Below are 56,585 nucleotides of genomic sequence, written 5' to 3'. Positions count from 1 at the left end.
TGCCGGGCGTCACCGCGGCCGGCTGGACCGCGGGGCTCGTGGAGATGGATCGCACCATCCGCATCGGAGCCGCCGATTGGCGCGACGGCGACAAGATCAACCGTGACAAGCTTGCCACCGCGATTGCCGGCGTACTGAGCAAGACGCTCGCGGCCAAGCCGGTCTCGCAGAGCTTCAGCCCCGCCACCGGCAAGTTCAAGCTCGTCTTCAAGCGGCCCAACCAGGATTTCCCGGCGCTCGAGCTCACCGACACGATCGAGGTTGCGGGCCTCGTCTCCGCCGACAAGCCAGGAGCAACCGACAAGCTGATCGTCTGGATCGGCAGCCCCTCGACCACGACCGCCGACGAGAGCACCGGCCCCAAGCTCAACCTATCCGACGAGGCGGCAGCCGACGAGGAAGGCGACCAGCCCGACGACGACGGCTCGGTCGATGCGCTCACCAGGGAGCTGAAGGGCCAGCGCTGGGACGCCGACAAGTCGGTTTGGAAGTGAGCTAAGCCACAAAGTCGGTGTCATCGCCCGGCTCGACCGGGCGATCCAGTACTCCGAGACGGTGATAGCTGAACTGAGAGGCCGCGGCGTACTGGGTACCCCGGTCAAGCCGGGGTACGACAGCGAGCCAGCTAATTCCCGTTCTCGCGGAAACGCAGCGTCTTCGGGCCGATCAGCGTGAGCACGTCGCCCTGGCGCTTCCAGGTCTCGACGGCGGCGAGCGCCGCGACGAGATCGTCATCGGCCTGGGCCTTGGCCGGCGGACAGGACCGATCCTGAATTGCGCCGGGAACGAAGATCACGGTGTTGCCAGCCACCGAGAATTGACCCTTGCCGCCCTTGCACCAGAGCTCGAGCACGACCTCGCCGTTGTCGCCGATCTCGAGGTTCGGGATGCGCTTCGAGCCGGGCTGCGGCAGGGCCTCCATCGTCATCTCGGTGCCGAAGGGAAAGCCCTCTTCCGCACGCGCGACCGCGGACATCACAAGCAACGCAGCCGCGCCACACACCATCTGCTTCAACGACACCATGAGACCTCTCGACCGACCCGATTTGCCGGGTCTTCTATAAGACGAACAAGCCTTTGAGAAGGTTCGTGGGTTCACGACACACAAATCCCCGCTGGAGGATCCAGCGGGGATTTGCGTCGAAGCCGGCCCTCGCTTGCTACTTCAGGACGAGCTCAGTGAACGGATAGACATAGGCTTGCAACGTCACGAACACACCGACGAGGCAGGCCAGCACGATCGAGTGCCAGAACACGAAACGCAGGATCGTGCCTTCGTGACCGTACCAGTTGGTGGCGGTCGAGGCGACGACGATCGATTGCGCATCGATCATCTTGCCCATCACGCCGCCGGACGAGTTCGCCGCCGCCATCAGGATCGGCGACAGACCGAGCTGCTGCGACGTGATCTTCTGGAGGTTGCCGAACAGGATGTTCGACGACGTATCGGATCCGGTCAGCGCCACGCCCAACCAGCCGAGCAGCGTGCCGAAGAAGGGATAGAGCACGCCGGTTGCGGCAAAGGCGAGACCGAGCGTCGCGTCGACGCCAGAGAGGCGCGTCAGCGTGCCGATCGCGAGCATCGCCGAGATCGTGATCAGCGAGATCGCACAGAGCCTTATGGTGCGGCCGTATTCAACCAGCAGCCGGCCGGGACCGACGCCCATCAGGAAGCCCGAGATGATCGCCGCGATCAGCATGCCGGTGCCGGTAAAGGACAGATAGGTGAAGCCGAACACCGCGGCTTCCTTGGTCGGCGCGGGCGCCACCGGCGGCATCTTGTTGATCATCTGGTGCAGCTCAGGGACGGCGTAGTTCCAGGTGAAGATGCCGTTCGCCCAGGTCTTGAAGGCACCATTGCCCCAGATCAGCATCACGACGCAGACGATGAACCACGGCAACAGCGCGCTGAGGAGCTCGCCTTGCGTCAGCGGCGTCTTGTCGAGCGGTTTTGCCGTGGCCATGGTCGCTGTCGATTCATCACGTCCGCGCAACGCCGGCGACAGCCACAGCTGCTTCGGCTGCCAGACCTTCAGGAACAGGATCAGCGCGCCCATCGAGATCAGCGACGCGCCGATGTCGACGATCCAGGGATTGACGAAGTTCGAGATCACGAATTGCGGGACCGCGAACGTCACGCCGGTCACGAGGATGGCCGGCCAGACGTCTTTCATGCCCTTCCAGCCCGCGAACGCCCACACCACCCAGAACGGCACGATCAGCGAGAACAGCGGCAATTGCCGGCCAACCATGGCGCCGAGAATGTAGGGATCGAGCCCGGTGACCGAGGCGAGGCCCTGGATCGGTGTGCCCAGCGCGCCGAAGGCAACCGGCGCGGTGTTCGCAATCAGCGACAGGCCGGAGGCCGCGAGCGGCGAGAAACCGAGACCGATCAGCACGGCGCCGGTGATCGCCACCGGCGTACCGAAGCCCGATGCCCCCTCGAAGAAGGCGCCGAACGAGAAGGCGATCAGCAGCAATTGCAGGCGCCGGTCCTCGGTGACGCCGCCGACCGCGCGCTTCAACAGCTCGAACCGCCCGGTCGTCACCGTCACCTGATAGAGGAAGATGACGTTGAGAACGATCCAGCCGATTGGAAAGAAGCCGGTCACGATGCCGAGGATCGAGGCGCGGATCGACATGTTCACCGGCATGGTGAAAACGAAGATCGTGATCAGGTTGGTGACGATCACGGCGATGATGGCTGCGATGTGAGCCTGAACGCGCCCGCTCGCGATCAGGACCAGCAACGTGACGACGGGTACCGCCGCCGCGATCGTCGACAGCACAGGGCTGTGCAGCGGGTCATAGATTTGATTCCACATGGTCTTCCTCCGCCCACGCATGTGTACGGCAGGTGGCCGCGTGGACAGCCGAACCTGCTTGGCGCTGGAAGCGATAACCCCCGAGTTGAACGCGAATTCCTCGCGAGAACCGCGGTTCCCGCCTGCTCACAAGCTCGCGAAAAGCTGGAGGCCCCCCACCCCATGCCGTTGTTGCCATGCTAGGATTGCAAGCCGTGGCTCGCCAACGCAAATTGCACGACTTGCGACTTTAGTCTAAGCGCGCCCCTCTTCTGCCGTGGCCCCGGCCGCTTGGCTTTCGGGGCCGCTGTGAATGTCCCTCAGGAGATCCCACTCTGTGAACAACATCCGCGCCACGCTCGCGATCGTCTGGCGAATCGCCATCCCCTATTTCCGGTCGGAGGACAAATGGGCCGGCGGCGGCCTGCTCGCCGCCGTCATCACGATCGAGCTGGCGCTGGTCGCGATCGACGTGCTCGTGAACCAGTGGCAGAACCGGTTCTACAGCGCGCTCCAGGCCAACGACCTCGATGCCTTCGTGACGCAGATCTGGATCTTCATCGGCCTCGCCTCGGTCTACATCGCGCTGGCCGTCTACAAGCTCTATCTGAACCAGTGGCTGCAGATCCGCTGGCGCCAATGGCTGACACGGCACTATCTCGGCGAATGGCTCGAGAGCGCCACGCACTATCGCATGCAGCTCAAGGGCGATGCCGCCGACAACCCGGACCAGCGCATCACGGAAGACGTCAAGAACTTCGTCGAGCAGACCCTGACCATCGGCCTGGGCCTGCTCTCGTCGATCGTGACGCTGTTCTCTTTCGTCATCATCCTCTGGGGTCTCTCCAACGCCGCGCCACTGCACTTGTTCGGCACCGACTACATGATCCCGGGCTATCTGTGCTGGGGCGCGCTGATCTACGCGATCTTCGGCACCGCTCTGACCCACTGGATCGGCGCGCCGCTGGTCAATCTCAATTTCGAGCAGCAGCGCTATGAAGCCGACTTCCGCTTCAACCTCGTCCGTGTCCGCGAGAACTCCGAGCAGATCGCATTGCTGAAGGGGGAAGGCGCCGAACGCGGCCGCCTGCTGGATCGCTTCGGCTTCGTGATCGGCAATTGGTACGCGATCATGAGCCGGACCAAGCGCCTGACGATGTTCACGGCGAGCTATCAGCAGGCCGCCGTGATCTTTCCCTACGTGCTGGTCGCCCCGGCCTTCTTCGCCAAGAAGATCCAGCTCGGCGACATGATGCAGACCGCATCGGCCTTTTCGAGCGTGCAGGGTGCGCTGTCGTTCTTCGTCGTGGCTTATCGATCGCTCGCGGAATGGCGCTCGATCGTCGCTCGTCTCGATGGCTTCGAGATGTCGGTCGCTACGGCGGCAAACGTGTCGGCGCATGAGCCGACGATTGAACTGAAGGCAGCGGGCGGCAGCCGGAATATCGGCCTCGACAAGCTCTGCGTGAACCTGCCCAACGGCGCGCCGCTGGTCGCCGCCGACGGTTTCGCCATCGAGACGCCGGAGCGCGTGCTCGTGACCGGACCGTCGGGCTCCGGCAAGTCGACGCTGTTCCGCGCCATCGCGGGCATCTGGCCGTTCGGCACCGGCAGCATCGTCATCCCTGCGCAGGCGAAGCTGATGATGCTGCCGCAACGCCCCTATTTCCCGGTCGGTGCATTGGGTGACGCCGTGATCTACCCGGCAGCGCCCGGCGCGTTTCAGGCAACCCGAATCAGGGACGCGGTGACGTCGGTCGGCCTGCCCGACCTCGCCGAGCGGCTCAATGAGGAAGGCCATTGGAACAGGATGCTTTCGCTCGGCGAGCAGCAGCGCCTGGGGCTTGCCCGCGCGCTGCTGCATGCGCCGGACTATCTGTTCCTGGACGAGGCCACCGCCTCGCTCGACGAGCCCTCCGAGGCACGGCTCTACAGGTTGCTGACGGAGAGGCTGCCGCAGGCCACCATCGTCTCGATCGGGCATCGCTCGACGCTCGATGCCTTCCACACCCGCAAGGTGAGCATGGTGAAGGACGGCGCGATCCACGTCCTGGGCAATGGCGGCGCACCGGCCGAGCCGGAGCCGAGTACGGCGCGCTGAGGCGCGTCCCTCGTCGTCGGCTGTCGCGTCGAAAGAACGGAATGGGCCGCTTCCTCGCCGCCCTCCGAGCGCCCCGCAACTCGGGCCTCGTCATTGCGAGGAGCTCTTGCGACGACGCAATCCAGACCGCTTCCGCGGAGGGATACTGGATTGCTCCGCGACGCTCGCAATGACGGAGCACCCCAAAACAAAAGGGCGGCAGATTGCTCTGCCGCCCTCGTTCAAGTCGCTTCGGGAAGAAGGCTACTTGAGATTGGTCATCGCCGTCAGGTCGAAGGACAGCTTGGCGATACCGGCAGCGCCGCACCAGTTGGAGCCGACGCCAGTCGGGTTGATGGCGGTGACATTGTTGGAGCCCGAACCATTGAAGGCGCTGGTAAAGGCGTTGCAATTGCCCTTGTTCAGGTCGGTGTCGGAGTAGCGCAGATCGAGCGTGAACACCTTGTAGGTGAAGCCGACGCCGATGTTCCAGGTGTTGTAGTCGGCGTACTTGATGCCGTTCGGGAAAGCCGGGACTGCATAGAAGCTATCGGACGTACCGAGCCACTGCCGACCGAATTCACCCGACACATACATGCCGACGCCGCTCGAGCCGAAGATCGTGCTGGGCGCGGTGTACTTCGCGGTGATCGAGGCGTAGTCGCCCCAGGCGCCGGAGTTCAGGAAGTTCGGCGAGTAGTACTCGTTCAGGCCGATCACCCAGTTGTCGTTGATGGTGTAAGTCCCCTTGCCGTAGACTTCGAAGAAGCTGACGTCCTTCTTCATGACGTTGCCGTTGGCAAGGAAGATCGTGTTGGCGCTGACCGGGCAGGAGCCGCCGCCGCCGGGGACGTTGTCGGCGCAGTTTCCACCTGGATAGAGATAACCCCAGACACCGATGTCCAAGGCAAACGCGCCGAAGGTCGGGCGGATACCGCCGTAGACGTCGATTTCAGCTGCGGCCCGGTTGGCAAAGGAGATGCTCTCACCCGACAGGCCGACATAGAGCTGCAGGTCCTTGGTGACGTTGTAGCGCGGCTCGAAATAGGCCGCGACCGACGGCTTGTGGTTCGACTGGGTCACGCCACGGAAGATGTAGTCGTTCATGATCGCGCCGCCGAAGGCGATATCCCAGGGATCGAAGGCGGGCGCCGGGGGAGCCTTCACAGCCTTCAAAGGCATATCCGCTGCGAAAGCCGAACCCGTCACCATTGCCAGCGCCGTTGCCAACAAAGTCAATTTCTTCATTTCGATCCCCATCACCAGTTCTACTCAGTCGGATTCCCGGAAGCCCCCCGGGGCGCACGACGTGTCTGCAAAATTGCGTTAGAGCGGCAATTTGAAGTGCCGGGCGTCAAGCGAGAAGCAAAAAACGAGAGCATCTGCCGACTTTTTGGGCGTTATGGCGATTCTACGAAAGGTTGCCAGCCAGTGTTGCTTCTGGATCACATAATTTTCACGCAAAGTGCGCACCGGAATCCGGGTTCTTACGGATGCCCGAGCCGGCAATGGCACAGGTGCCACGAATCGCTGACTCGAAAACGGGCAGTGTCCGGCCGCTGTGGCGGCAATGCAAAAAAGGCCGCAGCGTCACCGGCCGCGGCCTTTCCGATGTCGATCATTGGGTCATGGTTGACCCAGCCTGAGCCCAGTCTTGAGCTCAGCCCTAGTCCTGGCCTCGGTGCTAGCCTTGCCCGTCGGCCTGTGTCGGCTCCGCAGAAGACGAAGGCATCGCCCAGCTAGTCTCCGCGGCGGGCTCGGGAGCCGGCGCAGCCGCCGGCTTCGGCGCGGGAGCTGCCTTCGCCTTCTTCGGAGCTGCCCTCTTTGCAGCTTTCTTCGGTGCTGCCTTCACAGCCTTCTTGGGCGCAGCCTTCTTGGCCGTCTTCTTGGCGGCTTTCTTTGGCGCGGCCTTCTTGGCCGATTTCTTCGCGGCCTTCTTGGCCGCCTTCTTCTTTGTCGTCCTCTTCGCCGCTACAACCTTCTTGGCCTTTTTGGCCTTCTTGCTTTTTTTCTTGCTCGCTTTCGCCATCGTGATCCTCCTGTTGCCGCCGAACAATGATCGATCGGGCGCCCTTCAACCGTCATCAAGGCGAAAGCTCAGCACGACGGATTCAATGCCGGCCGCGACCCGCCCGTAGCCCAATCGAGAAGCTCAATCGTGTGTACGACCGGAAGTGACGTGCCACTGGCAATCTGCACCATGCAGCCGATATTGCCCGCGGCAATCATGTCCGGCTCGACGCTCGCGATGTTGGCGACCTTGCGATCGCGCAACCGGCTCGCAAGCTCGGGCTGGAGAATGTTGTAGGTCCCCGCCGAACCGCAACACAAATGGCTCTCCGGCACATCTTTCACCACGAATCCGTTCTTGGAAAGCAATTCTTTCGGAAGCCCCGTGATTTTCTGACCGTGCTGCAACGAACACGCGGAGTGATAGGCGACGACGATGTTGTCCTGTCGCGCCGACGGTTCAAGTCCGAGACCGGCGACGTACTCGGTGATGTCCTTCGCGAGCGCGGACACCTTCGCCGCATCGGCTGCGAACGCGGCGTCTTCACGCAGCAGATAACCGTAGTCCTTGATCACCGTGCCGCAACCGGACGTGGTCACCAGGATGGCGTCGAGCCCCTCGCCGGCGGCCTCCTTCTGCCACGCCGTGACATTGGCGCGGGCCCGTGCCAGCGCATCATCGTCGTGACCGAGGTGATGGGTGAGCGCGCCGCAGCATTGCTCGTCCTTGACCAGGACCACCTCGATGCCGTGGCGGGTGAGCAGGTTGATGGCCGCCTGGTTGATGCGGGGCGCCAGAACCTGCTGGGCGCAGCCCTGGAGCAACGCGACCCGGCCGCGCTTCTTGCCGAGCGCCGCGAATACGCTGCCCGGAAGGGCGCCGGGTGTGGGCAGCCGGTTCGGCGCCAGCGCCAGCATCGCCTTGAGGCGCTGGATCAGGCCTGGCGTGGCCGAGGGCCGCGGGGTCGGCAGGAAAACGGCGAATGGCCGCGCCAGCTGTGCCAACCGCATGCTGATGCGAAACCGCTGCGGGTCCGGCAGGACGAAGGCGAGCACCTGACGCAACAGCCGCTCCGCGAGCGGCCGCTGGTAGCGCTGCTCGATCCTGACCCGGGCCTGGTCGACGAGGTGCATGTAGTTCACCCCCGAGGGGCAGGTGGTCATGCAGGCCAGGCACGACAGGCAGCGGTCGACATGCTTGACCACTTCAGCGGTCGGCGCCTGATCCTTCTCCAGCATCTCCTTGATCAAATAGATGCGGCCGCGCGGGCTATCGAGTTCGTCGCCGAGCAGGACATAAGTCGGGCAGGTCGCGGTGCAGAAGCCGCAATGGACACAGGCGCGCAGGATCTTGTCGGCTTCCGCAATGTCGGGGTCGGCGAGTTGCGCGAGTGAGAATTCGGTTTTCATGCGGTAGCGTCCCGCTTCAGGCGTCCCCGGTTCAAGATCGACTTCGGATCGAAACTGGCGCGGACCCGTTCGCTCAGCGCGGCGAGACCGGGCGCTTGCGGATGGAAGACGTCGACGCCGCGCCTGACGTCCTCGGCCGCCCGGATCAGCGTCGCATGCCCGCCGAACGCACTGGTCCGCTGGCGCACGGCCGAAGCATGCGCGTCAGCCTTCGGCGGCAGCGCCGCCCAGATCAGACCGCCGCCCCAGTCGTAGATGACCTCGCCCCCGGTCTCGCGCGCCAATTGCGTGCCGAGCGCGGCACCTGAAGCCGGCGGACAGACGATCCGCCACACCGGCCAGGCGGCCAGCGCGCCGCCGGCCGCGAATGGCAGCACGTCGCGGACGGTGGCCCACAGCGCGGACGACGCGGCGTCCTCGACCAGGGTCGCGGTTCCAAACGGCGCCAGCAGTTCACGCAGCGAGCCGGCGCGGTGGCTGACGGAGGCCGTGATGCCCTCGAGCCGCAACACCGTCAGCGCCTCGTCCTGGGCCGCAATGTCGCCAAGCTCGTCGGTCCTGGCCCGGAAGGCCGATTTCGGCAGATGCGCGGCGCCCGAGACGTCATAGGGCGAGCCGAGGGCCGCGGTCATCGCCTTGTTGGCGACCGCGTCATCGAGCCCGCGCAGCAGCAGCGTCCGTTCGGCTTCGGGCTTCGGCATCACCTTCAGCGTCACTTCGGTCATGACAGACAGCGTGCCCCAGGACCCTGCCAGCAGCTTGCAGAGATCGTAGCCGGTGACGTTCTTGACCACCTTGCCGCCGGTCTTGAAGCTGTCGCCGAAGCCGGAGACGGCATGCGCCCCCAGCAGGTGGTCGCGCGCCCCGCCCGCCCTGATGCGCCGCGGACCGGCGAGGCCCGCCGCGATCATCCCGCCGATGGTGCCTGTCGCGGACGCGCCGAGCAGTGGGGCCGTATTCATCGGCTCAAAGGCGAATTGCTGGTTCTTGGCGTCGATCAGCGAGAGCACGTCGGCCAGCGGCGCGCCGGCCTGGAGCGTCACGATCAATTCGTTGGGCTCATAGGAGGTGACCGCATTCAGCGCGGAGATATCGAGCACGGCGTTGGTCGCCATCGTATGCCCGATGGCGCGCTTGCTGCCATGGCCGATGATCTCGAGCGGCTGCTCATTGGCAATCGCCGCGCGCACCGCCTCTTCGACGTCTTTGGCGTCTCTGACCCTGAGCGTATCCACGGGAAAAGGCGGTAACCAAATTCGAGGCGAAAATCAAATTTCGCGCACCAAAGGGGGCCCGCGAAGGCGCCGGTCCCTGGGTGCAATGCGGGAGACGAACCGCCGTCCGGATCGCCATCGCACCGTGCCAGATCACCGGCCGTCAGAACCGGGGAATCTCGGGAAATGCTACCTTGCCCGCATGCACATGCATGCGACCAAGCTCGGCGCAGCGGTGCAGCGTCGGAAACACCTTTCCGGGATTGAGCAGACCCTGCGCATCAAAGGCGCATTTCAGCCGCTGCTGCTGGTCGAGATCGATCTCGGTGAACATGTCGCCCATCAGGTCGCGCTTCTCGATGCCGACGCCGTGCTCCCCGGTGAGCACGCCGCCGAACTCGACGCAGGCGCGCAGGATGTCGGCGCCGAAGGCTTCCGCACGCTCGATTTCGCCGGGCTTGTTGGCATCGTAAAGAATCAGCGGATGCAGATTGCCGTCGCCGGCGTGGAACACGTTGGCGCAGCCGAGCTGGTATTTTTCCGAGAGCTCGCGGATGCGCGCGAGCGCCTTCGGCAGCGCGCCACGCGGGATGGTGCCGTCCATGCAGAGATAGTCGGGCGAGATGCGGCCCACCGCCGGGAATGCGGCCTTGCGGCCCGCCCAGAACAGATTGCGTTCGGCCTCCGAGGTCGAGATCTGGCAGGTGGTCGAGCCACAGGCATTCGCGATGGTCTCGACGCGCGTGATCAGTTCGTCGACCTCGATCTTGGGACCATCGAGCTCGATGATGAGCAGCGCTTCCACGTCGAGCGGATAGCCGGCATGGACAAAGGCTTCGGCGGCATGGATCGCCGGCTTGTCCATCATCTCCATGCCGCCGGGAATGATGCCGGCGCCGATGATGCGCGCGACGCATTCGCCGGCCGCCTCGACTTCCGCGAAGCCGACCATCAGCGCACGCGCCGTCTCCGGCTTTTGCAGGATGCGCACCGTGATCTCGGTGATGACGCCGAGCAGGCCCTCCGAGCCGGTGATGACACCCATCAGGTCATAGCCTGAATTCTCGCACCCTTTGCCGCCGATGCGCAGGATCTCACCGCTCATCAGGACAATCTCGCAACCGAGTACGTTGTTGGTGGTCATACCATATTTCAGGCAGTGCACGCCGCCGGAATTTTCCGCGACATTGCCGCCGATCGAGCAGGCGATCTGCGAGGACGGATCGGGCGCGTAGTAGAAGCCGGCATGCGCGACCGCCTGGCTGATCGCCAGATTGGTGACGCCGGGCTCGGTGACGACGACACGGTTGTCGAAATCGATCTCGCGAATGCGCTTGAACTTGCCGAGCCCCAGCAGCACGCCGTCTTCCAGCGGCAGTGCGCCGCCTGATAGCGAGGTGCCGGAGCCGCGCGGCACCACCTTGATGCCCTGCCCGGCGCAATATTTCAGAATCAGCGAGACCTGCTCGGTCGTATCAGGCAGCACCACGACCATCGGCGGCTGCCGATAGGCGGTCAGCCCATCGGATTCATAGGCCCGCATCTCGGCAGGCGTATCGATCACGCCCTCGCCGGGCACGATTGCGCGCAATGCAGCAACGATCTCCGCGCGGCGCGCGAGCACTGCCTGGTCACTCGCAGGCATCATGATGGCCATCTCAATTCCTTCACGGCATAGCGTTCCGGCTTGCCCCGCACGGTCAATTCTATCACGGCAAATCAATCACGTTCGCGCTGGTTTGGGTAGGCCGTCCAAAAGTCGGAGCCACGATCTGCGGCGAGTTCGCTCCGGGACAAGTAGGCAGACATGAAACCTGTCATGGTTTGGTGGCTTGTCGAAGCCGCGCGAGCCATGCCAAAACCGGGGGGTTCGACGAAAACCGATCAGATGAGACCCACCGGGAAAGAGACGAAGAGCACCCTATGAAAAAACTGACTTTTGGCGCGCTGATGATCCTCACCGTCACTGCCGCGGCCTCCAGCGCGATGGCGCAGGATGTCGCGGCCGGCAAAACGTCGTTCAACAAGTGCCTGGCCTGCCACGCGATCGGCGAAGGCGCCAAGAACAAGGTGGGCCCCGAATTGAACGGCCTCGATGGCCGCCATTCCGGCACCGCACCTGATTACAATTATTCGGACGCGAACAAGAATTCCGGCATCACCTGGAATGAGGCGCAGTTCAAGGAATACATCAAGGACCCGAAGGCCAAGATCCCCGGGACCAAGATGGCATTCGCCGGCATCAAGAACGAGAACGAGATCAACAATCTCTGGGCCTATGTCTCGCAGTTCGACAAGGACGGCAAGATCAAGCAGTAAGCGGCCGAATGGCGGCCGCCGGATTTAACCGGCGGCCGCCTGCGGCGAGCCGATGTTGGCAATCATCGTCTCGATCTCCGTTTTCACGAGATCCGGCACCGCGTTCTGCACCATGTGGCCGAGATCGGGCAGCACGATCAGCTTCGCATTCGCGACCATCGCCGCGAAGGGGCGTGCGTGGAAATCGGTCTTCACCGTCTTGTCGGGCTCGCCGGCAATGATCGTGACCGGCATCTTGATCTCGCCGTAGCGCGGAGCCTGCGCGGCCACCGACGACTTCAGCGTTACCAGATCATAGGCATTGGCGATGAATTCCCGCGGCCTCAGCAACAGCGGCGTCGCGGACTGCTTCACAAAACCATCGGGCATCGTCTGCGGCATGAAAACGCTGCGCGCACCAGACTCAGCGACGAAATAGCCCAGCGGCAGCGTGATGGTGTAAGCGAGCAGCGGGCCGATCACGGGCATTGCGATGATCTCGTTGTAGCGGCCGACGCCGCCGCGCCAGGGATGCGTCACTGGCGCCAGCATCACGAGTCCGGCCACGCGGCTTGCATGATCGAGCGCCAGCCGCGTACCGAGTGCGCCGCTCCAGGAATGCACGACGAAAACAGCGCGATCGATCCCGAGCCTGCCGAGCGCCGCGTCGATCATCCGCGCCTGAATCTCCGGCGTCGAATCCTGCCGCCGTGCACGTGTGCTCCAGCCATGCCCGGGCCGGTCGATCAGGATGACGCGGTGCCGCTTCGCCAGAAGGTCGCCGAGCGGATGCCGCATCACTTCGAGGTTGGAGCTTGCCCCGTGCAACATCACGACCGGCGGGCCCGCGTCGCGCGGACCGATGTCGACGACATGGAGCGTCGCACCATCGACCTCGATCATCCGCCCCTGGGGCGGAAAAGAACGTTGCAGGGCGACAATTCCGGCCTGCGTGACCAGCGCCAGCACAACCAGTGCCGTCAAGACGGATAAAACGATCATTGAGAAAGTCCGGAGGATCCAGGCCACATGGCAGCTACGAAATGATGCTGTCCGCAGTTTCGCGCAAGCCGGATGAGCGCCTCCATCCAAAACGCCGACCTGTGGATATGTGCACAATTGCCGAGCCAGAAAACTCAATGAAATCAATCGCCCTGTCGGCTGATGCGCCAGGCTCGGACCAACTTCATGCAGCCGTCATCGCAGCTTCCTTATAATCGCCACGGTCGGTTCCGCCATTGAGACGCGGATGGGCGCCGATCCCTCCTCGCAGCCTCGGGGAATGCAGGAAAGACCGGCAGGATTGTCCTGGTTTGAACCGGAGGATTTTTCGATGAGCTTCAGATCGAACGACACCGCAATCGACGAGATCATCGCAAGCTGCAACGGCGATCTGCGCGGAGCCGTGCGGGCGCTGCTCCTGATCAACGAGCATCTCGAGACGGAACTCGCCAAGGCCTACGCAGCGGTCGTCAATCGAGGCCTGGCGGAGCGTGGCACCAGCGTCCTGCACTGACACGCAGGCTGGCTAGCTAGCCCGCGCCGTCCTCGGCCTTTTGCTCGTCCGGCGTGAGCACGGGACAGGCGCGGATGGTCGAGCGCGCCAGCTTGGCATCGTCCCTCGATTTGTAAGGACCGTCGCCGAACCAGGTGTCGCCGTTGATGACCGGATTGCTGGTCACGATGTTACACTTGCCGGTGGCGCGGTTGCCGACCACCCAGAACAATCCGTCGGCGAGGCTCATCGTCCCCGACACCAACAGCAAGCTACAAGCAACCATCAGACGCTTCATGGCTATTGCTCCTGCCATGCAGGTAGACCTGCGGGAGCGCCGACAACAGTGCTTGCGATTTGGCCTGTGTCTTCGTGGTTAATCGCCACGTGCGGCAACCATTCGAAAAATGATCGAAATATCGGCTAGATGTCGCGGCCTTCGACCTTCTCGGTCAAAGCCTTCACCTGCTCGGGGATCTTCTCCAGGTGCGGATTGACGGCGAGCGCCTTGCGGTAGGCCTCGAGCGCGCGCTTCTCGTCGCCGACGTCCTGCATGATCATGCCGAGCCCTGCGAGCGCGCCGAAATGACGCGGCTCCCGGATCAGCACCTCGCGGATGTCGGCGAGCGAGCGGGCATAGTCGTTCTGCATGTAATAGAGCGTGGCGCGCCGGTTCCAAGCCTCGATGTAGTCGGGCCGGAGCTTGATGACGGAATCCAGCAGCTTGATCGCGACATCGATCTTCTGCGCATCGACGGCGGCCTTGGCCCGCGCCATCAAAAGCGCTGCGGTATCGCTTGGGGTCTGCAGCCAGATCGCCCAGATCCGCGCCTCGACATGCTTGGCGCTGGCCTCGTCGGGAGCGGCCTTCAGCGCGCCGAACAGAAAATCGAGATTCTTGCTGCGCTCGGCCTTGGGCAGCTTGGCCGGCGCTTCGGGCAGCTTCTTCTGCTGCTTCATCGGCGGCGCCGGATCATCCTGGGCCAGCGCCGGCGCAAAGCCTGCGGTGCCGAGAACCAGGGCCAAACACAGCGTGCGCAGAGGCGGGAATCTCACGGTCATGGTGAAAGTCTAAACGCGCAAAGCCGCCCTTGCCAAGCAAAGGCGGCGTCAAACTCGTGTGAGACCGTGGTGTTGCGGGAACGCGCGAAGGCGACCGCGAGGGCAATCAGCCGCTCAGATCAGCCCTGACGAGCCTTGAAGCGGCGCTGCACCTTGTTGATCACATAGACCCGGCCCTTGCGGCGGACCAGGCGGTTGGCGCGGTGACGACCACGCAGCGACTTCAGGGAGTTACGGACCTTCATGGCAGAATCCTGAACGTTCGAAAGGCCGTGTTCGGCACTACCGTTTCGGCACGCGCGAATGTGGCAAAATGAGATCTTTCCCGCCGGCGGACCGACCGCCCGGGACGGGGCGGTTCTTAAGGCATGGCGGCAGGTGATGTCAATGTTAACTGCCGGCTTCCGCCCAGGCAAAATCGTGAAAACAACCCCATGCACAGTAGATGTGGCCGGATCGGGCCAATTCGCACCGCTTCGCGGCCAAGCCCAACAAAGACTTTGACAGCCGTGGGTTTGCGCCCCGGCAACGCCTTGCCAAATTCGTTATATAATATAATCAATTCGGCAAACCCGTTGGGAGGACACCAATGCCGAAGCTGAAGCTGCCCAATATCGACGACGTCGTCGCCATCGACATCCACACCCACGCCGAGGAGCCCTGCGGCATGCACGGCGACGACGGCTATGACGACTTCCAGGCGCAGATGGCCGACTATTTCAAATCGCCGCACAAACATCCGCCGACCGTGCCGGAGACCGCAGCGTACTACCGCTCCAAGAACATCGCCGCGGTGATCTTCCCCGTCGATGCCGAGCGCGAGACCGGCTTCCGCCGCTACAACAATTACGAGATGATCGAGGCCGCCTCCGATCATCTCGACGTCCTCATCCCCTTCGTCTCGATCGATCCACACAAGGGCAAGCTCGGCGCCCGCGAAGCGCGCAAGCTGATCGAGGAATATGGCGTGCGCGGCTTCAAATTCCATCCGACCATGCAGGGCTTCTACGCCAACGATCGCATGGCCTATCCGCTCTACGAAGAGATCAACAATGGCGGCGCGATCGCGCTGTTCCACACCGGCCAGACCGGCGTCGGCTCGGGCATGCCCGGCGGCATGGGGATGCGGCTGAAATATTCCAACCCGATGTACATGGATGACGTCGCGGCCGACTTCCCCGACCTCAAGATCATCCTCGCCCACCCCTCCTTCCCCTGGCAGGAAGAAGCGCTGTCGGTCGCGACCCACAAGCCGAACGTGTACATCGACCTGTCCGGCTGGTCGCCGAAATATTTCCCCCCGATCCTGGTGCGCTACATCAATTCGATTCTTCAGGACAAGATGCTGTTCGGCTCGGACTGGCCTGTCATCACGCCGGACCGCTGGCTGGCCGACTTCGCCAAGCTCGACATCCGCGACGAGATCCGGCCGAAGGTGCTGAAGGCCAACGCGCGCAAGATTTTGGGGATCTAACCGCGCTCCCCTACTGACATTGCGCGACGCCCGCCAACAGGCGGGCGCCGGCGCGTTCCACGATCAGTTCACGCTTGCGAGGTAGCCGACCAAGATGGTCCGGCTTTGGCTGAGCGTCTCGACGCGCTCGTCGATCAGGCTGACTTGCTGGGCGAGTATTCTTCGCAGCTCGTTGCACGGCGTGAAGGCCGGATCGTTGTTCCGCACACACGGAAGCAATTGCTGGATCGTCTCGAGCGTCATCCCGGCCGCACCGAGCATCTTGATCCGCCGCACGGTCTCCTCCTCCGCCGGACCATAATCGCGATAACCGGACCCGGTCCGCAGCGGGGCAAGCAAGCCTTCGCCTTCGTAATAGCGCAGCATCCCGCCACATCCTCTTTGCCATACAGGTTTATGAGAGGGTCACCCTGGACTCGATGGCCGAGCTGAAATCCAGGGTAGACTGGTCGACAATCAAAACCCATGACCTCAACGTGCCCGGGCGCAATCACGGCATCTTGCTGGGCACCAGAGGCTGGCGGCCATAGCCGCTGTCAGCGCGCAGGATAGGTTGAGCTCTCGCGAACGCCATCAAACTTCGTTCCCAATCGGATCGCACAAGGGATTGCCTGGCTCTGTCCCTCAGGCGACCGGTTGCGCAAGAGCTCAACCCATCCTCCGAACCAGGCCAGTAGCGGGCAGACTTGACGGCCGGATCACCTCGCTCCTTTCCAAATCACCTCGACGATATGTTCGGTGCCCTTCCAGCTTGAAAAGCAGCTGGCTTAGAAGAATTGATGATTGAATTGACGGCCTCCGTGATGGCCGCGGGGTCTGCGTAGGTGACCATATGTCCGGCATTCGGGACGAGGTGAAGATCGGACCGAGGCAGCGCTTGATGTAAATCCCGCGCTTGTTTGTGTTGGATCACCCGATCCTCAGTTCCATGGAATATTCGCACGTCGTCGTTCATGGCCGAATAATGGGCTCGGAATTGTGCTGCGGTTGGAATGAGGAGTGCGCTCTCCTCCGCAGCCGCCCTCAATTGTGTCGGCCTGAGAACGAGAGACGATGGAAATTCATTCTTGAACGTCGGCGGGACGGACCGGGGCGCGAAAATCTTGCGGAGAGCTCCCGGCAAAATGGCCCACGAGATGACAGGCGCGACAGTGTAACTGACCAGGTCGCCCAAAACCGGTATGGCTGGACCTGACATCAGCCAGACATCCAAACGGCCGGTTGGAAAGTAGTACCCGGACGCAAGCACAAGGCCCCGGATCGGATAATCCTTCCGCATGGCGAGAGCGATAGCGACGAACGCGCCCCAGGAATGGCCCAGCACCACGGGATCACGGACCCCGATCTGGTCGAGCGCCTTCATCAACAAAGCTGCTTGAGCTGCTGCGCTCCATATTCGGAGCCGCGGCCGCCGACTATAGCCAAAACCCGGACGGTCGAAGCACACCACGCGGTTGCTGCGAGCAAGAAGATCGACCAGCCCACTGATCGTGAAGTCCTGGATCATGGATCCGTTGCCGTGAAACAGCACGACGCAGGGAGCCGCAGGATCGCCCCGATCGATATAGTGGAGCACGACGCCGTCGCACTCGAGAAACTTGCCGATTGGTGGATTCCTCCGTTCCGCCAGTTTGGCGAAGCCGATATTGCCAATGATGACGAGTGCCAAGAACAAGATACCGATGAGCAACACGGTTTCAGTGGTGGTCATTGCCAAGCCTTGATGATCGAGGGCCATGAAAAATGATCGAGGGCCATGAAAACATTGGCCATGCAGCGCGGAGCAGGTGAGCCAACCAAGGCATAATTGGAAGTTGAAGCGCTCGTTCCTGCGCGCAATGGCGGAGGATTGATTAAAAAACTGCCCGGCCGGAACGGTCCAGAAATGCCCACGTTTCCTCGCCTAGGATGGCATCTCTGACGGAGGGCACAGGATCCGACCTCACCAACAACAACGAAGGAGCAACGAATGGCCAACCCACGCCCGGAGGAAAAATCGACACAAAGCCCAGAGGACACAATCCGACGCGCCGGCGAGAGGACCGCAGAGCAGACCAGACGGATCGGCCTGGCGACCGCCGAGGCCGGAGAGGAGGTGGCGCAAGCCAGCAGCCATCTTTTTCGACAAAATGCCGAGATGCTGCAGAACAGTTGGCGCTTCGGCGTCGACATGGCCACGGCAATGATGGGCCGCTCGACTGACCAGCTAGGTCAAAGGTTCGGTTTCACGGGCAATGAAGCGCAGCAGGGAGCAGAACGCTCGGTCCGTAACGCCGAAGCAATCATGTACTCCGTGACCGCAGTCGCCAAAGGAATGAACGGTGCGTCGCGCGAGTACTTCGATTTCGTTCGACAGCAGATCGAGAGGACCATGGACCGCATGGATGAACTCTGGCGCTGCCGGACCCTTCACGATTTAGCGGCGGTGCAGACCGATCTCATGCGCGACACGATCAGCAGCGGCTTGGAGACCAGCCGCCGGATGGCGGATTTGTCTCTGAAGGTGGCTGACGACGCCGGAAACCATATCACCCAGAGCATCGAACGCATGCGGCAGGCCGCCTAGGCGCGCCTTGGTCCAATCGCGTGTGCGCGGTGGGAATCTCGGGCCGCGCACGCGCCCGCCCGAAGCTCTGCGGGCGATGTCGGCACTTCATCGCTCCAGCGTGGCGAGATAGGCGGCAAGCGGCAACAGATGTGCCTCGTCGAGCGATTTGACCACGTCGATCATCGGCTTGCTGTCCGGCCCCGCGCGGAATCCGTACCGGTAGTCATAGAGCTGGCGGAAGAGGTAGGTCGGCGAGCGCCCGGCGATTCCCGGCACAACGTCCGTGCCGGTCAGCTTCTCGCCGTGGCAGGTGGAGCAGGCGATCTCGGGCCTTGCGGCCAGCGCGCGGCCGGCGGCCACGCTACCCATGGGCACGTAGGCGATAAAGCGGACGCGCGCGTCGCGGTTGACGAAGCGGCCAATGTCCGCCGGTGTCTCAATGATGCGCGTGCCGATCGGCTCGCGCTCATCGCCTTGCGTGACGAAGAACCAGCCGGCGACCGCAGGTTTCGGCACCGTTTCAGTCTCCACCACATCGACCAACTTCATTGGCTTGATAGCCGCAAAATAATCAGCCGCCGCTTTGATTTCGTCGTCGTTCGCCGCCTTTGCGACCGAGATCATCCATGCTTGCGGAATGCGGTCGGCTCGCGCCGTCGCGCGCTTGCCGCTCCTGTAGTCTTGCACCTGCTGAATGAAATATGCCACCGGCAGGCCGGCGATGTCTGCGCTCTCCGGACCACCCGTCCCGGAGGCACGATGGCAGAAGCCGCAGGCGTAGACGTCAGGCGGACGGCCGCTGGCCACCACCGTCGGCATCGCCGGATGGTCATCCGGGTGCCAATCCGGCGCCAGGAAGCGATCACGCGTTTGTGGGACTGTATAGCTCGCCGTGCTGTCGGGAACGTGGCGAGATTGGCCGTCATCCGGCGGCGGCTTGAAGTCGGGCGGGTTGTAAGTGTAGGCCCAAGACGGAGGACTGTCGGTGATCTGCGCGTGCGTGTGCGCCGTACACGAGAGAATGATGCTGAGTGCACCCGCGGCCTGAGCGGCCGCTGCCAATCGCGCCATGTTCGCCTCCGGCTCATTTGCCCGGACGAAGACAGCCAAATTAGCGGCGAATCCGCGCCGGAGCAATTGGCTGCGGGTGTGATTAAAACCCGCAGCCCTGAGGCCGGAGTTGTCACAAGCCGCCGATCACGGTTGCAGTGGCAAACTTCCGCGGTGCTCTGGTAAGCTGAGGATGATGCGTACTCCCCAAGCAGAATTCTTGTGACCACAACGGCCCGGAAGGACAGCCCATGAACCTCAAAGCCGTCGTGTTCGACGCCTACGGGACGCTCTACGACATCCAGTCGGTCGCAGAGATCACCGAGGACGCGTTTCCGGGCTATGGCGAGATCATCACGCAGGTCTGGCGGATCAAGCAGCTCGAATACACCTGGCTGCGCTCACTGATGCGGCGTTATCAGGATTTTTCTGATGTCACACGCGACTCGCTGGCCTATGCGCTGCGCGTGCTCGGACTTGCATACGAGAACGCGGCCTTCGAGCGCATCATCGAGAAGTACCTGCATCTCGATCTCTATCCTGACGCGGCGATCGCGCTCACAGCGCTAAAACCGCGAAAGCTTGCCATCCTCTCCAATGGCAGCCCTGACATGCTCAACGCGCTGGTGCGCAACACCGGCCTCGACGGCCTGCTCGATGCCACCATCAGCGTGGACGCGAAGAAGATCTTCAAGCCGAGCCCGCAGGCCTATGAGCTGATCGGCGAGGTTCTCGGCACGGCGCCCGAGGAGGTGCTGTTCGTCTCCTCCAATCCCTGGGACGCGGCCGGGGCAAAGTCGTTCGGACTGAACGTCGCCTGGATCGAGCGGGTGACGCCGGAGGCGATGGCGCTGGCTTGCGTCGAGACCGAACTCGTGGCACCGCTGACCATGTTCAAGGCGATCCGCACCCAGATGGACGAGCTCGGCTTTGCGCCGGATCATCGTGTTCGGTCGCTCTCGGAACTGCCCGGGGTCATCAAGGGATGACCCGGACATCGCCGCCCGCCCGCAAGTCTGGAATGAGCTGACTGGAATGAGCCTGGAATCCGTTCGCGCCTTCTTCGCCGAGAAAGCCCCCGATATCTCAGTCATCGAATCGCCGATCAGCTCGGCGACCGTGACGCTGGCCGCCGAAGCCTATGGTGTCGAGCCCGGCATGATCGCCAAGACGCTGTCGTTGCGCATCGGCGAACGCGTGATCCTGATCGTCGCCGCCGGCACCTCGCGCATGGACAACAAGAAGGTGAAGGCGCAGTTCGGCGGCAAGCCGAAGATGCTGGGGCTGGAAGAGGTCGCCGACATCACCGGCCACGAGGTCGGAGGCGTCTGCCCATTCGGGCTGAAGTCGCCGCTGCCGGTTTATTGCGACGTGTCGCTGAAGGCGTTCGACGTGGTGGTGCCGGCCGCGGGCTCGACCCACAGCGCCGTCCGCATCACGCCTGAACGCCTGGCCGAATTGACGGCGGCCGAATGGGTCGATGTCTGCGAGCACAGGTCCTAATGCGGGCCCGTGATGCATTTGCCGGTCAGGGAGGTTAGTGTAGGAACCATGCCCGACGACAAGGTGAAACGACGACTGACCACCGTGCTGTGCGCCGATGTGTACGGCTATTCCCGTCTCATGGAAGCGGACGAGACCGGAACATTGGAGACGCTCCGCCGCTATCGCTCGGCCATTGCGAGACTGGTCGAGCGTCATGACGGCCGCATCGTGAATACCTGGGGCGATGCCGTGATCGCCGAGTTCGCCAGCGTCGTCGAGGCCGTGCAATGCGCGGTCGAGATCCAGCAGGAGATTTCCGATCAGGAATCAGCCCCGCCTCCGTTGAACCCGATGCGATTTCGCATCGGCATCAATCTCGGCGACGTGATGGTCGACGGCTCCGACATCTATGGCGACGGGGTCAATATCGCGTCGCGGCTGCAGGAACTCGCCGATCCCGGCGGCGTCGTGATCTCGAGCTCCGTCTACGATCAGGTGCACAACAAATTGTCCGTTGGCTTCGACTGTCTCGGCCAGCGTCCGATGAAGAACGTTGCTCCCCAGACCAGTTATCGGGTGACTCTCGGCAGCCAAACCGCGAGGCAAGGGAGCTTCCCGGTCGACGATTCTCCCCGGGAGGCAGCTCGTGCTCCGCGGACTGGCGACAGGCGCGAGCCGTCTTCATCGGCGAACGTCGTCCTGGATTGGCTGCGAAAGCTGCCGCGCCCGGTTACAGCGGGCCTCACGGTGTCGGCCTTTTTGGTTTTTATCAATCTGGCCACCGGCGCCCATAAAATCTGGTTTCACTGGCCGGTCGCAGTCATTCTCTTCGGTGTCGTCCTGCGGACTGTGCTCGGACATCGACCTGAGCGGGACAGGCGCTAGGCGGCGCTAGTCGTCGTCATCGTCATAGGGGCTCGGCTGCATCTGCTGAGGTGGCGGCGGCCCATTGTAGTAGCGCGGCGGCGGTGCAGCACGATTGCGCGGGACGAGCTGCGGCGGCATCTGATTGTTGGACTGGAACACCGCGCGGCAGCCGCTGGAAAGGCGCGGCGTGTTTTGCCGCAAGCAGGCGGTGATGCGGCTCACATCCGGAATCTGGTCGCTGCACAGGCGCCAGACGTCAGGCGTGCAGGCCATCTGCTGCTCCATGGTTCCGCGATATTCTTCGGCGAATGCTGCGCTCTGCGCGACGATGCCGCCAATCGCTAGCGCCATACCCAGCGCGATCCGCTCCGTTCGCATGTCTCGATCCCTTCCCGAGGCCGTCGAATTTGTCGTTAAACGATGAAACGCGGGAAGGTTCGGGATCACAAAAAAATGTGAAGGCGCCGGAACCTATTCCACCATCCGATCTTCCTGATCACCGCCATCAGCCGAGCTCCTGCACCGCGTCGCCGAGCAGCGCGGCGCTCCGCAGAACGAGATGTTCAGGAAACGTTAGCCATATTCGGCCCGCTCCGGAACGCATCTCTCCACCCTCCGTTGCCCTGCCGGGATTGTGAGGAGGGAAGGTGCCATGGGAAAGCTTGCTACGATCGATCTCGCCCTGGACGAGATGCTGGTGAACCTGGCAGCCATCGTCCTGCGGCTCTCAACGCCCGAACTGACGCGAACGCCGGAGGCGCGCCGCGCCCTGGCTCAGTCGGTGCATCAATACGCGGTGTGCGCCGCGCGCTCGACCGATCCGCGCGTGCATGAGTTGAAGTCGCAGCTGGAGCAGACGATGAAACCGAGCTTGCGGATTGTCGCGCTCGATGGGGTGAAGGTGTCGTAGTGAGGCCGCCATCATCGCGAGCGCAGGTGCCGTAGGGTGGGCAAAGCGAAGCGTGCCCACCATCACTCGCCGAACTCTCGGGCAAACGCGTGGGCACGCTTTGCTTTGCCCGCCCTACGATAGCTGTGCCTGCCGTGCCGCGAACCTGGAGCATCCTGCAGGTCGCGCCTGGTCGCGACGCAAAGGTCATGAAGGCATTTCGACGGACACGCGGAGCGCTCCAATTATCGTTGTCAAGCCCGGCCATCGCGCCGGGCTTTTGCATGCATGGTTGTGCGGTGGTGAGTTTCGTTTCGATCGCTCCCTTCGCTGAAGGGCATTTCCTCCCGTGGCTTCGGCCGCCTGTGGCAACGCAGACAGCGGTTCTTCTATCGCTTCTTCCGTATGAGGTATCTCTCAACCGCGTCGGCCATGACGCCAGCGTGTTTGACTGCATCAATCAGCTCCGCCTCGGTGCAGCCGAATCGTCTGGACCAGTACCTGAGCTCGTAATCCTCATGCACGTTAACCCGTGCTCTGTCGGCAGGCCCCCGCTTGTTCTTGCCATCTGACATTTCTTCTCCCTTGGGTTGTAATATGTATATATCATACCATGGGTTGTGTCAGTTCCGTCAATGCCTCAGCTGCGCATCGAGCCGTTCCTCGACGAGCTGAAGCGGCAAGGGCGCAAAACCGTTCCGGCTGGCGGGCGTTACCTCGAAGTCGCCTATCCCGTCTTCGCACCGTTCTTCGGCTTCCGCTTGCACGTGCCGGGCAGCTTCGCGGCAAGAAAATCAGCGAGCGCTTCGACGCGCGCGGGGCGCGGGCCGCCGGGCGGGGTTACCAGATGCACGGCCCCTTCGGCCTGCTTCCAATCTTTCAGGATCACTTCCACGGCGCCGGATGAAATGGCGTCGCCGACGATGAACTCGGGCAGCTCGGCGATGCCGAGGCCAGCGACGAGCGAGGGCATCACCGCTTCGCCGTTGTTGACGCGAAGCTGTCCACCTGGACGCACGCTGGCCTGCTCGCCGGCCGAGTTGGTGTAGTGCCAGACGTTCGGCGTCGACAGATAGGCGTAGCTGAAGCACTTGTGCCCGGCGAGATGCATCGGATGCGTCGGGCGACCATGCTTCTTCAGATAGGACGGCGCGGCCACGGTGAAGCGCGGCATGGTGAAGAGCCGTCGCGCGATCAGGGACGAGTCCGGCAGCCGCGCGATCCGCACCGCCATGTCAAAGCCTTCGCCAATGAGATCGACGGTCGCATCGCTCAAATGCAGATCGACCGAGACCTCCGGAAAGGCCTCGAAGAACTCCGGCAGCAGTGGCGCCACGGCTTTATTCCCAAACGTCATGGGCACCGCGAGCCGCACCAGGCCGCGCGGGGCCACCGATTGCGCCAAGGCCTCGTTCTCCGCCGCCTCGCCGTCGGCGAGCAGCCGCGTGGCGCGATCGGCGAGCTTGTGGCCGGCATCGGTCAACGCGAGGCGGCGCGAGGTGCGGTTGAACAGCCGGGCGCCGAGCCGCTCCTCCAGCCGCGTGACCGCCTTGGACACCGTGGCCTTCGACATCGTGAGCTCGCTCGCAGCCCCCGCAAACGAGCGTAATTCCACCACTTTTGCGAAGATCGCGAGGGCCTCGAAGTCGGGGAGCTTTGCCATGGCGCCGGGTCCGTTTGGGCTATCTGGGGAAACAATGAGTTTCGACAGTTTCTATTTCTATACCACAGGGGCACGCTTATCCAAGGTCATCAGACATTCAGGACTGGAGACATCCAATGACCAGCAAGCTCTCAGGCAAGGTTGCCCTCGTCACCGGCGGCTCGCGCGGCATCGGCGCGGCCTCGGCCCGCGCTCTCGCCGATGAAGGCGCGGACGTCGCCATCAGCTACGTCGCTTCGCCCGAAAAGGCCGAGGCCGTCGTCACCGAGCTGAAGGCTCGCGGCGTCAAGGCCCGCGCGTACAAGGCCGACCAGGCGTCCGCCAAGGAGGTCGATCAACTGGTCAGGAGTGTTGCCAACGATTTCGGCCGGCTGGACATCCTCGTCAACAATGCCGGCGTCGCGGTCGGTGGACTGATCGACGATCCATCGACCGACACCGCCGCGCTCGCTCGCCAGGAAGACGTCAACGTGCACGGCGTGGTCGCCGCGATCCGCGCCGCCTCGAAGCTGATGGGTGAAGGCGGCCGCATCGTCACGATCGGTTCTGGTATTGCCACACGCGCCTCGTTTCCGGGCCTTGCCGATTACGCGGCAAGCAAGGCTGCGATCGTCGGTTACTCCAAGGGCGCTTCGCGCGACCTAGGACCGCGCGGCATCACGGTCAACGTGCTGCAGCCGGGTTCGATCAACACGGACATGAATCCGGACGACGACCGTGAGTTTGCCGACGCACAGCGCAAGCAGCACGCGCTGCAACGCTTCGGGACTGCGGAAGAGATCGCCGCCGGCGTCGTCTTCCTTGCAAGCCCGGAAGCCTCTTTCGTCACCGGCACCGTACTCAACGTCGACGGCGGGTTTGGCGCCTGACGCCAAGCCCAGTGCACTCAAGGAAACAATCCCATGATCGAACTCAGACCCTTCGCAAAACTCGGCGGCGCCGACCACGGCTGGCTCAAGGCCAAGCATCATTTCTCCTTCGCCGGCCATTATGACCCGAACAATATGGGTCACGGTGCCCTGCGGGTTTGGAACGACGACGAGATCGCCCCGAACACCGGCTTTCCGGCCCATCCGCACGCCAACATGGAGATCATCACCTATGTGCGCGAAGGCGCGATCACCCATCAGGACAGCCTCGGCAACGAGGGCCGCACTGAAGCCGGCGACGTGCAGGTGATGAGCGCCGGGAGCGGCATCCGCCACTCCGAATACAACCTCGAGCCGACCAAGACCCGGATCTTCCAGATCTGGATCGAGCCGACCGCGCGTGGCGGCCAGCCGACCTGGGGCTCGAAGCCGTTCCCGAAGGGCGACCGCTCGGGCAAGCTCGTCACGATCGCGAGTGGCGTTGCAGGCGACACTGACGCGCTGCCGATCCGCGCCGATGCACGGGTGCTCGCGACCACGCTGAAGGCCGGCGAGAGCGCCGAGTACGAGGCGCACCAGGCGCGCCACCTTTATCTCGTGCCCGCAGCAGGTGCGGTCGAAATCAACGGCGTGCGCGTCAACGCCCGCGACGGCGCCGCAATCCGCGACGAGGGCCGGCTGAGGATCACGGCGCTCGAAGATTCCGAGCTCGTGCTCGTCGACGCCGCGTGACATCCGACATCTCGCAATCACACCCAATCAAACGGAGACCACCGTGACCAAAGTTCTCGTCCTCTATTATTCCGCCTATGGCCACATCGAAGCGATGGCCAATGCAGTGGCCGAAGGCGCACGCGAAGCCGGCGCCACCGTCGACATCAAGCGCGTGCCCGAGCTGGTGCCGGCCGAAGTCGCGAAAGCCTCGCATTACAAGCTCGATCAGGCAGCCCCGGTCGCCAAGGTGGAGGAGCTCGCCGGCTACGACGCCATCATCGTCGGCACCGGCACGCGGTTCGGCCGCATGGCCTCGCAAATGGCCAATTTCCTGGATCAGGCCGGCGGCCTCTGGGCCAAGGGCGCGCTCCACGGCAAGGTCGGCGGCGCATTCACATCGACCGCGACCCAGCATGGCGGCCAGGAGACGACGCTGTTCTCCGTCATCACCAACCTGCTGCATTTCGGCATGGTGATCGTCGGCATGAACTATGGCTTTGCCGGCCAGATGAAGCTCGACGAGGTCACCGGCGGTGCGCCCTATGGCGCCACCACGATCACCGGCGGCGATGGCAGCCGCCAACCCAGCGCCAACGAGCTCGCCGGCGCGCGGTATCAGGGCCGCCAGATCGCGGAGACCGCGAAGAAGCTGCACGGTTGATGCGATACGGGCGGCGCTCGCTCCAGGGGAATGCCGCCCGGTTCAGCGTAGCTTGCCCATGATCCCTGCGGCAAAGGCCGCAAGCTTCGGATAACGGCGCAGACCCTGCGCCGCATGGTCGCGCAGCATGTAAGGCAGGCCGCGCCAGGACAGTGCAACGCTGACATCGGTCAGCGGCACCGGCTCGGCGCCGAAGCGCCGCTTGTAGTCGTGATTGCCGATGCTGAGATCGAAGCGGCGCACGCCCTGCGCATGCAGGGCCGCCATGGTGCGCTCGGTGACGAGCAGCCCTGGCGAGCAATTCGCCCATTGCCTGCCGGCATGGCCGATACGCAACAGAAAGTAGGTCGCGCCATATCTGACGCCGAACGTGGTGGCGACGATGCCCTCGTCGCAGACCAGCGCCGAGATCACCGCATAGCCTTCCGCAAAGCCTCGCCGGGCGACGTCACGGTAGAAGCGGGCATGGGCCTCATCATTGAGGACGAACCGCGAGCCGAGCTGCCGCATGCGCTCCTGCTGCTGCACGTCAGTCACGTCAAGCAGCTCGTGCGCGCGGGCGGGGTCGGTGGCGATCTCGAACCGCGCACCGGCATTGCGGTTGAACACACGCCAGCAGCGCGGCATCTGCATGCGCTTGATCGACGCCTGGTAATCCGCATAGTCGTCCCCGGTCAGCACGACATTGCCGTTGAGCGAGCACGAGCCGAGCCGGCCGAGCGACACCAGCGGGTTCGGCTTCACGCCGACATGGGCCGGCATCTTCTTCAATCGCAGGAGGTCGAAGCCGTCGGGCAAGCCGCGCAAAGCATCAATCAATGCCGCACTGATCGCCCTTGCTGCAGCCGAATCGAAGGATGCGTCGCGGGCGAGGATCGGAGCGTTGTTGTCGGAGACGCCGAGGTCGGCGAACTCGATCACGCGGATGCCGCGCCTGATGTGGCTGAACATCGGCACGACGGCGACGTCCTTGCCGGTCGCCCTGTCGGTGATGACGGCGATCAGCGGTGCGACGCCGTGAAACGCCTCGTACCAGGCACCCAACCAGCAAGCATGCTGAAACGCAGTGCGATGACCGGCGTCGAGACGCAACGCGGCCTGTCGCCAGTCCCGCAAGAAATCGACTGAGATTCCCGACGTGCTGGGCGACACCCGACCGTCTAACTGCTCGACGCTGAGAAACGCCATTTGCGGGGCATACGGTTACAATGCGTGTCGAGATAGATTATGTTTTGTCGCAGACCACAAGTTACGTCGCCGCTTATCGTTAAGCCGATACCTTCGCGAGCGCTCACGCCGCGTCTAGCCCATCCCCGTTAACCGTCCATCAACCAGCATGCCGGTGCCCGCAGGAACCTGCTGCCGTGCGACGTTCCGCGCGATCTCGTAATATTGCAGCGCACGCTGCTCCAATGTGAGGTTGTCCATGATGTAACTGCGCGGATTGAATTTGCCCGCGGTGCAGCCGTCCCAGAAATCCGTCCACCGCTCCTCGAAGCCGGCAAGGTCGACGAATTTGAGACCGCAGCGATCGTCCCAATAGGGTACCGACGACACCGGCCCGAACTGGACCCGGTGCGGATAATAATCCGGATCCGGCCAGGGGCCGCCGGGGTCCCAGGCGAACACCGGCACACCGCAGGACAGCGCCTGCTGATAGGCGATGCCTTGGCTTTCGTTCTGGCACAGGAAGATCATTGCGCGCGAACGCGCCAGCGCGACCTGGAAATCTTCTTCCTTGTAGCTGCCATAGCGCAGCTCGATGAAGGAGCGGCCCTCCCTGACGAGCCGGGCACGGACCGGCTCGATCAGCTCGGGCAGGTAGCGCTCGCGGTCCCAGCTGACCTTGTCGTAGACGAGGACATCGACGGTCTTGTCGCGCGGACGCGACGGCGCCCACAAATCGGTATCGATGCCGACGGGCCAGGCTTCGGTCGCCGGCCAATGCGGCCGGTACATCTCCGCATACCACGGGCCGGGTACCAGGAATTTCCTGACGGGAAGCCGCTTGAACAGGTCAGGATCGTCGAGCGGATGGTTAAAGGCGGCGACGCCGAGCAGGATCGGGTTCTTCCACGCAAACTTGTCGAGCAGGAAGGCGCGGCCGATGATGCAGGCCACTTCCTCCGGATGCTGCGCGATGTAGCCGTAGTCGTTCACGCGATAGCGGATGCCGAGGCGGTCGAGCCCGGCGCAAAGATTGAGGAACACGCGCAGCTGTCCGCTCATGCGCGGTTCGCCGAACAACATCTTGCGTGCCATGCGCCGCAGATGGCGGTCGCCGGGAAACCAGCGATCATCCTTGTCCTCGTAGAACAGGTTGAGGATCATGGCGTCGGGATCGTAGTCGAATGTCTTTGCGGGCACTGGATCCATCCGCGGCAGCAAGGCCTGCATTCTCTCATGAGACCGGCTGCCGCTCCTCTCGAGGTCTGTGACAGGTTTAACGCGGCAGGTTTAACGCTAATCTACGAAACCGACGGCTTGGGCAGCCTTTGCAGCAACGAATTGATCGTTATGGGGGTATCATCCGTTCCAGCTCGAACTGCGATTGCCGGCAGCCGGGTTAACAGATCATTAAAGCAACGAGCCATCGCTTGCCCCTCGCCGACGCCACGCTCGATGCACCGACCGCCCCACCTGCGGTGATGGATGCGCGCGCAACGTCGCCCGGGGTTTCCGTCGTCATCCCCGCGAAGAATGCCGCGACCTATATCGGCGAGACCATCGCAAGTGCGCTGGCGCAATGCGACGTCACCGAGATCATCGTCGTGGACGACGGATCGACCGACGACACCGTTGCGATCGTCCGTGCCATCCGCGATCCGCGGCTCCGCCTGATCACGAATGACGCCAGCGGCGTCTCGGCCGCGCGCAACCACGGCGCACAAAGCGCGGGCGGGAGCTGGCTGATGTTCCTCGACGCCGACGACCGGCTGCGCCCCGATGCGGTGAGGACACTGCTGGCCGCGGCGAAAGACGCGCCACGGGCGGTGCTGGTCTATGGCGACTACAACACGATCGACAGCGCAGGGCGATCGATCGGACGGCGCGACCTCCTGAAGGGCCGTCGCAAGCCGTCCGGCAACGTGCTGGAACGGCTTGCCAGCGGCAATTTCATCGTCAATGGCGGCATCATGCTGGTACGCACGGAGGCCTTTCGTGCGACCGGCGGCTTCGACGTCTCACTGCGATATTGCGAGGACTGGCATTGCTGGTGCCGCCTCGCCGCAACAGGCGCGTTCGCCCATGTCCCAAAACTCCTGCTCGATTATCGCCTGCACACGGCCAACACCATGAGCGCCGCGGTCCGAACACCGCAGGATTTCCTGCCGGCGGTCGCGCGCGTTTTCGGGGATGAATTGATCCTCGGCAAGCTGCCATCAGGCGCTGCGCCGAGACTGCGGCAGGCGGCCGAAATCCATCTCCTGACCTATGCTGCGACGCAGGCGGTGCGCTTCGGACGATATCGCCAGGCGGCTGCCTATCTCGGCATGGTCAGCCGGCGGTCGCCGAAGGCGATGCCGCGCGCCGCGGTCAAGATCGCGCTGTCGTATCTCGGCATCTAGACGCCGACGCAAACGCGTCAGGAGACGATCTTCGAGGCCTCATAGGGCTTCGGGTCGTAACCAACGGCCGCCAGCGCGGATCCGACGGCCACCAGCACGGGGTGCATCGCGACGACCGCTTTCGCTGACGCCAGCAGGCGAGCCGCGCGGACCAGCGACAACGGCAAACGTGCCAACGTCTGCGCAAAGACGCGCGTCCGCGCTGCCACACTTTGCGCGGCCTTGACCCGCACCCGGTAGTTGATCACCCCGATGCGCAGGCCGCGCCTGGCGATCCAGCCGGGATTGGCGCGGTCCTTCGGTACGGTTTCGCAGATGACGGCTTCCGCCGTCCAATGAAAGATCATGCCGGCATCGCGACCGCGATGGAAGAAATCGCAATCGCCGCCGCCGAGGAAATTGAATTGCAGATCGAAGGCGGGGCTGCCGAGCCGCTCGAACGCGCTGCGCGTGATCAGGCAATTGCCGCAGCCATAGATCAGCGGCACCGCGCCGGTGTAGTCGTAGGCCGGGCAGAAGACGGGATGGCGCGCGAGCCACGGCTGACTGTCGTCGTCGAACACAGGCATCACCGGTCCGCCGACGATGTCGGAGCCGGTCGCCTCCGCGGTACGAACCATCAGCTCGAGCCAATCCGGCGAAGCAATCTCGTCGTCGTCGATCATGAGGAAGCGGGTCGCGGCGGGAAACAGCGCCTGCGCGGTCTCGAACGCCGCGTTGATCGCGCGGCAATTGCCCTGCCGCTTCTCGACCAGGCAGACGCCCTGGAGTTTCCCGACTGCGAGATATTCGGCGGCAACCGGCGCGCTCGCGCGCCCTGCCGCATCGTTCTCCACCATCACCACCGCGAAGGAGCGCGGCGTACGCTGGTTGACGAGCGAATCCAGCGTCAGCCGCAGGTGTTCGGGACGACGGAAACAGGGAATGCAGACGACGATGCCGACCGAGAGGTCGAGAATGCGTGAACTCGCGGCGATCTCCCGGTTGGGATCGCGCACGGCATCCGAGATCCGGCTGGCGGACAAATCTGTCGGGATCAGCGTCATCGCGTTCTCAATGCCTGAGATATGTTGAAAAAGCCCTGCGTCCACCGTCCCGCGACGGCACGATCGCACGGGACAGATGCGTCCCGAAATGGACGGCCTGCCTCGTTGCTGAAACTGCGCCACATCGCCGATCTCACCGCCATCAAGCTTGCCATCATTCGTTTAACCGCTTTCGCGTGCTTTTCCTGCGAATTCCTTCACGCCTGATACTGCAATTTTCACTCCATCACGCGCCAATGGCGCAACATGGACGATGCCGTAGTTAACGCATGGCGCAATTAACCGCACCGTAAGCACCGCGACCGGTGAAGCTGCGCGGCATCGGATTTGCTCTTCGGGAACGAGAGACTTTTCCTGTAAATTTGAGTCGAACAAGCGCGGTCAGAAAACATGAACAAGTCAGCCACGATCGATTTCGCGACAGCTACCGACGCGCCGGCACACACCCAGGCACTGCTCGACCTCGCGGCCGGCGAAGCCCGCGACAGCCTGCTCGGTGTGCACGACGTGCTGCGCCGCGAGCTGCCGCAGGGTCGGCTCACCATCTACGAGGCCGGTGGCGGCTCCTCCAGCTTCCTGCCGATGGACGTGCTTGGCCGCAGTCACGTCACCGTCGTGGACATCGATGAGGACCAGGTCCGCAACAACACCTATGCGGACGAGGCCCTGCTCGGCGACGTGCAGACCTATCGCTTCGGCCCCGAGACTTTCGACCTCGTGACCTGCTACAACGTGATCGAGCACCTGCCCGACGTGGAGGCGGCGCTTTTGAACTTCCGCGATGCGCTCAAGCGCGGCGGGATGATCCTGATCGGCGCGCCCAATCCGCGCTCACTGTCCGGCGTCGTCACCAAGTACTCGCCTCACTGGTTTCACGTCTGGTTCTACCGGAACATCCGCGGCATCAAGACGGCCGGAATGCCCGGCGAAGCGCCGTTCCCGACATTCTTCCATCCCCTGGTGACGCTGTCGAAGCTCGAGGCGTTCGCCGCCGCCCGGGGCCTCGAGACGATCTACCGCCGCGAGGTCGAGAGCCCGCGCTATCCCGAGATGCGCCGGCGCACGCCGCTGTTCGCCGCCCTCGTCGATGCCAGCGCCGCCGTGATCAATGCCGTGCTTCCGCGCGGCACCGACGTCCGCCGCGGCGACTATCACGTCATCCTGCGGAAGCGCTGAGGGCGATGCGCACGCTGGCCGGCTTTGATGCCATCAAGGCGGATGCGTACCCGCCGCGGGGCACGTGCGGTAACGAACCGTTAATGACTGCGGGAGCGCCAGCGTCGAAGCGTCACAACGACACGGCATTTGGCGAGCTGCGCTTAAACGCTTTGTTTGCCATTTCGGTGAATAGTCCCTCAATGAGTATGGTTAATTTTCCCTGTTGCGTTGATTGCGCACCCATATCCCCGGTGCGAGGCGTAAAGCGAAGAGTAACCCCTCAGCCCGCGGCGCTGGAATGAAAGCTGGGGACGATGCTTGACTACAACCAGCCGATCGATCGGGCCGGGAATCCGACCACGTCGGAGGCCCCGCAACGGACGTTCGAGGCCAGCTTCGGCGTGCTGGAGCTCGCCGGCCTGCTGTGGCGGCGCAAGATCGCGATTGCCTCTGCAGCGCTGATCGGCGCGTGCCTCGCCGTCACCGTCGGCAAGAGCCTGACGCCCCGCTACACCGCGACCGCCCAGCTTTATGTCGACCCGCGCGAGCTCCAGCTCGTCGATCGCGAGCTCACGCCCCGCGCGCAGGACGTCTCGGGCATGTCCATGGTGGTGGAGAGTCAGGCGCGCCTGATCACCTCCAACAGCGTGCTGTTGCAGGTCATCCAGCAGGCGGGTCTCGACAAGGATCCGGAATTCGGCGGCGGGGAAGGCAAGACCCTGAGCTCGTCCCTGCTCGGCCTGATCGGCCTGCAGCTCCGCGCGCCCTCGGCCGCTGAAGCCAAAGAGGTGCAGCTCGCGGCGCTCGATGCGCTGAACAAGCACATCACGATCCGCAAGACCGACAAGAGCTTCATCGTCGACGTCGAGGTCTGGTCGATCGATCCGGCCAAGGCGGCGATGCTCGCCAATACTCTGACCAACACCTACCTGGCGGAATCGCGTAACTCCCAGGCCCTTGCAGCGCGGCGCGCCACCAGCGAGTTGTCGGGCCGGCTGAAGGAGCTGCGCGAACGGCTGCGCAATGCCGAGACCGCGCTTGCCACCTACAAGGCCCAGAACAATTTCGTGGGCACCCAGGATGCGCTGATCAGCGATCAGCAGCTCTCCTCCAGCAACCAGCGGCTCTCGGCCGCCCGCGCCGCGACGATGGACGCCCAGGCACGGCTGGACCAGATCGAGGCAAACAAGCGGACCGCTGCGGATGCCGGTGCGATCCCCGAAGCACTGCAATCGCCGACGATCGCAAATTTGCGCGCGCAATATGCCGATGCCCGCAAGAAATATGCGGAGCAGACTGCCGAGCTCGGCCCGCGCCATCCGGCCCTGCGCCAGACCGAAAAGCAGGTCGAGGATCTCAAGCGCACGATCAGCGAAGAGATCGACCGCTTCGCGCTGTCCGCCAAGAATGACCTGACCCGCGCCCGGGACTACGAGGCCTCGCTCAACCGGGCTCTGGAAGTGCAGAAGCGGCAGAGCGTGCAGCTCAGCCAGGCCGCCGTCCGGCTGCGCGAACTCGAGCGCGAGGCCGACGCCAGCCGCGACGTCTACCAATCCTTCCTCAAGCGCTCACGCGAAACCGAGGAGCAGGAGACGCTGAACACCTCTGCCGCCCGCGTCATCGGCGAGGCCACGGTCCCGCAACGCCGCTCGTTCCCACCGGCGATGAGCCTGTTCGCGATGATCGGCTTCATCTTCGGTGCGCTTGCCGCAGCCTCCTGGTTCGTCGCGGCCGAGCATCTGTTCAATGGCGCGACCGCCCCTGAACCTGGCCGCCGCGAGCGTACGCCTGCGCCAGAGGCTCCGAAGCCCCAGGACGAAACCGCCGCGCCTGCGCCGGCGGTGTCCCTGGTCGAGAAACCGCTGATCGCCCGCCTCCAGGAGGCCGACGTGATCCGCACGCTCGGCGCCATTCTCGCCACCGGCAACGGCGTCGATCTGACCCGAATCGGCTGGCCGACATTGCGCCCGGGGTTTCCGCTGACGACGCTGCTCAACGTGTTGCGCGACATGCGAGCATCGATAGCGCGCCGTGCCGGCAGCAAGCCAATGCCGGCGGTCGCACTCGTCGGGGCCAGCCAGACGGCGGGGCGTAGCGTGACCGCACTGAACTTCGCGCTCGCGGCCGCGCGCGACGGCAGCCGCGTGCTCATGATCGACGCCGATCACCAGGCTCACGCGCTCTCGAACAAGGTCAGCCGTCCGGCCAAGCCCGAACCCGGCAAGGTCGGCTGGCTGTCGATCGGCAACAAGGCCGCGCGCGAGGTCAAGACCGCGAATGGTATCTCCGTTCTGCCGGCAACCGAAAGCGATGCAGACAAGGCCGCTGACGCCATCCGCAGGTCGATCGCACAGGCGCGCGCGGCCGGCGGTCATGACCTCATTATTCTCGACGGCCCGGCGATGCCGCTCTCGCCTGCCGGCCGCAGACTGCTCGATAGCGCCGATGCGCTGGTGGCGGTGCTGCCGACCAGCCTCGACATCAATGACAGCATGGAAGAGATCCTGGCCGCACTCGGCGACGGCCAGCACAAGCTCGTCGGCGTCGTGCTCGACGAACTTCCCCCCGCTGTTCAAACGCGCCAGCGAGGCAAACAATATGCTTGAGCGCCGCGTCAACCTTGAAGGCCGGGCCGCGACCGCCGACGTTCCACGGATCACCGTCGGCGGCCTCCGCATGGCCGCACTCGACCTGGAAGCAACCGCCGACTTCATGATCGAAGCGACCGATCCGCATCACCGCATCGGCCGTCCGCTGTACCTGACCTCGGCCAATGGCGAAGTGCTGGCGCGCTGCTCGACGGAGCCGCAGACCGAGCGCCTGTTCCGTGCCGCCGACCTGATCAATGCCGACGGCCAACCGCTGGTGGCTGCCTCGAAGCTGCAGTCCTGGTTTCCGCTGCCCGAGCGCGTCGCCACCACGGACCTGTTCCATGTCGTCGCGCGCAAGGCGGAGATTGCCGGCCGCAGCTTCTACATGCTCGGCGCCAGCGAGGAAGAGAACGCCGCGGCGGTCAGACGAGTCCAGAACCTGTATCCGAAACTGAAGATCGTCGGGTTCAGCCACGGCTACCTTCGTGGCGATGCGCTGCAAGCCAAGGTCGAAGAGATCAACGCGCTCGCACCGGACTTCCTGTGGGTTGCGCTCGGCGTACCCAACGAGCAGGCTTTCGTCGAAGCATACACGCCGCTGCTGACCAATGTCGGTGTCATCAAGACGTCAGGCGGTCTGTTCAACTTCCTCTCGGGTAGCCGCTCCCGCGCGCCGCAATGGATGCAGAAGCTCGGGCTCGAATGGGCCTGGCGCACCTGGCTCGAGCCACGCCGCTTGCTCTGGCGCTATTTGACCACCAACCCACGCGCCATCTATCTTCTCTTCAGCCGCAATCGGCCCCTCAATCGCTGACAAGAGCGGACAAAAGACATCCGGCACCAGACGGCGCACCCCTCAAATTGCGCCAAGCAATCGCAGCCGTCAGACGACAGCGCGCTTCAGCGGCAGCACCATAGACTCGTCCAAACCAAGGTCCGCCTCAGGCTGGAGCGACGGCGCAACCGCCAGCTCCATCGGCCGCAGCAACTCGGCCATCTGCTTTGCCGGTAACGGCTTGGCGATCAGGAAGCCCTGCATCTCGTCGCAGCCATGGGTGCGCAGAAACGTCTCCTGCTCGGCGTTCTCGACGCCCTCGGCGACCACGGTCATGCCCAGCGCCTTGCCCATGCTGATGATCGCCTGCGCGATCGCCTGGTCCTCGGCATCGTGCGGCAGGTCGCGCACGAAGGAGCGGTCGATCTTGATGGTGTCGATCGGGAAATGCTTCATCAGCGACATCGACGAATAGCCGGTGCCGAAATCGTCGATGGCCAGGCGAATGCCGCGGCTCTGAATGGCGTCGAGCACCTTCAGCGCGCGTCCGACATTGCGCATCATCATGCTCTCGGTGACTTCGAGTTGCAGCAGCACGGGCGACATGCCGGAAGCTGCCAGAGCCTCGTCGACATCCTGCAACAGGTGCTCGTCGGCGAATTGCCGCGGTGACAGGTTCACGGCCATCGACAGCGGCAACAGGCCGCGGCGCTGCCAGGCCATCGCCTGCGCGCAGGCTTCTTTCAGCACCCAGCGGCCGATCGGCACGATCAGGCCGGTCTCTTCCGCAAGCGGAATGAACTGCGCCGGCGAGACGTTGCCGAGAACGGGATGGTTCCAGCGCAACAGCGCTTCCACGCCGGTGATCTGACCGGTCTCCATGTCGACCTTGGGCTGGTAGTTCAGCGAGAACTGCTCGCGCTCGAGCGCCCGGCGCAGCGCACTCTCGAGCGAAAGACGCTCGATCGACTGTGTCTTCACCTCGTTGGAGAAGAAGCGATAGCCGTTCTTGCCGTCCTCCTTGGCGAGATACATCGCCATGTCGGCATTCTTGGTCAGCGTCTGCACGTCGGAACCGTTGGCCGGATACATCGCGATGCCGATGGACGCCGTGGTGTGACACTCGTGGCCGGCGAGCTCCATCGGCCGGGCGAGCGCCGCGAGCAGCCCGGTGGCGATCCGCTGGACGTCGTCGATCTCGCCGCACTGGTCGAGGATCACCACGAACTCGTCACCGCCGAGGCGCGCCACGACGTCGCTGGCTCGCAGCGCGCGACGCAAGCGATTTGCCACCTCGAGCAGGAGCAAATCGCCGGCCTCGTGTCCGAGCGAATCGTTAATGACCTTGAAGCGGTCGAGATCGATGAACAGCAATGCGAAGCGGTGATCGTGGCGTTTGGCTTCGTCGATCGCTTCGCGCAGCAGCCCGTTGAAGGTCTCCCGGTTCGGCAAATCAGTCAGGCTGTCATGCGAGGCGAGGTATTCGATCCGCGCGTCGGCCACGTTCTTCTCGTCGGCGCGGTCGAAATTCTCCATCGCGAAGGAGACGTTGTCGGCGAGGCGTTGCAGCAACTCGACGAACTCGGACGTGAAGGTCTCATATTCCGTCGACATGTAGATCATGACGCCGACGGCCTTGTCGTGCGTGATCAGGGGGAATGCCGCGCCCGAGCGCGCGCCGTTGGCCCGCACGGCGGCATGGAAGGCGCTGACACGACTGTCGTTGACATAGTCGTTGCTGATGCAAGGCTGGCGCGTGCGGAACGCCGTTCCGCTCATGCCGCGACCTTCGGGCCGGTCGGGGTCGATGGAGAGACGGACGTTGCGAGTGGTCTCGGCGGTAGGTCCCGCGGTTGCGACGATCGCGAGCTGATCGCTGCCGGGGCTGGCGAGCGCGATGGTCGTCGAGTTAAACTTGCCGCCCGTGGATGCGGCGCGGCAGACGAGCTCGAACAGCTCGGTGCGTGACTTGGCGCGCACGATCGCTTCATTGGTGGCGCTCAGCGCCGCGAACATGCGCGTCAGGCGCTCCTTTTGCGCCTCGGTGCGGGCCTTTTCTTCGGCGCGATCGAAATTGTCGAGCGCAAAGGAGACGTTTTCTGCCAGCCGCCCGAGCAGCTCGACCAAATCAGGGGTGAAGGCATTCTCCTCGGGCGCATGAAACAGCAGAATTCCGATCGGTTCGGCGCCTGCACGAAGCAGCGGAAAGCTGGCAGCCGCGCGCGTGCCGTCCTCGGTTGCCTTCGAACGCCAATGCACCGTTCGCGGGTCATTCATATAGTCATTCATGACGGTGGACCGGCGCGTTCGCAGCGATGTCCCGATGATCCCCTCCCCCTCCGGATGCCCCGGGGAGACGCAACATGTGCGCCCGGCCATTCGCTGCTGAAGGCGCCCCTTGACCGCGACGACGCGAACGAGTTCGCGTTTCTCGTCGAGGATGCCGATCGTCGTCGAGGCGAATACATCGCCCAGCACGGCCGCCTGGCACACCGCCTCGAACAGCTCTTCGCGCGTCTTGGCACGCATGATCGCTTCGTTGGTGGCACTCAACGCCTCGAACATGCTGGTGAGACGGTTGCGCTGCTTGTCGGCTTTCGCCTTCTCATCCGCGCGATCGAAATTTTCGAGCGCGAAGGCGACATTTGCCTGCAGCCGCTGCAATAGCTCGACAAACTCGGGCGTGAACGTGCCACGCTCCGGCGAGTTGAACACAAAGACGCCTTCGATACGGTCGCCGTTGAACAGCGGCAGCGCCGCGGCCGATCCGATGCCGTTGCGGCGGGCATTGTCGGCCCAGGGCTTGATCCGGTCGTCGGACAGCACGTCGTTGCTGATGCAGGGCTGGCGTGTACGGAAGGCTGTCCCGGTCAACCCGCGCCCTTCGGGCACCTGGTCGGAGGTCGAGAATTTGAAGTTGCGGACCGAATCCGAGTTCGGCCCGTAACAGGCGGCGACGCGGAGCAGCTCGGCCTGGTGATCGACCACCGCAATACCGGCCGAGGTGAATTTCGCGCCCTTCGCCGTCGCTTGGCAGACGAGTTCGAACAGCTCTCCCCGCGACCGCGCGCGCAGGATCGCCTCGTTGGTCGCGCTCAGCGCCGCATACATGCGCGCCAGGCGATCCTCCTCCTCGGCGATTCGCGCCTTCTCGGCCTCACGGTCGAAATTGTCGACCGCGAAGCAGACGTTCTCGGCAATGCGCAACATCAGCGCGACGATTTCCTCGTCCCTGGCCCAGGACTGGCTGAGGAAGGCGAGGATGACGCCGATGCTTTGGCCATGCTTGACCAGTGGCGCCGCGACCACGGCGGCGGCGCCGGTGTCGAGATTGGGCTGCTCCCACGGCGTTCCCTTGGTTCGGCGCGGGAGATCGCGCTCGACGATGGGCTTCTGGGTTCGAAACACCTCGCCGGAAATGCCGCGGCCGTAGGGATTTTCGGGATCGGTGGAGTAACGGCTCCGCGCCACGATCTCCAGGCTCTCGCCGCTGCCGGCGACGGGCTTCAACCAGTGCGAATCCGGCTCCTTCAGCAGCACGAAGGTCGCCAACGACTTGCCGCCGTGCACGGAGGCGTCGCACACCAGCTGATACAGCTCCTGCTCGGTTTTGGCGCGCAGGATGGCTTCGTTGGTCGCGCTGAGCGCGCCGAACATGCGATTGAGCCGCCGTGTCGCGCGCTCGCTGTTCTGCCGCGCCGTCTCGCGCGAGAAGTTCTCCAGCGCATAGGAAATGTTGGCCGACATGCGCCCGAACAGCGACACCATCTGCTCACTCAGCGAGTCGGGCTCGCTGCGGGTCACGAACAGCACGCCGACGCTGTTGCCGTTGCACAGAAGCGGCAGCGCCGCCGCGGCGCCGATATTGGCCTTGGTCGCGCCCTCACGCCACGCCAGCGAGCGGGGATCGTTCAAATAGTCGTTGCTGACGCAGAGCTTCTGGGTTCGAAACGCCTCACCGCCGACGCCCGAGCCCTCTGGCGCGCCGGCTTCAGTGGTGATCTTGATCGCGCGCAGGCGCGCCACGTCCTCACCGCGCCCGGCGGCAAAGCGCAAGTGGTGACCATCCGGCTCCACCAGGAACACGGCAACGGCCATGAAGTCCCCACTCGAAAACCCGGCGTCGCAGACCTTCTGGTACAGCTCGTCCGGCGATGTCGCGTAGAGGATCGCTTCATTGATAGCGCTCAACGCCGCAAAGGTGCGCGCGAGTGTCGTCGGCACGATCTCAACTCCCGGGCATTTCTGCCTTGTTGTCCCTGCCCGATCTATCAACGGGGATCGCCTAAGTGGTGGTTATTGCGGCAATTAAACCGCCAATCAGAGTGAACGAGCAGCGAATGACCGTCGAAAAACGTGCGGGAATACCGTCGCGCGGAGGGAATCTCCGACGAAAGGGTGCTCTCTTTACTAATCTGCAGCCCTGTATTGGTTTACGGGAGATTGATATCGCAGCTCCGCTTTGAGACGATGGCGTCCAACAAACGGCCCCGTCAAGGGCGCGAAAAGCCGAGGAAACGCCATGCCTGTCGTCAAGGCCGACCGCCTCCCTCGATCTAACCTGACCGCAATTCGGAGAACAGCATGAACCGCCAGATGGTCCTGGTCGGCTTCCTTCAGGCGCAGAACTGCACGAATCTGCCGAGCTCGTGGCGGCATCCGGACTCGCGCTCCGATTCGATGTCGGCGGATTATTATCAGGAGATCGCGAAAATTCTCGAGGCCGGCAAGTTTCACATGGCCTTCTTCGACGATCGTCTGGCGATGCCGGACCGCTACGGCAATGACCACACCCACACCGTCGAATACGGTATCCGCTGCGTGAAGATGGATCCGCTGATCGTGCTGACCACGATGGGCATGGTCACCGACAGGCTCGGGCTCGGGGCGACCTGCTCGACCACCTACTACGAGCCCTTTGATGTCGCCCGCCGCTTTGCGACGCTCGATCTGATGTCGGGCGGGCGCGCGGGCTGGAACGTCGTCACCTCGCTCAACGACGGCGAGGCGCTCAATATGGGGCGCGACTCCCATCCCGAACATGATTCCCGCTACGACAAGGCCGACGAGTTCATGGAGGTGGTGCTCGGCCATTGGGACACCTGGGAAGACGGCGCACTCATCATGGACAAAACGAGCGGCCGCTTTGCCGATCCGGGCAAGGTGAAGCGGCTCGACCATAAGGGCGCAAACTTCAAATCGCGCGGACCGTTCACCGTGCCGCGTTCGGATCAGGGCCACCCCGTGATCATCCAGGCCGGCGCATCCGGTCGCGGGCGGCGCTTTGCCGGACGATGGGGCGAAGTCATTTTCACCGCTGCCCGCAACCTCACGGCGGCCAAGGAAGGCTACGCGTCCGTGCGCAACGAGGCGGCCAAAGCCGGTCGCGATCCTGATGAGATGTTCCTCTGCAACCTGACGACAGCGGTGTGCGCGGCGACCAAGGCGGAAGCCGAAGACAGGATGGCGCTGATCAACAAGCTTCCGCTCGAGATCGATGCGCTGTCGCTGCTCGCCGAGGCGCTCAATTACGACTTCGCCTCCAAGGATCTCGACGCGCCGCTGACGACGGATGAACTGAAGAGCATGCAGGGTATTCTCGGCATTCGCGACGGCGTGTTGAAGAACTCCGGCAAGAGCAATCCGAGCGCGCGCGATTTCGTCACCTTCTCCGGCCGTGGCCAGGTGCAGGATGCCATGGTCGGCGGCCCCAGGGAGATCGCGGACAGACTGGAGGAAATGTTCGTCGAGCGCGGCTGCGACGGTTTCGTCATTGCCGCAACCCATGTGCCCGGCTCCTATGCCGACTTCGTGCAGCATGTCGTGCCGGAGTTGCAGCGGCGCGGCCTGTTCCAGAAAGACTACCGCGGCAAGACGCTACGGGAGAATCTCGGCTTGAGGCGACCTGCCGCCGGCGCCTGGAAGGTAAAGCCGCGCGATGGCGCGGAATAAGACGAGGACACAGCATGCGCTGGCTGACATTCACCGCCTCCGGCAAAACCTCCTGGGGCCTGGTCGAAGGCGACCAGGTCATCGCGGTCGAGGGCGATCCCTTCGGCGAATGGCGGCGGACGTCGCGCACGCATCCGCTGTCGAAGGTGAAGATCGAGCTGCCGCTGATCCCGCGGACCTTCTATTGCGTCGGGCTGAACTATCTCAAGCACCTCAAGGAAGCCGCGGACAAGGCCGGCACGGTGCCGGCCGTGCCTGAAAGGCCGGAGATCGGTTACCGCGCCCAGAACGCGCTGATCGCGCATGACGAGGATGTCGTGATCCCGTCCTTTGCGACGGAGAAGATCCATTATGAGGGCGAGCTCGCCGTCGTCATCGGCAAGAAGGTGAAGCACCTGACCGAGCAGAATGCGATGGACTGCGTGTTCGGCTACACCATCGGCAACGATGTCAGCGAACGCTCCTGGCAGAAGGCCGACCGCAGCCTGTGGCGTTCGAAAAACGCCGACACGTTCAAGCCGATGGGCCCGTGGATCGAGACCGAGGCGGATCTTGCCAGGATGGAGACCATCGTCCGCGTCAACGGCAGGGAGACCAACCGCTTCCACACCAATGATATGATCTTTGGCGTGGTGCCGTTCCTGGTCGAGTTGACCAAGTATTTTACGCTGTGGCCCGGCGATGTGATCTGGATGGGGACGGACGGCGCCTCGCCTGACATCAAGCATGGCGATGTCGTCGAGATCGAGATCACCGGTGTCGGGACGTTGCGCAACCGGTTTGTGCGGGAGGGACAGTCGATCAGCTCGCGCCGCCCGATCGGCTCTTCACGTGGTCGATGAAGGCGCGCAGCTTCGGCATGATTTGGCGATGGCCCGGATAATACAGGAATACACCCGGCGTCATCGGCGAGAACGGCTCCAGCACGCGGACGAGCTTGCCTGCCGCGATGGCGCCGGTCGCCAACGGTGCCGGCACCTGCGCTAGACCCACGCCTTCGATCGCGGCGCCAAGCATCGTCGGAAAATCATAGGCGATGAACGGACCCGAGACCGCAATCTCGACCGAACGGCCGTTGTCGCTGAGCGACCATGATGCGAGTGCGCCGTTCGATCGCCGCAATCGCAAGCAGGCATGCAGACGCAGATCGTCCGGATGCTCGGGGCGGCCGGAACGGGCAAGGTAAGCAGGACTGCCGACGACGATGAGCGGTAGCGGCTTGGTCAGGCGCACTGCAATCATGTCGGGGGTGATGAACTGGCCCATCCTGATGCCGGCATCAAAGCCTCCGGCCGCGAGGTCGACCAGCTCCTCGCTTGCAGCCAGCTCCACCTCGATCTCCGGATAGGCCTGGCAGAACGAGGCGATCAGCGGCTCCAGCAGAATCGGGACGACCGAACGCGGCACGGTCAGGCGCAGCAACCCGGCCGGCCTCTGACCTAGCTCGCGCGCCGCCCCGCTTGCTGCCACCAGTTCCTCAAAGGCCGGCCTTGCGCGCTCGAAGAATCTTTCGCCGGCTTCGGTCAGACCAACGCTGCGGGTGGTGCGGATGAAGAGCGCAGCCCCGACACGCGCCTCGAGCGACCGCACCGCCTGACTGATCGCCGACGGCGTCACGCCAAGTTCGGCGGCCGCCCGCCGGAAACTGCGGTGCTGGGCGACGCTGAGGAACGCCTCGACACCGTCGAGCGCACCCTGCCTGACTGTGAAGTTCTGCTTCATAGCCTGTGAACATTATCGCGAATAGTCGCTCGCGGAAAGACGCTCTACATCCGGATTGCAAATGAGCCGCACCGGAGAAGCGAAACCGATGAAGGCAATCCGCAACGCCGTCCTGACACTCGCCCTCACATTGACAGGTGTTACCGCCATGACCGAACCGTCCGCCGCCCAAGCACAAGCGCCATCACCCACGACCACCGGGGTCATGGTCATCCTGAGCGCCAAGCCCGGCATCACGAGGGAGCAAATCATGGCCGTGATGCCCGATGAAATCAGGCAGACCGTCCAGCTCTATCTCACCGGAAAAATCCGTGAATGGTATTCGCGGTCCGACGGGCGCGGCGCCGTCTTCCTGCTCGATGCCAGGGATGTCGCTGAGGCTCACGCCACCATGGATGCGCTGCCGCTCGCGAGGCAGGACCTCATCGATCACGAATACATCGCCGTCGGCCCGCTCATGCCGCTCCGCCTGCTCATGACGAAGCCCTGACCGGCCGCAGGCCTCCCCCATCCGACCTGACGAACCATCGCAAGGACATCCGAACGTGCCACCGGGCTTCAACCTTCCATTCGTTCTCAGTGTCGCAGGCGCCTTGCTGACGAGCGCGGTGGTGGCGTCTGTCTATGTTTGGCCCTTTGTCCGCGCGATGCCGCGCCATGACGCCCTGAAGCTCCTCGCAGCTTTCCACGCGTTCCGCTTCCTGGGGATGAACTTCATGGTGGCCGGGTTCGTCTCCTCGGAGCTGGACCCGGATTTCGCCCGCGAAGTCGGATGGGGAGATCTCATCGCCGCCACACTCGCACTCGTCTCAATGGCGGCGCTGTCCAGGCGATGGTCGATCGCCATTCCCCTGGTCTGGATCTTCAACATCTGGGGCACGCTCGATCTCCTGAATGCGTATTACGTCGGCGCGACGCAGATTCAGAGCCCCGGCCTGTTCGGCGCCGGCATTTATATCCCGGCCCTTTACGTGCCGCTGCTGCTGGTCGGCCATGTCCTTGTCTTCATGCTTCTGCTGAAGCCGGACCGGCAGCAGCGAGATCGTGACGCAACCGCCTGAAGGAATGCCGATGAACAGCAGCACCATTTCCGCTGGCGTGGTTGCGCCGCATCCCGCCCGGCTCAGCCTGATCTACGCCGCTGCGTTTACGATCCTGTGGACCTGGTTGATCTACGCGTTGCCCGCACTTGCCGAGAGCGGGGTGCCGGCCCTGGGCGTGCGGCTGATCTCTTACGGCCTCCTCGCCCTCGGCTCATGGATCGGCCTCGAACGTACGTCATTGACGCCGAAACAGCGCCAGGCGAGTTGGCTGTGCATCATGATTCCCTTCACGCTTTGGGCCACCGTCGCCTGGACAGCTGCCATCCAGGGTGCGTTCCGCGCAGGTGCGTCCTCCATGCCGATGCTTCCCGCGGCGATCCTGCTGCCGGTGATCGTCGGCGCTCCCGTGCTGCTGATGTCGAAACGGATCGGACAGCTGCTCGACGCCATGCCAGCCACGTGGCTCATCGCGCTTCAGCTTTACCGCATCTTCGGCAGCCAATGGCTTGCCTATTGGCTGGGAGGGTTGCTGCCGGGCCTCTGGGCCTTGCCGGCAGGAACAGGCGATGTGCTCACAGGCCTTTTCGCCATCCCGGCGGCGATGGCCCTCGCAAGCGGAACGAGGGAGGGACGGCGCACGGCGATCCTTTGGAATGTCTTCGGCCTTGCGGATTTCGCCGTCGCGATCACCTTGGGGATGATCATGTCGCCCGGCCCGTTTCAGCTGATCATTGCGCAGGGTCCGAGCATGGCTGTCGACAGCTTTCCGAATGTGCTGACGCCCGCTTTCGTCGTGCCAAGCTCGATCCTGCTGCACGCCCTGTCGCTGCGCCAGCTTTTCCGTCGCCCCACCGCCGAGACGATGTGAATGACGGCTGCGCGCGAACGAAGCATGCTCAAAACGGCAGCGCCACGCCGGTCTTGATTTCCTTCAGCACGACGTTGCTGCGGACGTAGCGAATGCCGGGGATGCGGAACATGAACTCGTCGAGGAAGCGGTTGTAGGCGACCATGTCCTGCACGACGACGCGCAAATGATAATCCGCATCGCCAGTGGTTGCAAAGCACTCCAGCACCTCGCGGCGCGTGGTGACGCGAGACACGAACTCGTCGACGAATTTGGCATCGTGCCGCTCCAGCGAGACGTGGAGGATTGCCGACATCGCAAAGCCCGCCTGCTCGCGCGCGACCAGGGCCGCATAGCCGCGGATGACGCCTCTGTCCTCGAGCGCGCGCACCCGGCGCCAGCAGGCCGAGGTCGACATGCCGACCTGATCGGCGAGCTGCTGGTTGGTGGCGCGGCCGTCCTTCTGGAGATGCGCGAGAATCCGCAGGTCCTGGTCTTCAATCATCGGGAGCCCTCAAATCGATTAATTCTACCAAATTTTGGCTCTGCAAGCAAAACTTCACCGATTTTATGGCTTGTATAGGGATAGATAGGTAACACCTACCAACGCCCCAGGCTTACCCTGCGCCTATTCGGCAGGATGCCGCGCGAGGTCTGCCATGGACGCCATTCCGTCACTCGACGCCTACGAACTCTCCGACCGCTACGATCGCGAGGAGGGCCGCGTGTTCCTCACGGGCACGCAAGCAATTGTCCGCATCGCGCTCGACCAAGTCAGGCGCGACCGCGCTGCCGGCCTCAACACGGCCGGCTTCATCTCAGGCTATCGCGGCTCGCCGCTCGGCGGCATCGATCTCGAACTGTGGCGCATCCAGCAGCGATTGAAGCAAGACCGCATCGAATTCCTGCCCGCGGTGAACGAGGACCTTGCCGCGACTGCCGTGCTGGGCTCGCAGCAGGTCGAGACCCAAACCGACCGTGAGGTCGAAGGCGTGTTCGGTCTTTGGTACGGCAAGGGCCCCGGCGTCGATCGCTCCGGCGACGCGCTCAAGCACGGCAATGCCTATGGCTCCTCGCCGCATGGCGGCGTGCTGGTGGTCGCCGGCGACGATCATGGCTGCGTCTCCTCCTCGATGCCGCACCAGTCCGACGTCGCCTTCATGAGCTGGTTCATGCCGACGCTGCACCCCGCAAGCGTCAGCGAATATCTCGAATTCGGCGAATATGGCTACGCGCTGAGCCGCTTCTCCGGCATGTGGGTCGGCTTCAAGGCGATCTCGGAGATCGTGGAGTCAGGCGCATCGGTCGCGCTGCGCCCGCGGCGCGCCTTCCGCACGCCCGACTTCACGGCGCCGCCCGGTGGCCTGCACTATCGCTGGCCCGACCTGCCGGGCCCGCAAATCGAGGAACGGCTGGAGGCGAAGAAGCACGCGGTGTACGCTTTCGCCAAGGCTAATCCAATCGATCGCCACATCTACGACATCCCGAACGCCACCTACGGCATCGTCACCACCGGGAAGGCGCATCTCGATCTCATGGAAGCGTTGCGGCTGATGGGGCTCGACGAAGGCGCCTGCCGCAGCCTCGGCATCGACGTCTACAAGGTCGGCATGGTCTGGCCCTTGGCGCTGCACGACGCCATGGATTTCGTGAAGGGTAAGCGCGAGATCCTCGTGGTCGAGGAGAAGCGGGGCATCATCGAGAGCCAGTTCAAGGAATATTTCTACGACTATCCCGGCGCAAAGCCGGAGCGCATGGTCGGCAAGCACGACGAAACCGGCGCGCGGTTGATTTCGTGGATCGGCGAGCTGTCACCTCGCGCGCTGGCGGGCGTGCTCGCGCGCCGGCTCGATCCGATGTTCCTGGGTCTCAATCTTGCCGCACGCGCGGCCGCGCTGTTGCCCGAGGCCGCGCGCGCGATCAACGTATCAGGTGCGACGCGCACGCCATATTTCTGCTCAGGATGTCCGCACAACACATCGACAAAAGTGCCCGAGGGCTCGAGGGCGCTGGCCGGCATCGGCTGCCATTTCATGGCAAGCTGGATGGACCGCGAGACCTCGTCGCTGATCCAGATGGGCGGCGAAGGCGTGAACTGGGCGGCCTCGTCGCGATTTACCGGCCGCAAGCACGTGTTCCAGAATCTCGGCGAAGGCACCTATTATCACTCCGGTTCGATGGCGATCCGCCAGGCCATCGCGGCCAAAGCCAACATCACCTACAAGATCCTGTTCAACGACGCCGTCGCCATGACCGGCGGCCAGCCGGTCGACGGCCCCGTCAGCGTGCATGCCATCGCACACAGCGTGAGGGCGGAAGGCGTCGCGCGCATCGCGCTGGTGTCGGACGATCCCACGCAATTCCTGCCAGCGGACCTGCCCGATGGCGTCACCATCCATCCGCGCGAGGAGATGGACACCGTGCAACGCGAGCTGCGCGACGTCGCGGGCGTCTCGGTCCTGATCTATCAGCAGACCTGCGCCACCGAAAAGCGACGCCGCCGCAAGCGTGGCGAGATGGCCGATCCCAAGCGCTTTGCCTACATCAACGATCTGGTCTGCGAAGGCTGCGGCGATTGCTCGGTCGAGTCCAATTGCCTCAGCGTCGAGCCGAAGGAGACGCCGTTCGGCCGCAAGCGCCAGATCAATCTCTCGGCCTGCAACAAGGATTTTTCCTGCCTCAACGGCTTCTGCCCGAGCTTTGTCACCGTCGAAGGCGCCACACGCCGGAAGAAGAGTGCGAGCCAGATCGACGCGATCGGCCACGCGGCTACGCTTCCCCTGCCGCTCCCCACGCTACTCGACCGGCCCTACGATCTGCTTGTCACCGGCGTCGGCGGCACCGGCGTGATCACGGTCGGCGCGCTGATCGGGATGGCTGCGCATCTCGAACGCCGTGGCGTGTCGGTGCTCGACTTTACCGGCTTTGCGCAGAAATTCGGCCCCGTCCTGAGCTACATCCGGCTGGCTGCCAGCGCCGAAGCGCTGCATCAGGTTCGCATCGATCAGGGCGCGGCCGATGCGCTGATCGGCTGCGATCTCGTCGTCAGTTCCTCGCCCAAGGCATCCGGCACCTATCGCCGCGGCACCCGTGCCGCCATCAACACGGCGGAAATGCCGACCGGAGACGTCGTGCGCTTCCGCGACGCCGATCTCGCCTCGCCTGCCCGCCTGCGTGCGATCCGCCAGGTCATCGGGAACGACAATCTCGACAGCATCAACGCCAACCTGCTTGCCGAACGGCTGCTCGGCGACGCGGTCTACGCGAACATCATCATGCTCGGCTTTGCCTGGCAGCGCGGCCTGGTGCCGGTCTCGCTGCAAGCGCTGCTGCGCGCGATCGAGCTCAATGGAGTCGCGGTCGAGCGCAACAAGCAGGCCTTTGCCTGGGGCCGGATCGCCGCCGCTGATCCCGGTTTTCTGCCGAAGGCCAACGAGCCGTCAAAGGCCGAGACGCTCGATCAGATGATCGCCCGCCGCGCCGAGTTTCTCGCTGCCTATCAGAACGAAGCCTACGCGGCGCGCTACCGCGCACTCGTCGCAAAAGTTCGAAATGCCGAAGCTGGGCTCAATAGCGAGGCACTCACCGAGGCCGTTGCACGCGCCCTGTTCAAGCTGATGGCGTATAAGGACGAATATGAGGTGGCACGCCTGCACATGCAGAGCGGCTTCCTCGATGAGCTGAAGCGTGAATTCGAAGACGGCTTCAGCGTCCAGTATCATATGGCGCCGCCGTTCCTGCCGTCTGGCCAGGACGCACGCGGCCGCCCGCGGAAGCGCGCTTTTGGCCAGTGGATCCAGATGCCGCTCGCGGTGCTGGCGCGGCTCAAGATCCTGCGCGGAACGCCGTTCGATCCGTTCGGCTATTCCGCCGAGCGCCGCGCGGAACGCGAGCTGATCGCCTGGTACGAGGCCTTGATCGACGTGTTACTCGCCGGGCTCGATACCGCGCCTCTGACGGATCTTGTGGCAATTGCCGCAGCGCCGATGGACATCCGCGGCTACGGGCCGGTGAAGGACGCCGCAATCGCGAAGGTCAAAGCCGAGGTCGAGTCCTTGCTGGCGCAGCCATCGGCTACCCGAGCAGCCTGAGACGTGCGTCCACGAAAATAAGGACATTCACCGCGCCCCAGCCGAGGTAAGCTGGGGTGATCACCTTCGACGGGGGAGCCTCATGGAACGCAGAACCGTTTCGCTGAATTCGACCATCGCAAGCCTGATCCTGTCTACCGCCGCTCTACCGACAACCGCCGTCGCGCAACAGGCGTTCGATCTCGACCAGCTGACGATGACGCAGGCCGCGGCCGACATCTGCGCGGGCAAGGTCACCAGCAAGGCGCTGACATCGGCAACGCTTGCCCGCGCCAAGGCCAATCCCAATCTCAACGCCTTCATCACGCTCGATGAGGCGGGCGCCATGAAGGCTGCCGGGGCCTTTGATGCGCGGCGCAGGAAGCGGCCGTGTCCGCCGCTTGGTGGCGTGCCCGTCGTGATCAAGGACAATATCGAGGTGGCGGGGCTGCCCTCCAGCGCCGGCACGCCGGCACTGAAGAGCTTCGTGCCGAACAAGGACGCGCCTGTTGCGGCGAGGTTGCGCGCAGCCGGCGCGATCATCATCGGCAAGACCAACATGCACGAGCTGGCCTTCGGCATCTCCGGATACAATGCGGGCTTCAAAACCGGCGCCGAGCCCGGCGTCCGCAACGCCTATGACAACAGCAAGATCGCGGGCGGCTCCTCTTCCGGAACCGCAGCCGCGATCGGCGCGCGGATCGTGACCGCAGGCCTCGGCACCGACACCGGCGGATCGGTCAGGATTCCCTGCGCGCTCAATGGGTGCGCGTCGCTGCGGCCGACCGTCGGACGCTATCCGCAGGGCGGCATCGCGCCGATCTCCCATACCCGCGATACCGCTGGCCCCATGGCCGCGACCATGACGGACGTGGCGGCGCTCGACCGTGTCATCGCCGGCGGCAACACGATCGCACCTGCCGATCTGAAGCAGGTGCGCGTCGGCGTCGTGAAAGTGATGCAGGCCAATCTCGACGACGATACGGATGCCGCGTTCAAAGGGGCGATCGACAAGCTCAAGTCGCAAGGTGTCACCGTGGTCGATGTCGAGATGCCGCAACTCGCGGAACTCAACGGCAAGGTGAGTTTTCCCGTGGCAATCTATGAGGCCAACGCGGACATGGTCGCTTATCTCAAGCATACCGGTACCGGCTTCACGATCGAGGCCCTGGCCAAGGAAATTGCGAGTCCCGATGTGAAAGGTACCTATGATGGCCTGGTGATCCCGCACAAATTGCCTGGCCCCGACAACACGGTCGTTGACGGCAAGCCGGCCTATGACGCAGCGATCAAAACGGCCCGCCCGGCGCTCCAGGCGCTCTATCGCGACACGTTCGCGAAGAACAAGCTCGACGCCATCGCCTTCCCAACCACGCCGAAGGTCGCGATCGACTCGAACCCCGATTCCAGCAGCCTGCCTAATTTCCTGCTCTTCATCCAGAACACCGATCCGGGCAGCAATGCCGGTGTGCCCGGCATCCAGATCCCGATCGCGCTGGGCGCTTCCAGCAAGCTGCCGGTTGGTCTCGAACTCGATGGGCCCGCCGCAAGCGATCGCCGGCTGCTCGCGGTCGGAATGGCGATGGAGAAGGTATTCGGGCGCCTGCCGCCACCGACGCGGTAGGCTAGTGTCTGGACAAAACGGCGGCGACGCCGCTGCGGCGGCGTACGCCGAGCTTTTCGAAAATGCGCTTCAGATAGGTGCGCACCGTCGACACCTCGACCCGGAGCCGGCGCGCGATCTCCTTGTCACTGAGATCATCGCCGATCATGCGCGCGATCTCGAACTCGCGGACCGAGAGTCTTAGCACCGGCGAGTCATCGACTGCCGCTGCGCCGCCTTGCGCGCGCACGAGCGCTCCAGTGAAGGCCGGCTCGATCAGCCGCAGCAATTCCAGCGTATGGGCGTCGAAATTCTCCCGCGTGCGCGCGCGCCAGATCCTGACATCGCCGATGTTGCGATCACCGACGAAGCTATAGGCGTTGACACCCCAATGCAGACCGTCGCGGGCGAGGAAGTCGTTGAAGAACTCCGTCCGCATCAGATCGCGTTGCGGCATGACCTGCGTCACCAGCGTCGCATCACGGCGAGCCTGGAGCTTGAAGGTGATGGGATCGTGGTACTGGTAATAGGCGTCGTAGTTGGCAACGTTTTTCGGTTCCATGTTCAGGAAAACGGCGTTGCCGAACGTCTTCGAAACGTCCTGCCAGACGAAGGACGCGTAGTAGTCTGCCTGCAGCAATTCGAGCAGATGATGTCCGACCGTTTCGCGCACCGCGCGCTCGGCCATGTCTTCGGACAACAGCCCGAAGATGCGTGCAAGGACCCGACTCTCTGCAGCGCTGACGTACATGGCAGCGCCAGTCTAGCGGGCAAACCCGAGCAGGGGAACCGACTTCAGGATTTCCCGCCTCACGCGTACGGATTGATCAGCTTCTGCTGCTCGGCGCTGTGATGCACGAGCATGTCGATGAAGGTCCTGACCTTCGCCGACAGATGATGGCGATGCGGATAGACCGCGTTCATCGACATCTCGACCGGCCGGTATTCCGGTAGCAGGCGGACCAAGCGGCCGGAATCGAGATCGTCACCGACCAGAAATCCGGCCGCGAGGCTGACGCCTGCACCTTGCAACGCCGCCTCACGCAGGGCTTCGCCACTGTTGGTGATCAGATTGCCGGAGACGCGCACCGAGGCTGGCGTTCCCTTGCGGTCGAAGAAGCGCCACTCGTCGAAGGGGTAGTTGATGTGGCGCACGCAATTGTGCCCGGCAAGCTCTTCGAGCGTCTGCACGCGCCCATGCGCCTCGATATAGGAATGCGAGCAGCACAGCACGTGCCGCCAGGTCGCAAGGCTCCGCACGATCAGGCTGGAGTCGGGCGGCGCGATCATGCGCAATGCGAGATCGAAGCCTTCCTCGATCAGGTCGACATTGGTCTCGCCCATGCGGAGATCGACCTTGACTTCGGGATAGGTCGCGAGGAATTCGACCATCACGGGCGCGACGAACGGGACCATGTGGGTGGCGGTGTGAATGCGCAGCGTGCCGCGCGGCGTCGACTGCAGCGCGCCGGCGATGTCGTCAGCCTGTTCGAGATCGGTGAGGATCTGCGCCGAGCGATCGTAATAGGCCTTGCCGATTTCGGTGAGGCTCACTTTGCGCGTGGTGCGGTTCAGAAGCCGCACGCCGAGCCGGTCTTCCAGCGCCTGGACATGGTTGCTCACCATTGTCGTCGACATGTTGAGGCGGCGGGCGGCGGCAGAGAAGCCGCCGTTTTCGACCACGCGGACGAAGGCCGTGAGGCTGGTGAAGCGGTCCATGGCTCGAGGCTCCGATTATCCGCCATTGCTGGATAATGCTTCCATCAATTCCGGGATTATCACAACGGCCGGGACAACGCATCTTGCAGCGTGAGGAGCGCACTGTTTCCGAAACAGGCGCATGGAAATTCCGAGGGTGCCATGTCGAACGCGGCCTATATCACTGAAACAACAGACAAAATTAACCTAAAACCGTCCCGCCAGGCGATCAAGCGGGCGGCCCTCGCGCTGGCTCTGGCGCTCGGCGTCGCTGCCGCCGGCGACTTTGGCTACAATTACCTGACGACCGGCCGCTACCTGGAATCGACCGATGACGCCTATGTGAAGGCCGATTCCACCATCATCGCCCCGAAAGTGTCGGGCTATATCGCCAAGGTCCTGGTCGGCGACAACGAGAAGGTCAAGGCCGGCCAGGTGCTGGCCAGGATCGACGACCGCGACTTCAAGGCAGCGCTTGGCCAGGCCCGCGCCGACGTCGCCGCCGCCGAAGCTTCGGTCCGTAACCTCGATGCCCAGCTCGAGCTGCAACAGCCCGTCATCGAGCAGAGCACCGCCGACGTGACCGCGGCCGACGCCAATCTGAAATTCGCGCAGGAAGAGCGCGCCCGCTACGACGAGCTCATGAAGTCCGGCTCCGGGACGATCCAGCGCGCGCAGCAGACCGACGCGGCGCTCCGCGCCAGCAACGCGCAATTGCAGCACGCCAAATCGGGCCTGGTGGCCGCGCAGCGCAAGGTCGACGTGCTGACCACCCAGCGTGCGCAGGCGGTTGCGCAACTCGATCGCGCTCGCGCCGTCGCGGATCAGGCTGAACTGAACCTGTCCTATACCGAGATCACCGCACCCGTTGACGGAACGATCGGCGCCCGCTCCTTGCGCGTCGGACAGTACGTGCAAGCCGGCACGCAATTGATGGCAGTGGTTCCGCTCGACGCGGTCTACGTCATCGCAAATTTCAAGGAAACCCAGCTCACGCATGTGCGCGCGGGCCAGCCGGTCGAGCTGCATGTCGACAGTTTCCGCAATCGCACGCTGCACGGCCATGTCGATAGCCTTTCGCCAGCCAGCGGACTCGAATTCGCGCTGCTGCCTCCCGACAATGCCACAGGCAATTTCACCAAGATCGTGCAGCGCGTGCCGGTAAAGATCGTGCTCGACGACCGCAGCCTCACCGGCCTGCTGCGCCCCGGCATGTCGGCGGTGCCGACGGTCGATACCAAGGCGACCGTGTTGGCCGAGCGCGAGACCGCCAGGCGCGTTGCGGGCAATTCGCCGCGCGCGAACGGCGGTTGACGCCACGGAACGTGGCAGGATTATCAAGTCTTGCCGGATGATCCTTCCCGAGCTCGCGGGATTATCGAAACTATCCGCCTAATGCATCCTGTCTCCGTATCCGAGACGAGGCCTCCATGAGCACGCTTCAATCGACCCTCGACGCTGCTTCCGCCACCGATCTCCCCGCCCGGGCTGCTGCTCCCGCCACGCCTGTTGTCTCTGCCAAAACGTGGATCGCGGTGATCGGCGCCACGCTCGGCGCGTTCATGGCGGTGCTGAACATCCAGATCGTCAACGCCTCGCTCGCCGACATCCAGGGTGCGATCGGCGCCGGTATCGACGACGGCGGCTGGATCTCGACGTCCTATCTGATCGCCGAGATCGTGGTGATCCCGCTCTCGGGATGGCTCGCGCAGGTGTTCTCGATCCGGATCTATCTGTTGACCAACGCGGTCCTGTTCCTGCTGCTGTCGGCGGCCTGCGCGCTGGCGCAGGACCTGCCGCAGATGATCGTGCTGCGCGCCGTGCAGGGCTTTACCGGCGGCGTGCTGATCCCGATGGCGTTCACGCTGATCATCACGCTCTTGCCGCGTGCCAAGCAGCCGGTCGGTCTTGCGCTGTTCGCGTTGTCGGCGACGTTCGCGCCGGCGATCGGCCCGACCATCGGCGGCTATCTCACCGAGAATCTCGGCTGGCAATACATCTTCTACGTCAACCTCGTGCCCGGCGCGATCATGGTCGGCATGCTCTGGTATGCGCTCGACGCCAAGCCGATGAAGCTGTCGCTGCTTCGGGACGGTGACTGGGCCGGCATCATCACCATGGCGATCGGCCTGTCGGCACTGCAGACCGTGCTCGAGGAAGGCAACAAGGACGACTGGTTCGGCTCGCCCTTCATCGTCAAGCTCAGCGTGATCGCGGCCGTCGCACTGACCGCCTTCCTGATCATCGAGCTCAGCGTGAAGAAGCCGCTGTTGAATCTGCGCCTGCTGGTGCGCCGCAATTTCGGCTTCGGCATGCTCGCGAATTTCCTGCTCGGCATCGCGCTGTACGGCTCGGTATTCATCCTGCCGCAATATCTGTCACGCATCCAGGGCTACAATGCCGAGCAGATCGGCACGGTGCTGGCCTGGACCGGATTGCCGCAGCTCGTGCTGATCCCGCTGGTGCCGCGCCTGATGCAGAGGTTCGACGCGCGGGTCATCATCGGCGTCGGCTTCGTGCTGTTCGCGGGGTCGAATTTCATGAACATCTTCATGACCAGCGACTATGCCGCCGACCAGCTGCTGTGGCCCAATGTCGTCCGTGCCGTCGGGCAGGCGCTGGTGATGGCGCCGCTCTCGGCGGTCGCGACGTCAGGCATTGAGCCGGAGAATGCGGGTTCGGCGTCCGGCCTGTTCAACATGATGCGCAACCTCGGCGGCGCCGTCGGCATCGCGCTGCTGCAGACCGTGCTGACCAAGCGGGAGCAGTATCATTCCAACGTGCTGATGGAGTCGGTCTCGCTGTTCGAGCAGGCCACCCGCACACGGCTGGAACAACTCACGCAATATTTCATGAATCACGGCGTGCTGGACCGTGCGGATGCCGCGCATCGTGCCTATGTCGCGATCGGCCATATCGTGCAGAGGCAGGCTTATATCCTCGCCTTCAGCGACACGTTCTATCTGCTCGGAATGGCGCTGATCGTGGCCCTGATCGCCGTGCTCTTCCTGAAGAAGGCTGGCCACGCCTCGGCCGGCGGCGCCCACTGATCTCAACTCGCAAGCAAGGAGAACGACCATGAAACCCCGCATGAATTTCTACCAGGCCGCCCCCGACACGATGAAGGCGCTGATGGCGCTGGAAGAGCAGATCCAGTCCACCGGGCTCGAGAAATCGCTGATCGAGCTCGTCAAGATCCGGGCCTCGCAGATCAACGGCTGCGCCTTCTGCATCAACATGCACACTGAGGATGCCCGCAAGCGCGGCGAGACCGAGCAGCGCATCTATCTGCTCAACGCCTGGCGCGAATCCCCTGTTTATACCGATCGCGAGCGCGCCGCGCTGGCCTGGACCGAATCCGTGACGCTGATCGCGGAGACGCACGCGCCCGACGACGTCTATGAGCAGGTCCGCGCACAATTCTCCGACACGGAGACGGTGAACCTGACCGCGCTGATCGGCGCGATCAACGCCTGGAACAGGCTGGCGATCGCGTTCCGCTCGGTTCATCCGGTGAAGGCGAAGGCGTCGGTGGCGTAGGGGCGGCGCGCGCCACATCCAAACTGTCATGCCCCGGCTTGACCCACGGCTGTCCGGTTTAGATTTTGTGGACAAGGCGCATGGCGTTGATTCTAGTCGGTTCTGGACGTCTGCAAGCGTTCCGGGACACGACAGGAGATCAGCGCCATGCCGCACCACAATACAGTATTTCGCGACGTCCTGAAGCTGATGCCGTGGCGTCAGTTTGAAGGGCTTGTGGAAGAACATGATGCGGATGCGCGGGTACGGCGGCTGCCGACCAAGTCGCAATTCGTGGCGATGCTGTACGGCCAACTTTCTGGAGCCTCGGGGCTGCGAGAGATTGTGACGGCTCTTTCGAGCCATGGGTCGCGGCTTTACCACCTCGGCGCAGCGCCG

Annotated in this window: 53 protein-coding genes (1 of these 53 running past the window's edge); 28 read left to right on the top strand and 25 right to left on the bottom strand. The window is 63.7% G+C overall.

All coding sequences use genetic code 11. The annotated features are described in order from the left end of the window. Window positions 1-494: the final stretch of a hypothetical protein gene (locus BM222_RS18290; protein ID WP_177243300.1), read on the top strand. The gene continues 718 nt to the left of window position 1, outside the view; 494 of the gene's 1,212 nt are visible here — the last part of the coding sequence; its start codon lies off the left edge, out of view; its stop codon occupies window positions 492-494. 131 nt (window positions 495-625) lie between these two features. Here the strand turns inward: BM222_RS18290 and BM222_RS18285 are convergent, their stop codons facing one another. Beyond that, window positions 626-1,024 (bottom strand): META domain-containing protein, encoded by a 399-nt coding sequence (locus BM222_RS18285; RefSeq protein WP_092229973.1) that lies wholly within the window; start codon window positions 1,022-1,024, stop codon window positions 626-628. Between the two features lie 136 nt (window positions 1,025-1,160). Beyond that, window positions 1,161-2,825 (bottom strand): L-lactate permease, encoded by a 1,665-nt coding sequence (locus BM222_RS18280; protein WP_092229971.1) that lies wholly within the window; start codon window positions 2,823-2,825, stop codon window positions 1,161-1,163. 316 nt (window positions 2,826-3,141) lie between these two features. On the opposite strand from BM222_RS18280, the gene BM222_RS18275 reads away from it, so the two are divergent. Next, a complete protein-coding gene (locus BM222_RS18275) occupies window positions 3,142-4,905 on the top strand; it encodes an ABC transporter ATP-binding protein/permease (RefSeq protein WP_092229969.1) in 1,764 nt (587 codons plus the stop codon). A 243-nt stretch (window positions 4,906-5,148) separates the two neighbouring features. Here BM222_RS18275 and BM222_RS18270 read toward each other — a convergent pair whose 3' ends face one another. From BM222_RS18270 to BM222_RS18250, 5 genes are all read right to left on the bottom strand, one after another. After that, window positions 5,149-6,132 (bottom strand): TorF family putative porin, encoded by a 984-nt coding sequence (locus BM222_RS18270; RefSeq protein WP_177243299.1) that lies wholly within the window; start codon window positions 6,130-6,132, stop codon window positions 5,149-5,151. 436 nt (window positions 6,133-6,568) lie between these two features. Beyond that, window positions 6,569-6,913, bottom strand: a complete 345-nt coding sequence (locus BM222_RS18265) for a histone (protein ID WP_092230189.1) — start codon at window positions 6,911-6,913, stop codon at window positions 6,569-6,571. 68 nt (window positions 6,914-6,981) lie between these two features. Further along, on the bottom strand, window positions 6,982-8,304 hold the full coding sequence (gene glcF, locus BM222_RS18260) for a glycolate oxidase subunit GlcF (protein WP_092229965.1): 1,323 nt from the start codon (window positions 8,302-8,304) through the stop codon (window positions 6,982-6,984). Beyond that, window positions 8,301-9,539, bottom strand: a complete 1,239-nt coding sequence (locus BM222_RS18255) for an FAD-binding protein (RefSeq protein WP_092229963.1) — start codon at window positions 9,537-9,539, stop codon at window positions 8,301-8,303. The genes glcF and BM222_RS18255 overlap by 4 nt, the downstream gene beginning before the upstream one ends. Before the next feature lie 142 nt (window positions 9,540-9,681). Beyond that, on the bottom strand, window positions 9,682-11,175 hold the full coding sequence (locus BM222_RS18250; protein WP_092229961.1) for an FAD-linked oxidase C-terminal domain-containing protein: 1,494 nt from the start codon (window positions 11,173-11,175) through the stop codon (window positions 9,682-9,684). 266 nt (window positions 11,176-11,441) lie between these two features. On the opposite strand from BM222_RS18250, the gene cycA reads away from it, so the two are divergent. Beyond that, window positions 11,442-11,837, top strand: coding sequence for a cytochrome c-550 CycA (gene cycA, locus BM222_RS18245; protein ID WP_092229959.1), 396 nt, complete (start codon window positions 11,442-11,444; stop codon window positions 11,835-11,837). 24 nt (window positions 11,838-11,861) lie between these two features. Here cycA and BM222_RS18240 read toward each other — a convergent pair whose 3' ends face one another. Next, window positions 11,862-12,818, bottom strand: coding sequence for an alpha/beta fold hydrolase (locus tag BM222_RS18240; RefSeq protein WP_177243297.1), 957 nt, complete (start codon window positions 12,816-12,818; stop codon window positions 11,862-11,864). 331 nt (window positions 12,819-13,149) lie between these two features. On the opposite strand from BM222_RS18240, the gene BM222_RS18235 reads away from it, so the two are divergent. Further along, window positions 13,150-13,332 carry a hypothetical protein gene (locus BM222_RS18235; protein WP_092229955.1) on the top strand — a complete coding sequence of 61 codons (183 nt, stop codon included), beginning with the start codon at window positions 13,150-13,152 and terminating at the stop codon, window positions 13,330-13,332. Window positions 13,333-13,348: 16 nt separating this feature from the next. On the opposite strand, the gene BM222_RS18230 is transcribed toward BM222_RS18235, so the two are convergent. The 3 genes from BM222_RS18230 to ykgO all read right to left on the bottom strand — a co-directional run bounded on the left by BM222_RS18230 (window position 13,349) and on the right by ykgO (window position 14,618). Further along, a complete protein-coding gene (locus BM222_RS18230) occupies window positions 13,349-13,609 on the bottom strand; it encodes a hypothetical protein (protein WP_092229952.1) in 261 nt (86 codons plus the stop codon). 125 nt (window positions 13,610-13,734) lie between these two features. Next, window positions 13,735-14,373, bottom strand: a complete 639-nt coding sequence (locus BM222_RS18225) for a tetratricopeptide repeat protein (protein ID WP_092229950.1) — start codon at window positions 14,371-14,373, stop codon at window positions 13,735-13,737. A gap of 119 nt (window positions 14,374-14,492) precedes the next feature. Further along, entirely contained in the window at window positions 14,493-14,618 is a 126-nt protein-coding gene (ykgO, locus tag BM222_RS18220; RefSeq protein ID WP_006611362.1) for a type B 50S ribosomal protein L36, read from the bottom strand. 344 nt (window positions 14,619-14,962) lie between these two features. Between ykgO and BM222_RS18215 the strand changes: the two genes are divergently transcribed. After that, window positions 14,963-15,847 carry an amidohydrolase family protein gene (locus BM222_RS18215; protein WP_092229948.1) on the top strand — a complete coding sequence of 295 codons (885 nt, stop codon included), beginning with the start codon at window positions 14,963-14,965 and terminating at the stop codon, window positions 15,845-15,847. A 63-nt stretch (window positions 15,848-15,910) separates the two neighbouring features. Here the strand turns inward: BM222_RS18215 and BM222_RS18210 are convergent, their stop codons facing one another. Both BM222_RS18210 and BM222_RS18205 read right to left on the bottom strand, forming a co-directional pair. Then, a complete protein-coding gene (locus BM222_RS18210; RefSeq protein WP_092229946.1) occupies window positions 15,911-16,213 on the bottom strand; it encodes a MerR family transcriptional regulator in 303 nt (100 codons plus the stop codon). Window positions 16,214-16,565: 352 nt separating this feature from the next. Continuing rightward, window positions 16,566-17,585 (bottom strand): alpha/beta fold hydrolase, encoded by a 1,020-nt coding sequence (locus BM222_RS18205; RefSeq protein ID WP_244547181.1) that lies wholly within the window; start codon window positions 17,583-17,585, stop codon window positions 16,566-16,568. Between the two features lie 231 nt (window positions 17,586-17,816). On the opposite strand from BM222_RS18205, the gene BM222_RS18200 reads away from it, so the two are divergent. Next, window positions 17,817-18,413: a phasin family protein gene (locus tag BM222_RS18200; protein WP_092229944.1), complete on the top strand. Its 597-nt coding sequence runs from the start codon at window positions 17,817-17,819 to the stop codon at window positions 18,411-18,413. Window positions 18,414-18,500: 87 nt separating this feature from the next. On the opposite strand, the gene BM222_RS18195 is transcribed toward BM222_RS18200, so the two are convergent. Next, window positions 18,501-19,466: a c-type cytochrome gene (locus tag BM222_RS18195; protein ID WP_244547180.1), complete on the bottom strand. Its 966-nt coding sequence runs from the start codon at window positions 19,464-19,466 to the stop codon at window positions 18,501-18,503. A 230-nt stretch (window positions 19,467-19,696) separates the two neighbouring features. On the opposite strand from BM222_RS18195, the gene BM222_RS18190 reads away from it, so the two are divergent. The 3 genes from BM222_RS18190 to BM222_RS18180 are packed head-to-tail and all read left to right on the top strand — an operon-like array spanning window position 19,697 to window position 21,815. Further along, on the top strand, window positions 19,697-20,434 hold the full coding sequence (locus BM222_RS18190; RefSeq protein ID WP_092229942.1) for a haloacid dehalogenase type II: 738 nt from the start codon (window positions 19,697-19,699) through the stop codon (window positions 20,432-20,434). A 46-nt stretch (window positions 20,435-20,480) separates the two neighbouring features. Further along, window positions 20,481-20,948, top strand: coding sequence for a YbaK/EbsC family protein (locus tag BM222_RS18185; RefSeq protein WP_092229940.1), 468 nt, complete (start codon window positions 20,481-20,483; stop codon window positions 20,946-20,948). A 48-nt stretch (window positions 20,949-20,996) separates the two neighbouring features. Beyond that, on the top strand, window positions 20,997-21,815 hold the full coding sequence (locus tag BM222_RS18180) for an adenylate/guanylate cyclase domain-containing protein (protein ID WP_092229938.1): 819 nt from the start codon (window positions 20,997-20,999) through the stop codon (window positions 21,813-21,815). A 6-nt stretch (window positions 21,816-21,821) separates the two neighbouring features. Here BM222_RS18180 and BM222_RS18175 read toward each other — a convergent pair whose 3' ends face one another. Beyond that, a complete protein-coding gene (locus tag BM222_RS18175) occupies window positions 21,822-22,175 on the bottom strand; it encodes a hypothetical protein (RefSeq protein WP_092229936.1) in 354 nt (117 codons plus the stop codon). A 274-nt stretch (window positions 22,176-22,449) separates the two neighbouring features. On the opposite strand from BM222_RS18175, the gene BM222_RS18170 reads away from it, so the two are divergent. Then, window positions 22,450-22,707 (top strand): hypothetical protein, encoded by a 258-nt coding sequence (locus tag BM222_RS18170; protein WP_092229934.1) that lies wholly within the window; start codon window positions 22,450-22,452, stop codon window positions 22,705-22,707. Between the two features lie 368 nt (window positions 22,708-23,075). Here BM222_RS18170 and BM222_RS18165 read toward each other — a convergent pair whose 3' ends face one another. Next, window positions 23,076-23,261, bottom strand: a complete 186-nt coding sequence (locus BM222_RS18165; RefSeq protein WP_092229932.1) for a DUF3606 domain-containing protein — start codon at window positions 23,259-23,261, stop codon at window positions 23,076-23,078. 152 nt (window positions 23,262-23,413) lie between these two features. After that, on the bottom strand, window positions 23,414-24,349 hold the full coding sequence (locus BM222_RS18160; RefSeq protein WP_092229930.1) for a LysR family transcriptional regulator: 936 nt from the start codon (window positions 24,347-24,349) through the stop codon (window positions 23,414-23,416). A 116-nt stretch (window positions 24,350-24,465) separates the two neighbouring features. On the opposite strand from BM222_RS18160, the gene BM222_RS18155 reads away from it, so the two are divergent. The 3 genes from BM222_RS18155 to wrbA are packed head-to-tail and all read left to right on the top strand — an operon-like array spanning window position 24,466 to window position 26,593. Beyond that, window positions 24,466-25,218: an SDR family NAD(P)-dependent oxidoreductase gene (locus BM222_RS18155; RefSeq protein ID WP_092229928.1), complete on the top strand. Its 753-nt coding sequence runs from the start codon at window positions 24,466-24,468 to the stop codon at window positions 25,216-25,218. Between the two features lie 33 nt (window positions 25,219-25,251). Further along, window positions 25,252-25,950 carry a pirin family protein gene (locus tag BM222_RS18150; protein ID WP_092229926.1) on the top strand — a complete coding sequence of 233 codons (699 nt, stop codon included), beginning with the start codon at window positions 25,252-25,254 and terminating at the stop codon, window positions 25,948-25,950. A gap of 43 nt (window positions 25,951-25,993) precedes the next feature. Beyond that, entirely contained in the window at window positions 25,994-26,593 is a 600-nt protein-coding gene (gene wrbA, locus BM222_RS18145) for an NAD(P)H:quinone oxidoreductase (protein ID WP_092229924.1), read from the top strand. A gap of 42 nt (window positions 26,594-26,635) precedes the next feature. On the opposite strand, the gene BM222_RS41150 is transcribed toward wrbA, so the two are convergent. Next, window positions 26,636-27,781: a GNAT family N-acetyltransferase gene (locus BM222_RS41150; protein ID WP_177243296.1), complete on the bottom strand. Its 1,146-nt coding sequence runs from the start codon at window positions 27,779-27,781 to the stop codon at window positions 26,636-26,638. A 114-nt stretch (window positions 27,782-27,895) separates the two neighbouring features. Further along, window positions 27,896-28,960 (bottom strand): glycosyltransferase, encoded by a 1,065-nt coding sequence (locus BM222_RS18135; RefSeq protein WP_092230181.1) that lies wholly within the window; start codon window positions 28,958-28,960, stop codon window positions 27,896-27,898. A 281-nt stretch (window positions 28,961-29,241) separates the two neighbouring features. Between BM222_RS18135 and BM222_RS18130 the strand changes: the two genes are divergently transcribed. Then, complete coding sequence (locus BM222_RS18130) at window positions 29,242-30,162, top strand: glycosyltransferase (RefSeq protein WP_092230179.1); 921 nt, start codon at window positions 29,242-29,244, stop codon at window positions 30,160-30,162. A 17-nt stretch (window positions 30,163-30,179) separates the two neighbouring features. Here BM222_RS18130 and BM222_RS18125 read toward each other — a convergent pair whose 3' ends face one another. Then, entirely contained in the window at window positions 30,180-31,208 is a 1,029-nt protein-coding gene (locus BM222_RS18125) for a glycosyltransferase family 2 protein (RefSeq protein ID WP_092229922.1), read from the bottom strand. A 390-nt stretch (window positions 31,209-31,598) separates the two neighbouring features. Here BM222_RS18125 and BM222_RS18120 point away from each other — a divergent pair, with 390 nt between their 5' ends. The 3 genes from BM222_RS18120 (at window position 31,599) to BM222_RS18110 (ending at window position 35,771) form a co-directional block, all read left to right on the top strand. Beyond that, the gene (locus BM222_RS18120; protein ID WP_092229921.1) at window positions 31,599-32,384 is read left to right on the top strand and encodes a class I SAM-dependent methyltransferase; all 786 of its coding nucleotides are present in this window, start codon (window positions 31,599-31,601) and stop codon (window positions 32,382-32,384) included. A gap of 296 nt (window positions 32,385-32,680) precedes the next feature. Further along, on the top strand, window positions 32,681-34,972 hold the full coding sequence (locus tag BM222_RS18115) for a GumC family protein (RefSeq protein ID WP_092229919.1): 2,292 nt from the start codon (window positions 32,681-32,683) through the stop codon (window positions 34,970-34,972). Beyond that, window positions 34,965-35,771 carry a WecB/TagA/CpsF family glycosyltransferase gene (locus BM222_RS18110; protein ID WP_092229917.1) on the top strand — a complete coding sequence of 269 codons (807 nt, stop codon included), beginning with the start codon at window positions 34,965-34,967 and terminating at the stop codon, window positions 35,769-35,771. The genes BM222_RS18115 and BM222_RS18110 overlap by 8 nt, the downstream gene beginning before the upstream one ends. A gap of 69 nt (window positions 35,772-35,840) precedes the next feature. Here BM222_RS18110 and BM222_RS18105 read toward each other — a convergent pair whose 3' ends face one another. Then, window positions 35,841-39,956, bottom strand: coding sequence for a sensor domain-containing phosphodiesterase (locus BM222_RS18105; protein ID WP_092229915.1), 4,116 nt, complete (start codon window positions 39,954-39,956; stop codon window positions 35,841-35,843). A 360-nt stretch (window positions 39,957-40,316) separates the two neighbouring features. Here BM222_RS18105 and BM222_RS18100 point away from each other — a divergent pair, with 360 nt between their 5' ends. Beyond that, the gene (locus BM222_RS18100; protein WP_092229912.1) at window positions 40,317-41,684 is read left to right on the top strand and encodes an LLM class flavin-dependent oxidoreductase; all 1,368 of its coding nucleotides are present in this window, start codon (window positions 40,317-40,319) and stop codon (window positions 41,682-41,684) included. A gap of 14 nt (window positions 41,685-41,698) precedes the next feature. Then, window positions 41,699-42,526: a fumarylacetoacetate hydrolase family protein gene (locus BM222_RS18095; RefSeq protein ID WP_092229910.1), complete on the top strand. Its 828-nt coding sequence runs from the start codon at window positions 41,699-41,701 to the stop codon at window positions 42,524-42,526. On the opposite strand, the gene BM222_RS18090 is transcribed toward BM222_RS18095, so the two are convergent. After that, window positions 42,486-43,406, bottom strand: a complete 921-nt coding sequence (locus BM222_RS18090; RefSeq protein ID WP_092229908.1) for a LysR family transcriptional regulator — start codon at window positions 43,404-43,406, stop codon at window positions 42,486-42,488. The genes BM222_RS18095 and BM222_RS18090 overlap by 41 nt on opposite strands. 148 nt (window positions 43,407-43,554) lie before the next feature. On the opposite strand from BM222_RS18090, the gene BM222_RS18085 reads away from it, so the two are divergent. The 3 genes from BM222_RS18085 to BM222_RS18075 are packed head-to-tail and all read left to right on the top strand — an operon-like array spanning window position 43,555 to window position 45,317. After that, window positions 43,555-43,896, top strand: coding sequence for a hypothetical protein (locus BM222_RS18085; RefSeq protein ID WP_177243295.1), 342 nt, complete (start codon window positions 43,555-43,557; stop codon window positions 43,894-43,896). A gap of 55 nt (window positions 43,897-43,951) precedes the next feature. Continuing rightward, window positions 43,952-44,467, top strand: a complete 516-nt coding sequence (locus BM222_RS18080; RefSeq protein WP_092229906.1) for a DUF8737 domain-containing protein — start codon at window positions 43,952-43,954, stop codon at window positions 44,465-44,467. Between the two features lie 10 nt (window positions 44,468-44,477). Further along, entirely contained in the window at window positions 44,478-45,317 is an 840-nt protein-coding gene (locus BM222_RS18075) for a DUF8737 domain-containing protein (protein WP_092230175.1), read from the top strand. A 28-nt stretch (window positions 45,318-45,345) separates the two neighbouring features. Here BM222_RS18075 and BM222_RS18070 read toward each other — a convergent pair whose 3' ends face one another. Then, entirely contained in the window at window positions 45,346-45,801 is a 456-nt protein-coding gene (locus tag BM222_RS18070) for an Lrp/AsnC family transcriptional regulator (RefSeq protein WP_092229904.1), read from the bottom strand. A gap of 154 nt (window positions 45,802-45,955) precedes the next feature. Between BM222_RS18070 and BM222_RS18065 the strand changes: the two genes are divergently transcribed. After that, the gene (locus BM222_RS18065; RefSeq protein ID WP_092229902.1) at window positions 45,956-49,387 is read left to right on the top strand and encodes an indolepyruvate ferredoxin oxidoreductase family protein; all 3,432 of its coding nucleotides are present in this window, start codon (window positions 45,956-45,958) and stop codon (window positions 49,385-49,387) included. An 82-nt stretch (window positions 49,388-49,469) separates the two neighbouring features. Then, on the top strand, window positions 49,470-50,990 hold the full coding sequence (iaaH, locus tag BM222_RS18060; RefSeq protein WP_092229900.1) for an indoleacetamide hydrolase: 1,521 nt from the start codon (window positions 49,470-49,472) through the stop codon (window positions 50,988-50,990). A gap of 1 nt (window position 50,991) precedes the next feature. Here iaaH and BM222_RS18055 read toward each other — a convergent pair whose 3' ends face one another. After that, window positions 50,992-51,720 (bottom strand): helix-turn-helix transcriptional regulator, encoded by a 729-nt coding sequence (locus BM222_RS18055; protein WP_092229898.1) that lies wholly within the window; start codon window positions 51,718-51,720, stop codon window positions 50,992-50,994. A gap of 59 nt (window positions 51,721-51,779) precedes the next feature. Then, window positions 51,780-52,688, bottom strand: coding sequence for a LysR family transcriptional regulator (locus BM222_RS18050; RefSeq protein WP_092229896.1), 909 nt, complete (start codon window positions 52,686-52,688; stop codon window positions 51,780-51,782). Between the two features lie 141 nt (window positions 52,689-52,829). Between BM222_RS18050 and BM222_RS18045 the strand changes: the two genes are divergently transcribed. The 4 genes from BM222_RS18045 to BM222_RS18030 form a co-directional block, all read left to right on the top strand. Then, a complete protein-coding gene (locus tag BM222_RS18045; RefSeq protein ID WP_092229894.1) occupies window positions 52,830-53,981 on the top strand; it encodes an HlyD family secretion protein in 1,152 nt (383 codons plus the stop codon). A gap of 116 nt (window positions 53,982-54,097) precedes the next feature. Next, on the top strand, window positions 54,098-55,717 hold the full coding sequence (locus tag BM222_RS18040) for an MDR family MFS transporter (protein ID WP_092229892.1): 1,620 nt from the start codon (window positions 54,098-54,100) through the stop codon (window positions 55,715-55,717). A 28-nt stretch (window positions 55,718-55,745) separates the two neighbouring features. Beyond that, window positions 55,746-56,207 carry a carboxymuconolactone decarboxylase family protein gene (locus BM222_RS18035; protein ID WP_092229889.1) on the top strand — a complete coding sequence of 154 codons (462 nt, stop codon included), beginning with the start codon at window positions 55,746-55,748 and terminating at the stop codon, window positions 56,205-56,207. Between the two features lie 147 nt (window positions 56,208-56,354). After that, a partial coding sequence (locus BM222_RS18030; RefSeq protein WP_143105991.1) for a DUF4372 domain-containing protein occupies window positions 56,355-56,585 on the top strand: 231 nt, incomplete at its 3' end.

The sequence above is a fragment of the Bradyrhizobium sp. Gha genome, from assembly GCF_900113735.1.
Taxonomy (GTDB): domain Bacteria; phylum Pseudomonadota; class Alphaproteobacteria; order Rhizobiales; family Xanthobacteraceae; genus Bradyrhizobium.
This window is presented reverse-complemented; position numbering and strand designations above follow the sequence as displayed.

Coding starts and splice junctions, on each gene's coding strand:
- BM222_RS18225 (WP_092229950.1), bottom strand. CDS start 14,373: ATGACCGTGAGATTCCCGCCTCTGCGCACGCTGTGTTTGGCCCTGGTT.
- BM222_RS18130 (WP_092230179.1), top strand. CDS start 29,242: ATGGATGCGCGCGCAACGTCGCCCGGGGTTTCCGTCGTCATCCCCGCG.
- BM222_RS18150 (WP_092229926.1), top strand. CDS start 25,252: ATGATCGAACTCAGACCCTTCGCAAAACTCGGCGGCGCCGACCACGGC.
- BM222_RS18195 (WP_244547180.1), bottom strand. CDS start 19,466: ATGGCGCGATTGGCAGCGGCCGCTCAGGCCGCGGGTGCACTCAGCATC.
- BM222_RS18170 (WP_092229934.1), top strand. CDS start 22,450: ATGGGAAAGCTTGCTACGATCGATCTCGCCCTGGACGAGATGCTGGTG.
- BM222_RS18190 (WP_092229942.1), top strand. CDS start 19,697: ATGAACCTCAAAGCCGTCGTGTTCGACGCCTACGGGACGCTCTACGAC.
- BM222_RS18180 (WP_092229938.1), top strand. CDS start 20,997: ATGCCCGACGACAAGGTGAAACGACGACTGACCACCGTGCTGTGCGCC.
- cycA (WP_092229959.1), top strand. CDS start 11,442: ATGAAAAAACTGACTTTTGGCGCGCTGATGATCCTCACCGTCACTGCC.
- BM222_RS18075 (WP_092230175.1), top strand. CDS start 44,478: ATGAACAGCAGCACCATTTCCGCTGGCGTGGTTGCGCCGCATCCCGCC.
- glcF (WP_092229965.1), bottom strand. CDS start 8,304: ATGAAAACCGAATTCTCACTCGCGCAACTCGCCGACCCCGACATTGCG.
- BM222_RS18285 (WP_092229973.1), bottom strand. CDS start 1,024: ATGGTGTCGTTGAAGCAGATGGTGTGTGGCGCGGCTGCGTTGCTTGTG.
- BM222_RS18110 (WP_092229917.1), top strand. CDS start 34,965: ATGCTTGAGCGCCGCGTCAACCTTGAAGGCCGGGCCGCGACCGCCGAC.
- BM222_RS41150 (WP_177243296.1), bottom strand. CDS start 27,781: ATGGCGTTTCTCAGCGTCGAGCAGTTAGACGGTCGGGTGTCGCCCAGC.
- BM222_RS18240 (WP_177243297.1), bottom strand. CDS start 12,818: ATGATCGTTTTATCCGTCTTGACGGCACTGGTTGTGCTGGCGCTGGTC.
- BM222_RS18250 (WP_092229961.1), bottom strand. CDS start 11,175: ATGGCCATCATGATGCCTGCGAGTGACCAGGCAGTGCTCGCGCGCCGC.
- BM222_RS18090 (WP_092229908.1), bottom strand. CDS start 43,406: ATGAAGCAGAACTTCACAGTCAGGCAGGGTGCGCTCGACGGTGTCGAG.
- BM222_RS18235 (WP_092229955.1), top strand. CDS start 13,150: ATGAGCTTCAGATCGAACGACACCGCAATCGACGAGATCATCGCAAGC.
- BM222_RS18085 (WP_177243295.1), top strand. CDS start 43,555: ATGACCGAACCGTCCGCCGCCCAAGCACAAGCGCCATCACCCACGACC.
- BM222_RS18065 (WP_092229902.1), top strand. CDS start 45,956: ATGGACGCCATTCCGTCACTCGACGCCTACGAACTCTCCGACCGCTAC.
- BM222_RS18045 (WP_092229894.1), top strand. CDS start 52,830: ATGTCGAACGCGGCCTATATCACTGAAACAACAGACAAAATTAACCTA.
- BM222_RS18125 (WP_092229922.1), bottom strand. CDS start 31,208: ATGACGCTGATCCCGACAGATTTGTCCGCCAGCCGGATCTCGGATGCC.
- BM222_RS18035 (WP_092229889.1), top strand. CDS start 55,746: ATGAAACCCCGCATGAATTTCTACCAGGCCGCCCCCGACACGATGAAG.
- BM222_RS18155 (WP_092229928.1), top strand. CDS start 24,466: ATGACCAGCAAGCTCTCAGGCAAGGTTGCCCTCGTCACCGGCGGCTCG.
- BM222_RS18050 (WP_092229896.1), bottom strand. CDS start 52,688: ATGGACCGCTTCACCAGCCTCACGGCCTTCGTCCGCGTGGTCGAAAAC.
- BM222_RS18200 (WP_092229944.1), top strand. CDS start 17,817: ATGGCCAACCCACGCCCGGAGGAAAAATCGACACAAAGCCCAGAGGAC.
- BM222_RS18040 (WP_092229892.1), top strand. CDS start 54,098: ATGAGCACGCTTCAATCGACCCTCGACGCTGCTTCCGCCACCGATCTC.
- BM222_RS18120 (WP_092229921.1), top strand. CDS start 31,599: ATGAACAAGTCAGCCACGATCGATTTCGCGACAGCTACCGACGCGCCG.
- BM222_RS18100 (WP_092229912.1), top strand. CDS start 40,317: ATGAACCGCCAGATGGTCCTGGTCGGCTTCCTTCAGGCGCAGAACTGC.
- BM222_RS18205 (WP_244547181.1), bottom strand. CDS start 17,585: ATGGCCCTCGATCATCAAGGCTTGGCAATGACCACCACTGAAACCGTG.
- iaaH (WP_092229900.1), top strand. CDS start 49,470: ATGGAACGCAGAACCGTTTCGCTGAATTCGACCATCGCAAGCCTGATC.
- BM222_RS18070 (WP_092229904.1), bottom strand. CDS start 45,801: ATGATTGAAGACCAGGACCTGCGGATTCTCGCGCATCTCCAGAAGGAC.
- BM222_RS18115 (WP_092229919.1), top strand. CDS start 32,681: ATGCTTGACTACAACCAGCCGATCGATCGGGCCGGGAATCCGACCACG.
- BM222_RS18230 (WP_092229952.1), bottom strand. CDS start 13,609: ATGAAGCGTCTGATGGTTGCTTGTAGCTTGCTGTTGGTGTCGGGGACG.
- BM222_RS18215 (WP_092229948.1), top strand. CDS start 14,963: ATGCCGAAGCTGAAGCTGCCCAATATCGACGACGTCGTCGCCATCGAC.
- BM222_RS18095 (WP_092229910.1), top strand. CDS start 41,699: ATGCGCTGGCTGACATTCACCGCCTCCGGCAAAACCTCCTGGGGCCTG.
- BM222_RS18270 (WP_177243299.1), bottom strand. CDS start 6,132: ATGAAGAAATTGACTTTGTTGGCAACGGCGCTGGCAATGGTGACGGGT.
- BM222_RS18175 (WP_092229936.1), bottom strand. CDS start 22,175: ATGCGAACGGAGCGGATCGCGCTGGGTATGGCGCTAGCGATTGGCGGC.
- BM222_RS18055 (WP_092229898.1), bottom strand. CDS start 51,720: ATGTACGTCAGCGCTGCAGAGAGTCGGGTCCTTGCACGCATCTTCGGG.
- BM222_RS18265 (WP_092230189.1), bottom strand. CDS start 6,913: ATGGCGAAAGCGAGCAAGAAAAAAAGCAAGAAGGCCAAAAAGGCCAAG.
- ykgO (WP_006611362.1), bottom strand. CDS start 14,618: ATGAAGGTCCGTAACTCCCTGAAGTCGCTGCGTGGTCGTCACCGCGCC.
- BM222_RS18210 (WP_092229946.1), bottom strand. CDS start 16,213: ATGCTGCGCTATTACGAAGGCGAAGGCTTGCTTGCCCCGCTGCGGACC.
- BM222_RS18280 (WP_092229971.1), bottom strand. CDS start 2,825: ATGTGGAATCAAATCTATGACCCGCTGCACAGCCCTGTGCTGTCGACG.
- BM222_RS18165 (WP_092229932.1), bottom strand. CDS start 23,261: ATGTCAGATGGCAAGAACAAGCGGGGGCCTGCCGACAGAGCACGGGTT.
- BM222_RS18185 (WP_092229940.1), top strand. CDS start 20,481: ATGAGCCTGGAATCCGTTCGCGCCTTCTTCGCCGAGAAAGCCCCCGAT.
- BM222_RS18160 (WP_092229930.1), bottom strand. CDS start 24,349: ATGGCAAAGCTCCCCGACTTCGAGGCCCTCGCGATCTTCGCAAAAGTG.